Source organism: Pseudomonas sp. R2-37-08W, from assembly GCF_003851705.1.
Lineage (GTDB): Bacteria > Pseudomonadota > Gammaproteobacteria > Pseudomonadales > Pseudomonadaceae > Aquipseudomonas.
In genome coordinates, this window is the sequence record NZ_CP027728.1 from 1,044,031 (window position 1) to 1,100,537 (window position 56,507).

Annotated in this window: 54 protein-coding genes, 1 other RNA gene and 1 riboswitch (2 of these 56 only partly in view); of the genes, 35 read left to right on the top strand and 20 right to left on the bottom strand. The window is 61.4% G+C overall.

Annotated features, from left to right (window positions below; all coding sequences use genetic code 11):
* Positions 1–4, top strand: the end of a protein-coding gene (hisD, locus tag C4J93_RS04600) for a histidinol dehydrogenase (protein WP_124361322.1). Its footprint begins 1,313 nt before the window's first position; 4 of the gene's 1,317 nt are visible here — the last part of the coding sequence; the start codon falls outside the window, past its left edge; it ends in the stop codon at positions 2–4.
* 3 nt (positions 5–7) lie between these two features.
* A complete protein-coding gene (gene hisC / locus C4J93_RS04605) occupies positions 8–1,060 on the top strand; it encodes a histidinol-phosphate transaminase (RefSeq protein WP_124428700.1) in 1,053 nt (350 codons plus the stop codon).
* Between the two features lie 115 nt (positions 1,061–1,175).
* Here hisC and C4J93_RS04610 read toward each other — a convergent pair whose 3' ends face one another.
* Both C4J93_RS04610 and upp read right to left on the bottom strand, forming a co-directional pair.
* Entirely contained in the window at positions 1,176–2,450 is a 1,275-nt protein-coding gene (locus C4J93_RS04610) for a uracil-xanthine permease family protein (protein ID WP_124361324.1), read from the bottom strand.
* A 2-nt stretch (positions 2,451–2,452) separates the two neighbouring features.
* Positions 2,453–3,091 carry a uracil phosphoribosyltransferase gene (gene upp, locus C4J93_RS04615; RefSeq protein WP_124409063.1) on the bottom strand — a complete coding sequence of 213 codons (639 nt, stop codon included), beginning with the start codon at positions 3,089–3,091 and terminating at the stop codon, positions 2,453–2,455.
* A 163-nt stretch (positions 3,092–3,254) separates the two neighbouring features.
* On the opposite strand from upp, the gene C4J93_RS04620 reads away from it, so the two are divergent.
* From C4J93_RS04620 to C4J93_RS04630, 3 genes are all read left to right on the top strand, one after another.
* On the top strand, positions 3,255–3,812 hold the full coding sequence (locus C4J93_RS04620) for a hypoxanthine-guanine phosphoribosyltransferase (protein WP_065885799.1): 558 nt from the start codon (positions 3,255–3,257) through the stop codon (positions 3,810–3,812).
* A gap of 3 nt (positions 3,813–3,815) precedes the next feature.
* Positions 3,816–4,283 carry a WbuC family cupin fold metalloprotein gene (locus C4J93_RS04625; RefSeq protein ID WP_124365850.1) on the top strand — a complete coding sequence of 156 codons (468 nt, stop codon included), beginning with the start codon at positions 3,816–3,818 and terminating at the stop codon, positions 4,281–4,283.
* Between the two features lie 108 nt (positions 4,284–4,391).
* Positions 4,392–4,679, top strand: a complete 288-nt coding sequence (locus C4J93_RS04630; RefSeq protein WP_124428701.1) for a PA4642 family protein — start codon at positions 4,392–4,394, stop codon at positions 4,677–4,679.
* A gap of 102 nt (positions 4,680–4,781) precedes the next feature.
* Here C4J93_RS04630 and mqo read toward each other — a convergent pair whose 3' ends face one another.
* Entirely contained in the window at positions 4,782–6,320 is a 1,539-nt protein-coding gene (gene mqo, locus C4J93_RS04635; RefSeq protein WP_124428702.1) for a malate dehydrogenase (quinone), read from the bottom strand.
* 700 nt (positions 6,321–7,020) lie between these two features.
* A complete protein-coding gene (locus C4J93_RS04640) occupies positions 7,021–7,254 on the bottom strand; it encodes a hypothetical protein (RefSeq protein ID WP_124361328.1) in 234 nt (77 codons plus the stop codon).
* Positions 7,255–7,437: 183 nt separating this feature from the next.
* Between C4J93_RS04640 and C4J93_RS04645 the strand changes: the two genes are divergently transcribed.
* Entirely contained in the window at positions 7,438–8,022 is a 585-nt protein-coding gene (locus tag C4J93_RS04645) for a YajG family lipoprotein (protein ID WP_124361329.1), read from the top strand.
* Between the two features lie 57 nt (positions 8,023–8,079).
* Here C4J93_RS04645 and C4J93_RS04650 read toward each other — a convergent pair whose 3' ends face one another.
* A complete protein-coding gene (locus tag C4J93_RS04650) occupies positions 8,080–8,289 on the bottom strand; it encodes a hypothetical protein (protein WP_124361330.1) in 210 nt (69 codons plus the stop codon).
* Between the two features lie 180 nt (positions 8,290–8,469).
* Here C4J93_RS04650 and C4J93_RS04655 point away from each other — a divergent pair, with 180 nt between their 5' ends.
* Positions 8,470–8,727 (top strand): hypothetical protein, encoded by a 258-nt coding sequence (locus tag C4J93_RS04655; protein WP_124428703.1) that lies wholly within the window; start codon positions 8,470–8,472, stop codon positions 8,725–8,727.
* 121 nt (positions 8,728–8,848) lie between these two features.
* Here C4J93_RS04655 and C4J93_RS04660 read toward each other — a convergent pair whose 3' ends face one another.
* Positions 8,849–10,012 (bottom strand): 1-acyl-sn-glycerol-3-phosphate acyltransferase, encoded by a 1,164-nt coding sequence (locus C4J93_RS04660; protein WP_177413526.1) that lies wholly within the window; start codon positions 10,010–10,012, stop codon positions 8,849–8,851.
* A 133-nt stretch (positions 10,013–10,145) separates the two neighbouring features.
* On the opposite strand from C4J93_RS04660, the gene C4J93_RS04665 reads away from it, so the two are divergent.
* The 4 genes from C4J93_RS04665 (at position 10,146) to C4J93_RS04680 (ending at position 12,173) form a co-directional block, all read left to right on the top strand.
* A complete protein-coding gene (locus tag C4J93_RS04665) occupies positions 10,146–10,328 on the top strand; it encodes a CPXCG motif-containing cysteine-rich protein (protein ID WP_124365857.1) in 183 nt (60 codons plus the stop codon).
* Positions 10,329–10,343: 15 nt separating this feature from the next.
* Positions 10,344–10,604, top strand: coding sequence for a putative signal transducing protein (locus C4J93_RS04670; protein WP_124361334.1), 261 nt, complete (start codon positions 10,344–10,346; stop codon positions 10,602–10,604).
* A gap of 37 nt (positions 10,605–10,641) precedes the next feature.
* Positions 10,642–11,262: an SOS response-associated peptidase gene (locus tag C4J93_RS04675; protein WP_124365858.1), complete on the top strand. Its 621-nt coding sequence runs from the start codon at positions 10,642–10,644 to the stop codon at positions 11,260–11,262.
* A gap of 92 nt (positions 11,263–11,354) precedes the next feature.
* Positions 11,355–12,173 carry a M48 family metallopeptidase gene (locus C4J93_RS04680; protein ID WP_124361336.1) on the top strand — a complete coding sequence of 273 codons (819 nt, stop codon included), beginning with the start codon at positions 11,355–11,357 and terminating at the stop codon, positions 12,171–12,173.
* Between the two features lie 88 nt (positions 12,174–12,261).
* On the opposite strand, the gene C4J93_RS04685 is transcribed toward C4J93_RS04680, so the two are convergent.
* From C4J93_RS04685 to C4J93_RS04695, 3 genes are all read right to left on the bottom strand, one after another.
* On the bottom strand, positions 12,262–12,846 hold the full coding sequence (locus C4J93_RS04685; RefSeq protein WP_124361337.1) for a TMEM165/GDT1 family protein: 585 nt from the start codon (positions 12,844–12,846) through the stop codon (positions 12,262–12,264).
* Positions 12,847–12,935: 89 nt separating this feature from the next.
* Positions 12,936–13,054, bottom strand: a riboswitch (yybP-ykoY riboswitch).
* 51 nt (positions 13,055–13,105) lie between these two features.
* On the bottom strand, positions 13,106–14,104 hold the full coding sequence (locus tag C4J93_RS04690) for a class I SAM-dependent methyltransferase (protein ID WP_124428705.1): 999 nt from the start codon (positions 14,102–14,104) through the stop codon (positions 13,106–13,108).
* A gap of 30 nt (positions 14,105–14,134) precedes the next feature.
* Entirely contained in the window at positions 14,135–15,097 is a 963-nt protein-coding gene (locus C4J93_RS04695; protein WP_372238161.1) for a 2-hydroxyacid dehydrogenase, read from the bottom strand.
* Positions 15,098–15,184: 87 nt separating this feature from the next.
* On the opposite strand from C4J93_RS04695, the gene C4J93_RS04700 reads away from it, so the two are divergent.
* From C4J93_RS04700 to C4J93_RS04720, 5 genes are all read left to right on the top strand, one after another.
* On the top strand, positions 15,185–15,817 hold the full coding sequence (locus tag C4J93_RS04700) for a LysE family translocator (protein ID WP_124361339.1): 633 nt from the start codon (positions 15,185–15,187) through the stop codon (positions 15,815–15,817).
* 246 nt (positions 15,818–16,063) lie between these two features.
* Positions 16,064–17,746: a fatty acid--CoA ligase gene (locus tag C4J93_RS04705; RefSeq protein WP_124428706.1), complete on the top strand. Its 1,683-nt coding sequence runs from the start codon at positions 16,064–16,066 to the stop codon at positions 17,744–17,746.
* Between the two features lie 333 nt (positions 17,747–18,079).
* A complete protein-coding gene (locus C4J93_RS04710; protein ID WP_124369676.1) occupies positions 18,080–19,939 on the top strand; it encodes a DUF1302 domain-containing protein in 1,860 nt (619 codons plus the stop codon).
* A gap of 42 nt (positions 19,940–19,981) precedes the next feature.
* Positions 19,982–21,346, top strand: coding sequence for a DUF1329 domain-containing protein (locus C4J93_RS04715; protein WP_124428707.1), 1,365 nt, complete (start codon positions 19,982–19,984; stop codon positions 21,344–21,346).
* A gap of 256 nt (positions 21,347–21,602) precedes the next feature.
* Positions 21,603–24,332 (top strand): LuxR C-terminal-related transcriptional regulator, encoded by a 2,730-nt coding sequence (locus C4J93_RS04720; RefSeq protein WP_124428708.1) that lies wholly within the window; start codon positions 21,603–21,605, stop codon positions 24,330–24,332.
* A gap of 12 nt (positions 24,333–24,344) precedes the next feature.
* Here the strand turns inward: C4J93_RS04720 and C4J93_RS04725 are convergent, their stop codons facing one another.
* From C4J93_RS04725 to C4J93_RS04745, 5 genes are all read right to left on the bottom strand, one after another.
* A complete protein-coding gene (locus tag C4J93_RS04725) occupies positions 24,345–24,905 on the bottom strand; it encodes a membrane integrity-associated transporter subunit PqiC (RefSeq protein WP_124428709.1) in 561 nt (186 codons plus the stop codon).
* 14 nt (positions 24,906–24,919) lie between these two features.
* On the bottom strand, positions 24,920–26,575 hold the full coding sequence (locus tag C4J93_RS04730) for an intermembrane transport protein PqiB (protein ID WP_124369679.1): 1,656 nt from the start codon (positions 26,573–26,575) through the stop codon (positions 24,920–24,922).
* Positions 26,556–27,200 carry a paraquat-inducible protein A gene (locus tag C4J93_RS04735; RefSeq protein WP_124365867.1) on the bottom strand — a complete coding sequence of 215 codons (645 nt, stop codon included), beginning with the start codon at positions 27,198–27,200 and terminating at the stop codon, positions 26,556–26,558. Before C4J93_RS04735 ends, C4J93_RS04730 begins: the two co-directional genes overlap by 20 nt.
* The gene (locus tag C4J93_RS04740) at positions 27,197–27,787 is read right to left on the bottom strand and encodes a paraquat-inducible protein A (protein ID WP_124428710.1); all 591 of its coding nucleotides are present in this window, start codon (positions 27,785–27,787) and stop codon (positions 27,197–27,199) included. Before C4J93_RS04740 ends, C4J93_RS04735 begins: the two co-directional genes overlap by 4 nt.
* Before the next feature lie 134 nt (positions 27,788–27,921).
* Positions 27,922–29,133 carry an MFS transporter gene (locus tag C4J93_RS04745; RefSeq protein ID WP_124428711.1) on the bottom strand — a complete coding sequence of 404 codons (1,212 nt, stop codon included), beginning with the start codon at positions 29,131–29,133 and terminating at the stop codon, positions 27,922–27,924.
* A 473-nt stretch (positions 29,134–29,606) separates the two neighbouring features.
* Between C4J93_RS04745 and C4J93_RS04750 the strand changes: the two genes are divergently transcribed.
* Positions 29,607–30,380: an OmpA family protein gene (locus C4J93_RS04750; protein WP_057724610.1), complete on the top strand. Its 774-nt coding sequence runs from the start codon at positions 29,607–29,609 to the stop codon at positions 30,378–30,380.
* Positions 30,381–30,448: 68 nt separating this feature from the next.
* Here C4J93_RS04750 and C4J93_RS04755 read toward each other — a convergent pair whose 3' ends face one another.
* The 4 genes from C4J93_RS04755 to C4J93_RS04770 all read right to left on the bottom strand — a co-directional run bounded on the left by C4J93_RS04755 (position 30,449) and on the right by C4J93_RS04770 (position 33,895).
* The gene (locus C4J93_RS04755; protein WP_124361348.1) at positions 30,449–31,030 is read right to left on the bottom strand and encodes a BON domain-containing protein; all 582 of its coding nucleotides are present in this window, start codon (positions 31,028–31,030) and stop codon (positions 30,449–30,451) included.
* Entirely contained in the window at positions 31,027–31,620 is a 594-nt protein-coding gene (locus C4J93_RS04760; protein WP_007904374.1) for a phosphoheptose isomerase, read from the bottom strand. Before C4J93_RS04760 ends, C4J93_RS04755 begins: the two co-directional genes overlap by 4 nt.
* 92 nt (positions 31,621–31,712) lie before the next feature.
* Positions 31,713–32,084 carry a YraN family protein gene (locus C4J93_RS04765; protein ID WP_124428712.1) on the bottom strand — a complete coding sequence of 124 codons (372 nt, stop codon included), beginning with the start codon at positions 32,082–32,084 and terminating at the stop codon, positions 31,713–31,715.
* Positions 32,084–33,895 carry a penicillin-binding protein activator gene (locus C4J93_RS04770; RefSeq protein WP_124428713.1) on the bottom strand — a complete coding sequence of 604 codons (1,812 nt, stop codon included), beginning with the start codon at positions 33,893–33,895 and terminating at the stop codon, positions 32,084–32,086. Before C4J93_RS04770 ends, C4J93_RS04765 begins: the two co-directional genes overlap by 1 nt.
* Positions 33,896–34,071: 176 nt before the next feature.
* On the opposite strand from C4J93_RS04770, the gene rsmI reads away from it, so the two are divergent.
* The 18 genes from rsmI to lpxC all read left to right on the top strand — a co-directional run bounded on the left by rsmI (position 34,072) and on the right by lpxC (position 53,609).
* Positions 34,072–34,977 (top strand): 16S rRNA (cytidine(1402)-2'-O)-methyltransferase, encoded by a 906-nt coding sequence (gene rsmI, locus C4J93_RS04775; RefSeq protein ID WP_164485229.1) that lies wholly within the window; start codon positions 34,072–34,074, stop codon positions 34,975–34,977.
* Positions 34,978–35,073: 96 nt separating this feature from the next.
* An RNA gene (rnpB, locus tag C4J93_RS04780) (RNase P RNA component class A) lies at positions 35,074–35,426 on the top strand.
* 356 nt (positions 35,427–35,782) lie between these two features.
* On the top strand, positions 35,783–36,238 hold the full coding sequence (gene mraZ / locus C4J93_RS04785; RefSeq protein WP_004371993.1) for a division/cell wall cluster transcriptional repressor MraZ: 456 nt from the start codon (positions 35,783–35,785) through the stop codon (positions 36,236–36,238).
* Complete coding sequence (gene rsmH / locus C4J93_RS04790) at positions 36,235–37,182, top strand: 16S rRNA (cytosine(1402)-N(4))-methyltransferase RsmH (protein WP_164485230.1); 948 nt, start codon at positions 36,235–36,237, stop codon at positions 37,180–37,182. The genes mraZ and rsmH overlap by 4 nt, the downstream gene beginning before the upstream one ends.
* Positions 37,179–37,472: a cell division protein FtsL gene (ftsL, locus tag C4J93_RS04795; protein WP_124361353.1), complete on the top strand. Its 294-nt coding sequence runs from the start codon at positions 37,179–37,181 to the stop codon at positions 37,470–37,472. Before rsmH ends, ftsL begins: the two co-directional genes overlap by 4 nt.
* A complete protein-coding gene (locus C4J93_RS04800; RefSeq protein WP_164485282.1) occupies positions 37,472–39,214 on the top strand; it encodes a penicillin-binding protein 2 in 1,743 nt (580 codons plus the stop codon). Before ftsL ends, C4J93_RS04800 begins: the two co-directional genes overlap by 1 nt.
* On the top strand, positions 39,214–40,677 hold the full coding sequence (locus C4J93_RS04805; RefSeq protein WP_124365873.1) for a UDP-N-acetylmuramoyl-L-alanyl-D-glutamate--2,6-diaminopimelate ligase: 1,464 nt from the start codon (positions 39,214–39,216) through the stop codon (positions 40,675–40,677). Before C4J93_RS04800 ends, C4J93_RS04805 begins: the two co-directional genes overlap by 1 nt.
* A complete protein-coding gene (murF, locus tag C4J93_RS04810; RefSeq protein WP_124428714.1) occupies positions 40,670–42,040 on the top strand; it encodes a UDP-N-acetylmuramoyl-tripeptide--D-alanyl-D-alanine ligase in 1,371 nt (456 codons plus the stop codon). Before C4J93_RS04805 ends, murF begins: the two co-directional genes overlap by 8 nt.
* On the top strand, positions 42,040–43,122 hold the full coding sequence (mraY, locus tag C4J93_RS04815) for a phospho-N-acetylmuramoyl-pentapeptide-transferase (RefSeq protein ID WP_124361357.1): 1,083 nt from the start codon (positions 42,040–42,042) through the stop codon (positions 43,120–43,122). The genes murF and mraY overlap by 1 nt, the downstream gene beginning before the upstream one ends.
* Before the next feature lie 6 nt (positions 43,123–43,128).
* Positions 43,129–44,475 (top strand): UDP-N-acetylmuramoyl-L-alanine--D-glutamate ligase, encoded by a 1,347-nt coding sequence (murD, locus tag C4J93_RS04820; protein ID WP_124428715.1) that lies wholly within the window; start codon positions 43,129–43,131, stop codon positions 44,473–44,475.
* The gene (gene ftsW / locus C4J93_RS04825; protein ID WP_124365876.1) at positions 44,472–45,695 is read left to right on the top strand and encodes a putative lipid II flippase FtsW; all 1,224 of its coding nucleotides are present in this window, start codon (positions 44,472–44,474) and stop codon (positions 45,693–45,695) included. Before murD ends, ftsW begins: the two co-directional genes overlap by 4 nt.
* A complete protein-coding gene (gene murG / locus C4J93_RS04830; RefSeq protein ID WP_124428716.1) occupies positions 45,685–46,755 on the top strand; it encodes an undecaprenyldiphospho-muramoylpentapeptide beta-N-acetylglucosaminyltransferase in 1,071 nt (356 codons plus the stop codon). The genes ftsW and murG overlap by 11 nt, the downstream gene beginning before the upstream one ends.
* A complete protein-coding gene (gene murC / locus C4J93_RS04835) occupies positions 46,748–48,208 on the top strand; it encodes a UDP-N-acetylmuramate--L-alanine ligase (RefSeq protein WP_124369687.1) in 1,461 nt (486 codons plus the stop codon). Before murG ends, murC begins: the two co-directional genes overlap by 8 nt.
* Positions 48,205–49,161, top strand: coding sequence for a D-alanine--D-alanine ligase (locus C4J93_RS04840; protein WP_124409076.1), 957 nt, complete (start codon positions 48,205–48,207; stop codon positions 49,159–49,161). The genes murC and C4J93_RS04840 overlap by 4 nt, the downstream gene beginning before the upstream one ends.
* Positions 49,162–49,165: 4 nt before the next feature.
* Positions 49,166–50,035 carry a cell division protein FtsQ/DivIB gene (locus tag C4J93_RS04845; RefSeq protein ID WP_057724625.1) on the top strand — a complete coding sequence of 290 codons (870 nt, stop codon included), beginning with the start codon at positions 49,166–49,168 and terminating at the stop codon, positions 50,033–50,035.
* 15 nt (positions 50,036–50,050) lie between these two features.
* Entirely contained in the window at positions 50,051–51,313 is a 1,263-nt protein-coding gene (gene ftsA, locus C4J93_RS04850; protein WP_057724626.1) for a cell division protein FtsA, read from the top strand.
* Positions 51,314–51,388: 75 nt separating this feature from the next.
* Positions 51,389–52,585 carry a cell division protein FtsZ gene (gene ftsZ, locus C4J93_RS04855; RefSeq protein WP_003216225.1) on the top strand — a complete coding sequence of 399 codons (1,197 nt, stop codon included), beginning with the start codon at positions 51,389–51,391 and terminating at the stop codon, positions 52,583–52,585.
* A gap of 112 nt (positions 52,586–52,697) precedes the next feature.
* A complete protein-coding gene (gene lpxC, locus C4J93_RS04860; protein WP_010565673.1) occupies positions 52,698–53,609 on the top strand; it encodes a UDP-3-O-acyl-N-acetylglucosamine deacetylase in 912 nt (303 codons plus the stop codon).
* A gap of 50 nt (positions 53,610–53,659) precedes the next feature.
* Here the strand turns inward: lpxC and C4J93_RS04865 are convergent, their stop codons facing one another.
* Positions 53,660–55,147 carry a sensor domain-containing diguanylate cyclase gene (locus C4J93_RS04865; RefSeq protein WP_124428717.1) on the bottom strand — a complete coding sequence of 496 codons (1,488 nt, stop codon included), beginning with the start codon at positions 55,145–55,147 and terminating at the stop codon, positions 53,660–53,662.
* Between the two features lie 126 nt (positions 55,148–55,273).
* Positions 55,274–56,507: the 3' portion of an OprD family porin gene (locus tag C4J93_RS04870; protein WP_124428718.1), read on the bottom strand. It continues 89 nt past the right edge of the window; the window shows 1,234 of its 1,323 coding nt (coding positions 90–1,323); its start codon lies off the right edge, out of view; it ends in the stop codon at positions 55,274–55,276.

The window sequence follows — 56,507 nt, forward strand, 5'->3', positions numbered from 1 at the left end:
GTAAGGCATGAGCAAATTCTGGAGCCCTTTCGTCAAGGACCTGGTGCCTTACGTGCCCGGCGAGCAGCCAAAGCTGACCAAGCTGATCAAGCTCAATACTAACGAAAACCCCTATGGCCCTTCGCCCAAGGCGTTAGAGGCCATGCGGGCCGAGTTGAACGACGACCTGCGTTTGTACTCGGACCCCAACAGTGACCGACTCAAGCAAGCGGTGGCGAAGTATTACGGCGTCGAGGCGAACAAGGTGTTCCTTGGTAATGGCTCCGACGAAGTCCTGGCGCATATCTTTCACGGCCTGTTCCAGCACGAGTTGCCGCTTTTGTTCCCGGATATCAGCTACAGCTTCTATCCGGTTTACTGCGGTCTTTATGGCATCAAGTCTGATCCTGTGCCGCTGGACGAACAGTTCCAGATCAACGTGGCGGATTACGCCAAGCCCAATGGTGGGATCATCTTCCCCAACCCGAACGCGCCAACCGGTTGCCTGCTGGCGCTGGACGCTGTGGAGCAAATTCTCAAGGCCAACCCGGAATCAGTCGTGGTTGTGGACGAGGCTTATATCGACTTCGGTGGCGAAACTGCGATCACCCTGGTGGATCATTACCCGAACCTGCTGGTGACCCAGACATTGTCCAAGTCGCGCTCGCTGGCGGGCCTGCGGGTTGGCCTGGCGGTGGGACATCCGGAGCTGATCGAAGCGTTGGAGCGGGTCAAGAACAGCTTCAACTCCTACCCGCTGGATCGCCTGGCGATTGTCGGCGCTGCCGTGGCGTTTGAGGACCGTGAATACTTTGAGAAGACCTGCGGGTGGGTGATAGACAGCCGTGAAAAACTCACCGGCCAGTTGCAGGCCAAGGGGTTTGAAGTGTTGCCTTCGGCAGCCAACTTCATCTTTGCGCGCCACCCACGGCATGATGCGGCGGGCCTGGCGGCCAAATTGCGTGAGCAAGGGGTGATCGTGCGGCACTTCAAGCAGGAGCGGATTGCCCAGTTCCTGCGGATCAGCATCGGGACGCCGGAGCAGAACCAGGCGCTGATCGATGGGCTCGGCGAGCTCTAAGCCACACTGAAGATCAAAAAATGTGGGAGGGGGCTTGCTCCCGATGGCAGTGTCTCAGTCAATACATCAGTGACTGACACTCCGCTATCGGGGGCAAGCCCCCTCCCACATTTAGTTAGAGCAGCGGTTCGTCAGGCTTCTTGTGCTTCCAACCATCATTGCCCGGCAGCAGCAGGTTCAAGCCAATCGCTACCACCGCGCACAAGGCGATGCCCTTGAGGCCGAAATCGTCCGGGCCGGTGCCGGTACCCACCAGTACACCGCCAATCCCGAACACCAGCGTCACCGATACAATCACCAGGTTGCGCGCTTCACCCAGGTCGATCCTGTGGCGAATCAGCGTATTCATCCCCACCGCCGCAATCGAGCCGAACAGCAGGCACAGAATTCCGCCCATCACTGGCACCGGAATGCTCTGCAGCAGCGCGCCGAACTTGCCGATGAACGCCAGGCTGATGGCAAACACCGCGGCCCAGGTCATGATTTTCGGGTTGTAGTTCTTGGTCAGCATCACCGCGCCCGTCACTTCGGCGTAGGTGGTATTGGGCGGGCCGCCAAACAGGCCGGCGGCCGTCGTGGCAATCCCGTCACCCAGCAACGTGCGGTGCAGGCCGGGCTTCTTCAGGTAGTCGCGACCGGTCACGCTGCCGACCGCTATCACGCCACCGATATGTTCGATCGCAGGGGCCAGGGCCACCGGCACGATAAACAGGATCGCCTGCCAGTTGAACTCCGGCGCGGTGAAGTGGGGCAGGGCGAACCACGGTGCGGCGGCGATCTTCGCCGTGTCGACTACGCCGAAGTAGAACGACATGGCAAACCCCACCAGTACGCCGGAGATGATCGGCACCAGGCGGAAGATGCCCTTGCCGAACACCGCCACGATCAAGGTGGTCAGCAGCGCAGGCATCGAGATCAGCATGGCCGTCTGGTAGTGGATCAGCTCGGCGCCGTCGCCGGACTTGCCCATCGCCATATTGGCGGCAATCGGCGCCATGGCCAGGCCGATGGAAATAATCACCGGGCCGATCACTACCGGCGGCAGCAGTCGGTCGATGAAACCGGTGCCTTTGACCTTCACGGCAAGGCCCAGGAAGGTATAGACGAAACCCGCCGCCATCACCCCGCCCATGGTCGCTGCCAGGCCGAATTGGCCCTTGGCGAGAATGATCGGGGTGATGAATGCAAAGCTCGAGGCCAGGAACACCGGCACCTGCCGCCCGGTCACCACCTGGAACAGCAACGTGCCTAAGCCTGCGGTGAACAGTGCGACGTTTGGATCAAGGCCTGTGATCAGCGGCATCAACACCAGCGCGCCAAATGCTACGAAGAGCATTTGTGCGCCAGACAGGATCTGGCGCCAAAGCGGGTCGTTGAATTCATCCTGCATGCTCACGCGTCCTTCTGCTTGGTGCCGAAGATCTTGTCACCGGCATCGCCCAGGCCTGGGATGATGTAGCCGTGTTCATTCAGGCGCTCGTCGATGGAGGCGGTGTAGATCTGTACGTCAGGGTGCGCTTTCTCGACGGCGGCAATGCCTTCGGGCGCGGCGACCAGCACCATGGCGCGGATGTCCTTGCAGCCGGCTCTTTTCAACAGGTCGATGGTGGCGACCATGGAACTGCCGGTGGCGAGCATCGGGTCGATGATCATGGCCAGGCGTTCGTTGATTTCCGGAACGAGTTTTTCCAGGTACGTGTGGGCCTGCAACGTTTCTTCGTTGCGGGCCACGCCGACGGCGCTGACCTTGGCGCCCGGGATCAGGCTGAGCACGCCTTCGAGCATGCCGATACCGGCGCGAAGGATCGGTACCACGGTAATTTTCTTACCGGCAATTTTCTCGACCTGTACGGGACCGGCCCAACCGGGGATCTCGTAGGTTTCCAAGGGTAAGTCCTTGGTGGCTTCGTAAGTGAGCAGCGCTCCAACTTCCTGAGCAAGCTCACGGAAATTCTTCGTGCTGATGTCGGCACGGCGCATAAGGCCGAGTTTGTGTCGGATCAGCGGGTGGCGGATCTCGCGAGTGGGCATGGGAAAGGCTCCGGCGGCGGGCAAAAAAACCGGCCTAGATTAATCTATCCGAGGGTGTTGTCCTATAGACATCAAGTACGTTAGTCCATAAAGGCTTGATTGGAGCGCAGTAGAAGCGTAACTTCGCCCGCTTTTCTTGCCACAGCACCCCTTGGAGAGCGCCATGTCCGCTGATCTCGAGCATATCCGTCAAATCATGCACGAGGCTGACTGCCTGTACACCGAAGCGCAAGTCGAAGCAGCGATCGCCAAGGTCGGCGCGCACATCACCCGCGAAATGGCCGACACCAACCCGGTAGTGTTCTGCGTGATGAACGGTGGCCTGATCTTCGCCGGCAAATTGCTCACGCACCTGCAATTCCCGCTGGAAGCCTCTTATCTGCACGCTACCCGCTATCGCAACGAAACCAGTGGCGGCGATCTGTTCTGGAAGGCCAAGCCGGAAGTTTCGTTTATCGACCGTGACGTGCTGATCATCGATGACATCCTCGACGAAGGGCACACCCTGGGCGCGATCATCGACTTCTGCAAGCATGCCGGCGCGCGCAAAGTGCACACCGCCGTGCTGATCGACAAAGACCACGACCGCAAGGCGCGCCCTGAGCTCAAAGCCGATTTTGTCGGGCTGCCGTGCATCGACCGCTATATCTTCGGTTATGGCATGGACTACAAGGGCTACTGGCGCAACGCCAATGGCATCTACGCGGTTAAAGGAATGTAATCGATGGCCCGCTTTCTTGATCAGACGTTATTTGCAGAGTTGGCCGAGAAAGCGGGCGCCAGCCCCCGTGGCCGGCACCATCACAATTTCCACCAGATGGAAGAGCCGTGTCATCGCCTCGCCGTGGCCCTGCAGCCGAGTACCTATGTACCGCCGCATCGGCACCTGAGCGCGGACAAGGCGGAAACCTTGCTGGTGCTCCAGGGGCGACTGGGCCTGCTGATATTCAGCGACACCGGTGAGGTCATCACCAAACGCGTGATGCAGGCAGGGGGCGAGTGCGCGGGCGTCGACCTGCCGCCGGGCGTGTTCCATGGCCTGGTCGTGCTGGAGCCCGATACGGTGATGTTCGAGTGCAAGGCCGGGCCCTATCGACCGGTGGGCGAGGGTGAGTTGGCCGATTGGGCGCCCCGCGAGGGCGATGCCGGTGTGGCTGACTACCAACGCTGGATGCTCGCCCAGTTCGACTGAGCTGCAGTGCTGCTGTAGCCAGAACACCGGCTCTTCAGCGCTTTCGAAGCCTGTGCACCACAGGTAGACTTCAACCCCCGTATCAATGTCTGCAGGCTGGAGTCGGTAATGCGTAAAGATAAAAAACAGGTGATCGGTGACGAGATCGGCGACGACCAGATCAAATTGTTCCTGGACTTCGAGCCGGTCGATGCGACGTCTCCGTCCCTGCACAAACTGATCAAGGCCTATCGCGGCCTGCGTATCGACGACTTCGAGCGCTTCCTGGGCTTCTTCAAGGAAGCTGGTCTGGACCTGGATGGCAAGGATGAGCATGGCCAGACCTTTGTCGAGCTGATCAAGGACCAGCGCAACGCCGCCGAGTACATCGAGCTGATCGACAAAGCCCGCAGCTGATTATCCGAGCCATAAAAAACGCCCCGACCTCATAAGAGTCCGGGGCGTTTCGCTTTTAACGGCAGGAGCGAGCTTGCTCGCGAAGAACCTGAGAGCGCCGCGTCAAACCAGATGCGCTGCGTTATCGTTATCGTTTTCCGCGAGCGAGCTCGCTCCTACAGGATCCACCAGCTCCAGGCTGATGTTGTTTTGCGTATTGATCTTGCGATACAGCTCGGCATCCGTCTCCAGCACTTTCTCGCGCGCCGGGAAGATCTCGTGCAGCTTGGTCGCCCATTCGCCCTTGGCTTTCTCCGGGAAGCAGCGCTCGATCAGGTCAAGCATGATCGACACTGTCACCGAAGCGCCCGGCGAGGCGCCCAGCAGCGCCGCCAGCGAACCATCCTTGGCCGCCACCAGCTCGGTGCCGAATTGCAGCACGCCGCCTTTCTTCGGGTCTTTCTTGATGATCTGTACCCGCTGGCCGGCCACTTCCAGGCGCCAGTCTTCGGCTTTCGCCTCGGGGTAGAAGCGGCGCAGGGATTCCAGGCGCTGCTCCATGGACTGGCGCACTTCGCTGACCAGGTACTTGGTCAGGTCCATGTTGTCGCGCGCCACGGCGAGCATCGGGCCGATGTTGCCGGCACGAATCGACATCGGCAGGTCCAGGAACGAGCCGTGCTTGAGGAATTTGGTGGTGAACCCGGCGTATGGCCCGAACAGCAGGGACTTCTTGCCATCCACCACGCGGGTATCCAGGTGCGGTACGGACATCGGTGGCGAGCCCACGGCGGCCTGGCTATAGACCTTGGCCTGATGCTGCCTGACCACTTCCGGGTTGTCGCAACGCAGCCACTGGCCGCTGACCGGGAAACCGCCGAAGCCTTTGCTTTCTTCGATTCCCGACGCCTGCAGCAGCGGCAACGCCGCACCGCCGGCGCCGAGGAAGACGAACTTGGCATCCACGTCGCGGCTGTTGCCGCTGTTGACGTCCTTGATGCTGACGGTCCAGCCGGCACCATTGCGCTTGAGGCCGGTGACGCGCTTGCAGTACTTGACCTGGGCGTCCGCCGAACTGGTCAGGTGGCTGAGCAGTTGGTTGGTCAGGGCGCCGAAGTTGACGTCAGTCCCGTTCATCACGCGGGTCGCGGCGATTTTTTCGTCCAGCGGGCGGCCCGGCATCATCAGCGGCATCCACTCGGCCATCTCGCTGCGGTCTTCGGTGTAGTGCATGTCCGAAAACGCATGGTGCTGGCTGAGGGTTTCAAAACGCTTCTTGAGGAAGGCAACGCCGTTTTCGCCCTGCACGAAACTCAGGTGCGGGACCGGGCTGATAAAGGATTTGGACGAGCCAAAGGTGCCTTTTTTGGTCAGGTACGCCCAGAACTGTTTCGACACCTCGAACTGGGTGTTGATGTGCACGGCTTTCTTGATGTCGATGGAGCCATCGGCGGCCTGCGGCGTGTAGTTCAGCTCACACAGCCCGGCGTGGCCGGTACCGGCGTTGTTCCACGGGTTGGAACTCTCCGCGGCACCCGAATCCATCAGCTCAACGACTTCCAGCTTGAGGCCGGGGTCGAGCTCCTTGAGCAGTACGGCCAGAGTGGCACTCATGATGCCGGCCCCTACCAGAACTACGTCGACTGCTTCGTTATGCGCCATTTAACGCGTCTCCAAAATCTGCAGCACCAAATTGACGGCATGGCTGCCAGGAGTGACGGGGCGGTTCACGTGTTGCCCCAGGTTACCCATGGCCAGGATCGCCATGTCCGTTTCGCAATTCTTTGCAACTTCAGCGCACGCTTCCTGCCCGGCTAATCTGCCTATGAACGCACTCATGGGCGCCTGTGGCAATTCGACTTATGGTCAAAGCGTGCGATTCGTGCAACCAATCCGTAGCGGACAGGCTCAAGCTCCGGTTGTTGAGGAGTACTCGATCCTGTGTTGGGCTGTTCCAGACGCTGATGGTGCTTGTACAAACGCCAAACTATTCATTTGCTCGCCACACTCTTGTGAAGTTGTGAAAACCCGTTTTTTCACGCTCTTTTGAAGACGTGAACCTCAAAAAAGGGCTGCCCAGCCTGGCACCTGGCCCGTGAAACGGGCAACAAACTTAAGTGGCCGAGCGCGATGGCAGCTCTGGCAGATTCGATAAAGACGGGTGATTTGCAAAGGAAACAGCAAGCACGCCAGCTTCACTCGATCTGTGTGGGCGGCTCTCTGTGGGCAATTGGGAGGTTAATGCCGAGGCAATAACGATGCTGCGGGGCCCGATCAGGAGACGTCCTTATAATCGGGGGGAGATTGTAGCGAAGAACGCCGGAGAAATGGGCGTGTTTTATGACTTTTATTAGTGCGCTGGTCAGGAGGCCAACGCTTGTCGCGAAGATGCGCGTACAAACTCAGGGCTGACTCGTGCACTGGCCGGCAGCGGGCGGTGCATCCAGCCCAGGTGTGTCTCTGCAACTTCCACCCAGCCTTCACCGACGGGCGGCAAGCTGCATTGCTTGAACGCCAGGCAATGGCCGTGGGCGTCGAGCAGGGCGAAGTGGCGATGGCGGGCGTGGGAGAAGAACAATGACTTGAGAAGGCGCATGACGATGTACCGGTTGCGTTACATGCTTGAAGGTTCTCAGTCTGCCATGACATTGGAATGACGCTTTTATGTGAAATTGTAATTTTCCCCATGCCTTCAGCTGCGGTTCAGGATCGCTGGTGAGTGAAGCGCGAGCACCGTTATACTGGCGGCCTGTGTGCGCCTAGTCCTGGAGAAATGAGTATGTTGCAACGCCTGTTGTTCGGTTTGATTACTGTGACCAGTTTGGCTTTGGTTGGCTGCGCCAACAGCCCGCAACAACTCAGCCCGCAACCCAAAGTCACGGCGCAGTTGGCCCCGGTCGGTCACGGCCAGCCGGTGTCGGTGCGTGTGGTAGATGGCCGTCCGTCACCTACGCTGGGTTCGCGTGGCGGCCTGTACCCGGAGACCGCGCTGATTTCGGTGACCGGCGAGGACGTGCTGCCCAAGCTGCAGGCCCAGGCTGAAGCCGCTGTGCGCTTGTTGGGCTTTACGCCGACCAACACGCCGGGTGCGCCGCAACTGACCGTCACTCTGGCCGAACTGAAATACCAGTCGCCCAAGGAAGGCCTGTATGTGACCGAAGCGTCCATCGGCGCGACCTTCAAGTCCGACGTCAGCGCCGGTACGCGTCGCTACAGCGGCCGCTACGCCGCATCGCTCAACCAGCGTTTCGGCATGTCGCCGAACCAGGAAACAAACACCAAGCTGGTCAGCGATGTGCTCAGCGATGCCTTGACCCGACTGTTCAAAGACCCAAGCATCGGCCAGTTGCTCAGTTCGCAATAAGCTGTTCAAAAAAAACCGGGCTCATCGCTGAGCCCGGTTTTTTTACGCCTGGCGCTTTCACGCGGCCGTGTCGACATAAAAATCCAACATGCTCACGCCAGTGAGTAAATCCAGCTCCGGCAGGTCGGCATGCACCTGCCCGGCGAGGGCGCAATACACCAGCCAGTGGCGGTCCTGGACGTTGAACGCAAGGCCGCCGACCAACGCCTCCTGTTCATCGCTTGGGGCAATCAGATACAGCCGGTCCTGGTTTTGCGCATGCAGCATGACAAGCACCTCACGTCGAAGGGCATCAGAGTGGCTTGTTAAGGTGACGTTCAGGTGACGCTGTAAATTACTGGATACATTAGCCGTCAACGGGGAGGGAGCAGTAACGGCGCAGGAAGCCACTATCGTTCAGGTTTGTAGCTGGACCGATACCCGAATACTGTTTCGCCGAGGTTTGCGATGGCGTTGCCCGCGCTGCTCATCAATGCTGTAGCCCTATTGATTGCCTGCTCGGGCGCCGTAGTGCTGTTCCTGACCCGCCTGCGCGCGCAACGTGCGATGGCCGACCTCGCGTTGCGCAGCGAAGAGCGGGCCATCGACCAACCGATGCTGTTCCTGGATACGCGCACCGAACGGGCCTATCGCCAGGCTTACCGCGTCGGGTTTGCGGGCCTGGGGGTGGCGCTGGTGTTGTCCTGGCTCAGTACCCATTTGTAAATACGCCGCCAAACAAATGTGGGAGGGGGCTTGCTCCCGATAGCGGTGGGTCAGTTGCAAATACCTGCACTGACACACCGTAATCGGGAGCAAGCCCCCTCCCACATTTTTGGATCGGTGTTTACAACGGGATCCCCGCCTTCACCCGATACTGATTGCGCACCGGCGTCGCATATTGCGTCACCAAGTACGGGCGGTGCTCGGACGGGCATTCGTGCAAGCGCCGCTCCCACTCCGCCTTCGCCTTGGCCAGCTCATCGGCCGGGAATACGTCTGCGGCCTCGGGCACTTCAAGCTGTGGGTCGGCATCGTTCCATTGGGCATACGCCAGGTAGTGCACCGGGAACAACCGATAACCGCCCAGGATCTGCCGGTCCATTTCGGCAGCCAGCAGCTTGGTGTCTTCGAAGCGCTCGGTAATTGGCGGCGCGAAGTTCACGTGCACCCGGCCTTTGTAGCCGGTGATGCCCAGCGCAATACTGACGTCATCCTCGCCCGGCGCCTTGCAGTAGGTGCCGGTGGTGGCGCGGATATACAATTCGCGGGCCTTGGCGGCGTCGCACGGATCGTACTCATAGCTGATCGACACCGGCGTCAGATTCAACGACTGGATGACTTCGGCGAACGGCTCGTCCTTGCGGCTTACGTGGAACATCTTGAGGATCGCCGATTCGGTGCGGTCATCCCCATCCTTGGCCCGACCTTCGGCCTGGGCGATCCAGATCGACTGGCAGTCGTTGCGGATCGAATGGTTGATGTAGGCCGACAGCAACTGGTAGGCCGCCATCTTTTCCTTTCGCCCGGTGATCGAGCGGTGCACGATGAAGCTCTTGTTCAAGCGCATCAGGTCGCTGACAAACGGCTTTTGCAGCAGGTTGTCGCCGATGGCGATGCGCGGCGTCGGCAGGCCGGCATGGTAGACGGCGTAGTTGACGAAGGCCGGGTCCATCACGATGTCGCGGTGGTTGGCCAGGAACAGGTAGGCGCTGCCGGATTTCAATTGCTCGACGCCGGTATAGGTGACGCCGTCAGTCGCGCGGTCGATGGTATGGTCGACGTAATACTCGACTTTATCCTGCAGCGTCGCCACGGTGGTGACACCGGCGAATTCACGGCGCAGTTTGCGTGCGATCATCGGCTTGAGCAGCCAGCCCAGCGCACCAGCGAAGCGCGGGAAGCGGAAGTGGGTCAGGATGTCCAGAAAGGCCTTGTCACGGAACAGCCGGTCCAGCACTGCCGGGACTTCGCTGTCGTTGTAAGGTCGGATGGTATCGAATTCGCCCATCATGCTCTCTTGTTAGAAACGGCTAGGGTAAGTAGAAGAAATACCAGGGTGCGGCCTGAGTAATGGGCTCAGCCGAAATATAACCCTGTAAATAGACCGGCGATTATACGCACAAGTCACTCAGGAGACCGCGATGCTGGAAAATGCGCTGTACGATTGTCCTTATTGTGGTGAAACGGTCGAAACGACGGTGGACTTGTCCGGCGGTGATCAGGTTTACATCGAGGACTGTCAGGTGTGCTGCAGGCCGATCAGTTTCAACCTGCAGGTGCATGACGACGAGTGGATGCTCGAGACCCGCAGCGAGAACGAATAAACAACAGGTAACGCGATGCAGCGAATCTACGAACCGGAAAACCTCATGGAAGGCGAGCTGCTGCAACAGATGCTCGCCAGCGAAGGCATCGAGGCGCACCTGGTGGGGCGCCATTTGCTCGGTGGCACGGGCGAACTGCCGATCTTCGGCTTGCTGGGGCTGGAGGTCGACAATGATCAGGCCGCCTACGCCCGCGAACTCATTACCGCCTATAACGCCGCGCAACCCTTGCCCGGCGACGAACCCGACAGCTTCCCCGACGTATTGGTCTGTTAGGCTGTCGGTCGGTTTACCCCAAGAGTCGTGTTGCCCCATGTGTGGACGTTATGCCCTGTTTCGCTGGACCCCCGCTTTTGCTGCCTTGCCGGGGTTTCCGGCCGACCAGCAGGCCCAGTGGAATATTTCCCCCAATGATTCGGTGCTGATCCAGCGCGCCCTCGACGGCCAGCTCACCCTGGCGCGTGCACGGTGGGGCCTGACGCCGCCCTGGCTCACCGACCTGTCCCGCACGCCGGCCCATGCCCGCGCCGAAACCCTGGCCGAGCAACCGATGTTTCGCGAAGCGTTTCGCCAACGCCGTTGCCTGCTGCCGGCCAACGGGTTTTACGAATGGCGCGGCACCCAGCGCAAACGCCCGTACTGGCTCACGCCGGGGGAGGGATCCACGTTGTTTTTCGCGGCGATCTGGGAAGCGTATCCGGTGCAGGAGCAGGTGTGGTTGAGTACGGCGGTGGTCACTCAGGCGGCGCAGGCTCAGCGCCGGCCGTTGATCCTGGATGAAGCAGGGCAGGCCGCCTGGCTGGACCCCGCGACACCGCTGGCGGTGCTGCAAGGTCTTCTGGCCAGTGAGCCCGCCGCTTTGCGCGAGCGGGTCCTGGCCAATATGGTCAACGATCCCAAGCTCAATGGGCCGGAGTGCCTGACCCCGGCTTGACCGTCGACATTCAGCGGTTAAATGTCTGATGTATCTGGCGCCGATACAAATGTCCGCCTACGATACGCGCCATGTTTCCAGGGAGCGTGTTCATGAAGAAGTCATTGGCGGTAAGCGGGTTGGTGGCAGCGATGCTGCTGGCCGGGTGTCAGTCGGTCAACACCACCAGCGGCGGCGCGGTTGGGGTTGAGCGCAAGCAGTACATGTTCAGCATGCTGTCGAGCCAGGAAGTCGACCAGATGTACGCCCAGTCCTACCAGCAGACCCTGGGTGAGGCGAGCGGCAAAGGCGTGTTGGACAAGACCAGCGCCAACGCCAAGCGCGTGCAGGCCATTGCCAACCGCCTGATCGCCCAGGCACCGACCTTCCGCCCGGATGCGGCGCAATGGAAGTGGGAAGTGAACCTGATCAAGAGCGATGAGATGAACGCCAACTGCGGGCCGGGCGGCAAGATCCTGGTGTACAGCGCGTTGATCGACAACCTCAAGCTCACCGATGACGAACTGGCTGCTGTGATGGGTCATGAAATCGCCCACGCCTTGCGTGAACACGGCCGCGAAGCCATGTCCAAGGCCTACGGCATCGAGATGGCCAAGCAGGGCGCCGGTGCATTGTTCGGCCTGGGCCAGGACAGCCTGGCGCTGGCCGATACCGTGGCCAACTATGGCATGACCTTGCCCAACAGCCGCAGCAATGAGAACGAAGCCGACCTGATCGGCCTGGAGCTGGCCGCCCGCGCCGGCTACAACCCGAACGCCGCCATCACGCTGTGGAACAAGATGGCCAAGGCCTCGGAAGGCGCGCCGCCGGAGTTCATGAGCACGCACCCGGCGTCCGACAGCCGAATCGCCTCGTTGCAGGCGGCGATTCCGAAGGTGATGCCGCTGTACCAACAGGCCAAGAAGTCCTAGGGCTTGAGCTGCAAGTGGCAAGCTTCAAGCTGTAAGAAAAAGCAATGCTTCTTCTTGCAGCTTTTAACTTGCAGCTTGCAGCTTTTAGCTAAATCCACCCACTGCTTTGCATGGCCTTGTACACCGCCACAATCGCCAGTACGAAAAACGCCGTTGCCGCCAATCGACGAATCAACGTCAACGGCAGCTTCTCCGCCGCAAAATTCCCCGCCAGCACCACCGGCACGTTGGCAATCAACATCCCCAGCGTAGTGCCGATAATCACCAGCCATAGTTCCGGGTATTGCGCGGCCAGCATCACCGTGGCGATCTGGGTCTTGTCGCCGATTTCCGCAATGAAGAACGCAATCAGCGTGGTCAGGAATGGCCCGAACTTGCGCGTGGTGCTGGCTTCATCATCGTCGAGTTTGTCCGGCACCAGTGTCCACAGCGCCGTGGCGCAGAAGCTGGCCGCGAGAATCCAGTGCAGTACCGCATCGGAGAAGAAACTCCCGAACCAGGCGCCTACCGCACCGGCCGCCGCATGGTTGGCCAGGGTCGCGGCGACGATGCCGGCGATGATGGGCCAGGGCTTGCGAAAGCGAGCAGCGAGAATGAGCGCGAGCAGTTGCGTCTTGTCGCCGATTTCGGCCAGGGCAACGATTGCGGTAGGAACGAGCAGTGAATCCAGCATCAGGTAGGTTTCCAGGGGCGGGTCGACACGGCTATGACACGTACAGCCTTCCCGCCCCGGGTAAGGTGTGCGTGTCATAGGTCTTGTCAAACCCCGGTCCGTCTGTGCGGACTCCTGGGTCGCATACGCCATGGTCTGCTGACCAAGTATGTTGACGTATGCCGGACGAGCGTGGGCTCGTGGGAGACTACTCCCCTAGGACGGAGCGGATTCTGCCTAGGCAAAACCCATTCGGCAAGCCTTCTTTTTCAAACGCCCGTCAGGGACGCTTGGCCCGGTAGATGCGAAAACCATTGCCTTCGGCTTTGACTGCGCAGATGCCCAAATGCTCTTCGATCAGCGGCTGGTACTTCAGGAAGCTGTTGGCGACCAGGCGCAGTTCGCCGCCTTTTGCCAGATGTTTTGCTGCTTTTCGCAGCAAATTTTCCGTAGCGAAGTAATCGGTGTGCACCCCGACATGGAACGGTGGGTTGCTCAAAATCGCGTTCAAGCCCATCGGCGCGGCGTCGATGCCGTCACCGGTCAACACTTCGGCGTCCAGACCATTGGCAGCCAGGGTCAGGCGACTGCTGGCGGCGGCGAAGGCGTCTACATCGAGCAGCGTCACGGTGTTATGCGGGTAGCGACGTTTTACCGCTGCCCCCAATACGCCGGCGCCGCAACCAAAGTCGAGCAAATGCCCGCTGGGCAGCTTGTCCAGGTGCGCCAGCAACAGTCCGGTGCCCCGGTCCAGGCGCCCATGGCTGAACACGCCCGGCAGGCTCACTACCTTCAGCGGCCCATCCACCAGCGGTACCTCGAAAGTCTGCGCCAGGCTATCCAGTTCAAGCGCTTGCGGCGCGTTGCCCACCGTGACCTGCCAAAGCTGACAATGCCGCGCGTTATCCAGTTTGCGCGGTTTGCCGAAGGGAATCATCTGCTTGGCGGCGCTTTCGATACCGGCTTTTTTCTCGCCCACCAAAAACAGCTCGGCGCCTGGCAGGCGCGCGGCCACGGCGTTGAGCAGGTAGTCGGTGAGGTCTTTGGACTTGGGCAGGAAAATCACCGCCGCATCGAATGCGCGCTCGGGCACGCTCACGCCGAACTGGCTGCGCTCGGGAAAACGCGCCGCAAGCGCCGCCTGGTCGCCGGCATGCCAGCACCAGCCATGGGCATTGGGCAGGCGCCCGAGCAAATCGTCGGCCGGCAAACCGACCAGCAGCAGGTTGCCTTGAAAAAGTTCGGCCTGGCGAAGCAGTACTTCACTGCGCGGATCCATGGTCTGCTCCTTGAAAAGGGGCGCAGTTTATCAACTGACGACGCGAAGCGGGGCACCGTTGAAAAAGCCCAGGGCGTTTTCGCGCAATTGCCCGACGATTCGTTGCCGCGCTTCACGGCTGCCCCAGGCGTTATGGGGCGTGACGATCAGCCGAGGAATGTCACCGGCCAGCAGCGGGTTGCCCTGGACCGGAGGCTCGACACTCAGCACATCCGTGGCTGCACCGCCCAGGTGCCCGCTGCGCAGCGCATCGGCCAGCGCCTGTTCGTTGATCAAGCCACCGCGTGCAGTGTTGACGACAAACGCGCCGGGCTTGAGCAGCGCCAGTTCGCGTGCGCCGATAAAGTCGCGGGTGTGCTCGTTGAGCGGGCAGTGCAACGTCAGTGCATCGACCTGCGCCAGCAGTTCATCCAGCGGTACGCGGTCGGCACGAGCAGGGCGCCCGGGAATCGCGCCGAGCACCACGCGCATGCCGAAGGCTTCGGCCAGGCGCGCCACGGCACTGCCCAGCTCGCCATGCCCGAGCAGGCCGAGGGTTTTGCCTTCCAGCTCGACAATCGGGTAGTCCAGCAGGCAGAACTGCCTGGCCTGCTGCCATTTGCCCGCGGCCACATCCCGTTGATAGTCGTTCAGGCGCGTGGCGAGGTTGAGCAGCAGCATGAGTGTGTGCTGGGCCACCGACGGCGTGCCGTAGCCCTGGCAGTTACTCACGATGATGCCTTGGGCACGGGCGGCGTCGAGGTCGACGTTGTTGGTGCCGGTGGCCGACACCAGGATCAGCTTGAGGTCAGGGCAGGCCGCCAGGGTCTCGGCGTTGAGCGGGATTTTGTTGCTGATGGCGACGTGAACGCCCTGCAAGCGTTCGAGCACATTCTGCGGCGTGGTCTGCTCGAACAGCTGCAGCTCGCCGAAGCAGTCGCGCAGCCCGCTGAGGTCGAGGTCGCCGAGGTCCAGGGAGGGGTGATCGAGGAAGACGGCGCGGCGATTGTTCATGATCAACTGTACCTTTTGCGACGAGGTTCGAAGGCGTAATCTGCTGAGCCTATCAGATGAAATAATCCGTTACTTCAGGGAGCGCGCATGTACGTCGCCGAGTTTTTAACCGTAGCTTTGATTCACCTGTTGGCGGTGGCCAGTCCCGGGCCGGACTTCGCCGTAGTGGTGCGCGAAAGCGTGACCCACGGTCGGCGCGCCGGTACCTGGACCGCGCTGGGCGTCGGTTCGGCGATTTTTCTGCATGTCGGTTACTCGCTGCTGGGCATCGGCTTGATCGTGTCCCAGTCCATCGTGCTGTTCAATGCGCTGAAATGGGCGGCAGCGGCCTACCTGCTGTATATCGGCTTCAAGGCGCTGCGCGCGCAGCCGGCCAAGCCCGTGGCCGATGGCGAACTGCATCGCGAGGCAGGCGAGCGCACCCCACGCGGCGCGTTCACGGCGGGTTTTGTGACCAACGGCCTGAACCCCAAGGCCACGCTGTTTTTCCTGTCGCTGTTCACGGTGGTGATCAACCCGCACACACCGTTGGCGGTGCAGGCCGGTTATGGCGTGTATCTGGCGGTGGCGACGGCGCTGTGGTTTTGCCTGGTGGCCATGCTGTTCAGTCAGCAGCGCGTGCGCGCCGGGTTTGCGAAGATGGGGCATTGGTTTGATCGCACCATGGGCGCGGTGCTGATTGCGATTGGTGTGAAGCTGGCGTTTACCAGCATGAAGTAAACCTGATCTGTGTGGGAGGGGGCTTGCTCCCGATAGCGGTGGATCAGCTGATGAATACTTGGCTGACACACCGCTATCGGGAGCAAGCCCCCTCCCACATTTGATCTTCATGAATCCAGAATGATGGCGCAAAGCTAGCATTTACTGGGCCCTGCAAATCATTCCTTTGGCTGATTTGGTTGAAACATAACGTCTCTACAGTGCAGGTCTTCACGCCAAGACCGCGCAGTCATAAAAGGGATTCGTATGTTGCAGACCCGTGTCATTCCCCCCGCCGAAGGCGCTTACCAGTACCCGCTGTTGATCAAACGCCTGTTGATGTCCGGGACCCGTTACGAAAAGACCCGGGAAATCATCTACCGCGACAAACTGCGCTACACCTACCCGACCTTGATCGAGCGTGTCGCGCGCCTGGCCAATGTACTGACCGAAGCCGGGGTCAAAGCCGGTGACACGGTGGCGGTGATGGACTGGGACAGCCATCGCTACCTGGAATGCATGTTCGCCATCCCGATGATCGGCGCGGTGATCCACACCATCAACGTGCGCCTGTCGCCGGAACAGATCCTCTACACCATGAACCATGCCGAAGACCGCTTCGTGCTGGTCAACAGCGAGTTCGTGGGGCTTTACCAGGCCATCGCCGGGCAACTCACCAGCGTCGACAAGACCTTGCTGATCACCGACGACGACAGCAAGACCGCCGACCTGCCCAACCTGGTGGGCGAGTACGAAACCCTGCTGGCTGCGGCGAGCCCGAAGTACACCTTCGAGGATTTCGACGAGAATTCCGTTGCCACCACCTTCTACACCACCGGTACCACCGGCAATCCCAAGGGCGTGTATTTCACCCACCGTCAACTGGTGCTGCACACCATCGGCGTGGCGACCATCATGGGCAGCGTCGACAGCGTGCGTTTGCTCGGCACCAACGACGTGTACATGCCGATCACGCCGATGTTCCACGTACACGCCTGGGGCCTGCCGTATGTGGCGACCATGCTCGGCCTGAAGCAGGTCTATCCCGGCCGCTACGACCCCGAATACCTGGTGGCGCTGTGGCGCCAGGAAAAGGTCACTTTTTCGCACTGCGTGCCGACCATCCTGCAAATGGTGCTCAATGCCAAGGCCGCCCAGGGCGTGGATTTCGGCGGTTGGAAAATCGTCATCGGCGGCAGCGCGCTCAACCGTTCGCTGTACGAAGCCGCCAAGGCCCGTGGCATTCAATTGACGGCCGCGTACGGGATGTCCGAGACCGGGCCGCTGGTGTCCTGTGCCCACCTCAATGCCGAGCTGATGGCCGGCAGCGAAGATGAACGCACCACCTACCGCATCAAGGCTGGCGTGCCCGGCCCGTTGGTCGAAGCGGCGATCATGGACACCGACGGCAACTTTCTGCCGGCCGACGGCGAATCCCAGGGCGAACTGGTACTGCGTGCGCCCTGGCTCACCGAAGGCTATTACAACGAGCCGCAAAAGGGCGCCGAGCTGTGGGCCGGTGGCTGGATGCACACCGGTGATGTCGCCACCCTGGACGCGTTCGGCGTGATCGATATCCGTGACCGCATCAAGGACGTGATCAAGACCGGTGGCGAATGGATCTCCTCGCTGGCCCTGGAAGACCTGGTCAGCCGTCACCCGGCGGTACGCGAAGTAGCGGTGGTGGGCATTGCCGACCCGCAGTGGGGCGAGCGCCCGTTTGCCCTGTTGGTGCTGCGTGATGGCCATGTGATAGGCGCCCGTGAGCTCAAGGAACACCTCAAGCCGTTCGTTGAATTGGGCCACTTGAGCAAGTGGGCGATTCCGAGCCAGATCGCCGTTGTTACTGAAATTCCCAAGACCAGCGTCGGCAAGCTCGACAAAAAACGTATCCGTATCGACATCATCCAATGGCAGGCCAACAACAGCACGTTCCTGTCGACCCTCTGACAGCGCTCGCCGCGCCCGTTCGGGCGCGCGCTGCTCTATCTCAAGCCTTTACTTGTGATTTGCCGAATTTCAGCCATCCTTGCCGCGTCGACCTTCGTCGGCGTGGCGAAAGGGTCGTGGCAGACGGGTTGGTGATGCAAATCACACTTTAGAGGGATCAAGCACTACCCCCTGCTGGCTATAGTCCCTTCCAGAGTTTTTCGTGGATGTTGCGCTTCGGGCGAGGGTCGCCCGGTTGTCGCTCGGCATTGGAATCGTTGTATCCCGGCCGTTACATGCATCTTCCGAAAGAGCTCACTGCCATAACAATAAAATGCACATGGAGTAGCGTCGATGACCTCAGTAAACCAGTTCTGGCGCCGGGCACGACTGCCCCTGGCCGTCAGTCTCGCTTCTACGCTCGCCGGGCCCGCATTCGGCGTCAGTTTCAACATCGGTGAAATCGAGGGGAGTTTTGACTCATCCCTGTCGGTAGGCGCCAGTTGGAGCACGTCCAAGGCCAATCGCGACCTGATCGGCGCCAACAACGGCGGCAAGGGCTTGTCCCAGACCTCCGATGACGGGCACCTGAACTTCAAGCGCGGAGAAACGTTCTCGAAGATCTTCAAGGGCATCCACGACCTGGAACTGAAGTACGGCGACACCGGTGTGTTTGTGCGTGGCAAGTACTGGTACGACTTTGAGCTCAAGGACGAAAGCCGTCTGTTCAAGGACATCAGCGACAACAACCGCAAGGAAGGCGCCAAGTCGTCGGGCGGGCAGATCCTCGATGCGTTCGTCTACCACAACTACTCGATCGCCGACGCGCCGGGTTCCGTGCGGTTTGGCAAGCAGGTGGTGAGCTGGGGCGAAAGCACCTTCATTGGCGGCGGTATCAACTCCATCAACCCGATCGACGTGTCGGCGTTTCGTCGTCCAGGGGCCGAGATCAAGGAAGGCTTGATTCCGGTCAACATGTTCTACGTGTCCCAGACGCTCACCGACAACCTGTCGGCCGAGGCGTTCTATCAGCTGGAATGGGACCAGACCGTCACCGATAACTGCGGCACCTTCTTCTCCCAGCCAGACGTGATTTCCGATGGCTGCAGCAATAACCTGCGGGTACTGAACAAGCGCTCGACCATCCCCGGCGCAGCATTGCCGACGTTGGGCGCCCTGGGTGTGGACGTGAACAGCGAAGGCGTACTCGTGCGCCGTGGCCCGGACCGCGATGCCCGCGACAGCGGCCAGTTCGGCATGGCCATGCACTACAACTTCGAGCCGCTGGATACCGAATTCGGCGCCTACTTCATGAACTACCACAGCCGTGCGCCGATCTTCAGTGCACAGGGCGCGCCGTCGTCGGCCTACACCCGTCCACTGGGTCCGCTGGGCGCCCTGCGGCCGCTGATCGTGGCGGGCAGCTCCAACTACTTCGTCGAGTACCCGGAAGATATCCGCCTCTACGGTTTGAGCTTCTCCACCACCCTGCCTACCGGCACCGCCTGGAGCGGTGAGTTGAGCTACCGTCCGAATGCGCCGGTGCAGTTGAGCACCACCGACATCCTGTATGCCGGTGTCACGCCGATCCCGGGCTTTGGCAATGCGTCGGTGCTCAAGGGCTCGCCAGGCCAGGACCTGCACGGTTACAACCGCAAGGAAGTGACCCAGTTCCAGACCACTTTCACGCACTTCTTCGACCAGGTAATGGGCGCCAGCCGCCTGACCACCGTCGGTGAAATCGGCGTGACCCATGTGGGTGGCCTGGAAAGCAAATCCCAGGCCCGCTACGGCCGCGACCCGGTCTTCGGTCCCGGCACCTTGCCAGGTGGGTTCTGCAACGCGCTTAACAACTCCACCGCCAACGGCGCCGGCTTGCCCAACGCGGCTGGCCTGAACACCAACTGCAACAACGACGGCTACACCACCGCCACCTCCTGGGGTTATCGCGCCCGTGCCATCTGGGAATACCCGGACGTGTTCGCTGGCGTCAACCTCAAGCCCAACGTGGTCTGGTCCCATGACGTCAAAGGTTATTCGCCGGGCCCTGGCGCCAACTTCGAAGAAGGCCGCAAGGCGGTCAGTCTGGGCCTGGATGCCGAATACCAGAACACCTACACCGCGAGCCTGGCCTACACCAACTTCTTTGGTGGCAAGTTCAGCACCGTGGATGACCGTGACTTTGTCGCGTTGAGCTTTGGCGCCAACTTCTAAGCACACTCTTTTCAAGTGGCATGTATTCAGGAAGACCAGAGTATGAAAATAACTAAAAGTCTGTTGCACGTGGGTGTGCTTGGGCTGTCGATCCTGGCGAGCAACGTCATGGCGGCGGTCTCGGCCGATGAAGCGGCCAAGCTCGGCACCAGCCTGACCCCGATGGGCGCCGAAATGGCCGGTAACGCGGCCGGCACCATCCCGAAATGGACGCCGATGCCGACCAACGCCGGCGCCGTGGATGCCAAAGGCTTCCTGGCCAACCCTTATGCCAGTGAACAACCGCAGTTCACCATCACCGCGCAAAACGTCGAGCAATACAAAGACAAGCTGGCGCCGGGGCAGTACGCGATGTTCAAGCGTTACCCGGACTCGTTCAAGATACCGGTCTATCCGACCCATCGTGGCGCCACGGTGCCGGCGGAGGTATTCGCTGCGATCAAGAAAAACGCCACCACCACCAACCTGGTGTCTGGCGGCAACGGCCTGGAAAACTTCGAGACGGCCGTGCCGTTCCCGATTCCGAAAAGCGGCGTGGAGGTCATCTGGAACCACATCACCCGTTATCGCGGCGGCAGCGTCACCCGCCTGGTCACCCAGGCCACACCGCAAACCAACGGTTCCTACAGCCTGGTGTACTTCCGCGACCAGTTCGTGTTCCGCGACAAGATGAAGGACTTCGACCCGAAAAACCCAGGCAACGTGCTGTTCTACTTCAAGCAGCAAGTCACCGCGCCGGCGCGCCTGGCCGGTGGTGTACTGCTGGTGCACGAAACCCTCGACCAGGTGAAGGAGCCGCGTTCGGCGTGGGTCTACAACGCCGGCCAGCGCCGTGTGCGCCGGGCACCGCAAGTGTCCTATGACGGGCCGGGGACTGCCGCCGACGGCCTGCGTACCTCCGACAACCTCGACATGTACAACGGCGCGCCGGACCGCTACGACTGGAAACTGGAAGGCAAGAAGGAAATCTACATCGCCTCCAACAGCTACAAGATCGATGATCCGAAGCTCAAGTACGCCGACATCATCAAGGCCGGCCATATCAACCAGGACCTGGCGCGCTATGAGTTGCGCCGCGTCTGGCATGTGGTCGCGACCTTGAAGGAAGGCCAGCGCCACATCTACGCCAAGCGTGACTTCTTCATCGACGAAGACACCTGGCAAGCGGCGGTGATCGACCACTACGACGGCCGTGGCCAACTGTGGCGCGTCGCCGAAGCCCATGCCGAGAACTACTACGACAAGCAAGTGCCGTGGTACGCCCTGGAAACCCTCTACGACCTGCAGTCCGGCCGCTACCTGGCCCTGGGCATGAAGAACGAAGAGAAACAGGCCTATGACTTCGGCTTCACCGCCACCACCAGCGACTTCACCCCAGCGGCCCTGCGCCAGGATGGCGTGCGCTAACCTGAACCTATGTTGATACCCCTGTGGGAGGGGGCTTGCCCCCGATAGCGGTCTGACAGTCGATAAATACATTGACTGATCCGCCGCCATCGGGGGCAAGCCCCCTCCCACATTTTTGTTTGGGGTGTTTTGTGGGATATTTTTTGTCGCAGTTCTTTTTCAGGCATTTGTTGCAAAGGTCTACAATCCCGCCGCTTTTACCGCTAGTCTGCGGACATCTGCAATGCCGACAACAGCCTTCCACAAGAGCCCGGCGATGACTGATCTGTCCCGAATCCAAGGGCCTGCCAGCGCGGTGATTCCGACCCTGGAAGGCCGTTTCTACAGGCCGCCGCTGCCTGATGGCTACGTGCTGCGTCCACGCCTGTGCGAACGCTTGGGCGCCGGCCTGGAAGGGCGACTGTTGCTGGTCAGCGCGCCGGCGGGGTTTGGCAAGAGTTCCCTGGCGGTGGAGTTTTGCCAGAGCCTGCCCACCCACTGGCAAAACCTGTGGCTGGGCCTGAGCCCACGGGACAGTGACCCTGGCCGTTTTCTCGAGCGCCTGCTCGAAGGCTTGCGCCAGTACTTCCCGCAACTCGGCGCCCAGTCCCTGGGCCTGCTGAAAATGCGTCAGCGTCACCAACCCTTTGCCTTTGAAGAATGGCTCGACGGCCTGCTCGATGAGCTGACGGTGCACCTGTGCGTCCAGGCGCCGCTGTTGCTGGTGCTGGATGACTACCACCTGGCCCAGGGGCCGGTGCTGGACCGTTGCCTGCAGTTTTTCCTCAATCATTTGCCCGACGGCCTGGTGGTGCTGGTCACCAGCCGCCAGCGCCCGGATTGGCACCTGGCGCGCCTGCGCCTGTCGCGGCACCTGTTGGAATTGCATGAGCAAGACCTGCGCCTGACCCATGACGAATCCCTGGCCGTGCTGGACCGGCACAGCAGTTCGTTACGTGGCGAGGCCCTGGAAAACCTGATTCGCCGCAGCGAGGGCTGGGTCGCCGGCCTGCGCTTCTGGCTGCTGGCCGCTTCCGAAGCCGGCAATGACGGCGCCCTGCCGCAGGGCCTGAACGGTGGCGAAGGGCTGATTCGCGATTACTTGCTGGAAGAGGTCATCGACTGCCTGCCTGCGGAGGTGCAAGCGTTCCTCTACGACACCGCACCCCAGGAGCGCTTTTGCAGCGAGCTGTGCGACGCGGTCCGCGAGGCCCATGACAGCCCGGAAATCCTGCGCTACCTGCAGGCCCATCAGGTGTTCCTGGTGCCGCTGGATGAACACGGTCACTGGTACCGTTATCACCATTTGTTTTCCGACCTGTTGCGCGCCCGCCGCGAAAAGAGCGCCACGTTACCGTTGGCCAGTCTGCACCTGCGCGCCTGTCGCTGGTTCAACGCCCAGGGCCTGATCGATGAGGCGGTGGAGCAGGCGCTGCGGGCCGGGCACCTGGATGTGGCGGCGAACCTGGTGCAGAACCTCTCCGAAGAACAGCTGCTGGCCGAGCAGAATGTCGGCATGCTGCTGCGCTGGAAGATGGACTTGCCCGACAGCCTGTTGATCAGCACCCCGCGCTTGATCGTGCTGTACAGCTGGGCGCTGGGGCTGGCGTGCCAGTTGGATGCGGCGCAGGAGCTGTCCGGCTACCTCAGTCGCTTCCTGCCGGCGCCGTCGGCCACCGCGCAAAAATCCATGCTGGCCCAATGGCTGGCACTGAGCGGGATCATCGCCCGTGGGCGAGGGGACCGCGAATTGACCCAGCGCTATTGCAACGAGGCGCTGGAGAGCCTGCCGCACAAGCGTTACGGTCAGCGTTTGATGTGCCTGTCGACCCTCTCCAACCTGGCGATCGTCGATGCCGATCTGTGGCGCGCTCGTGGCCTGAACCGCGAATCCCTGGAACTGGCGCAGCGCGTCGGCAACCCGCTGTTTGAAGCCTTGGCCCATTACGACCGGGCGCGGGTGCTGCAGGCGCGGGGCGAGATCCTGCGCGCCCTGGACGAAGTGCGCCAGGGCCTGCTGCGCCTGCAGGGGCTGGCACCCCAGCGGCTGTACGCCGTACGCGCACGGTTGTCGTTGTATGAAGGCTACCTGCTGCTGCTGCGTTACCAGCCCGAAGCCGGGCTTGCGCGTTTGCGTGCCGGCCTGACCGAAGCCCGTGCCTGCCGGGATATCAGTGTGCTGATCGGACATTGCGTGATCGCCAGCTTCGAAGGGCGGCGAGGCGATTTCTCTGCTGCCTTTGCCGAGTTGGCCGAGGCTGAGCGCTTGATGCATATCTGGGACGTGCCGCCGATCTACTACCTGGCGATGATCACCCTGATCAAATGCGAGTTGTGGCTGGCCCAGGACCGTACCGACCTGGCCGATGCCTGGCTGACGCGGTTGGGTCAGACCTACACGGGCGAGCAGGCGGCCGCCGCACCGGAGTTTCATCCGCACTTGCCACAACATGTGGAGCTGCAACAGGCCGCGCTGGACGCTATTCGCCATCAGCCCGATAGGGCATTGCAACGGCTTGAGGACCTGGCGCAACAGGCGCTCGGCAGTGGCCGCCAGATGATCGCCCTGATGGCGCTGACCCAACAGGCCCAGGTGCTGCTGGCGTGTGGCCAGGAAGCCAAGGCCAGGCCGGTATTGGCCCGCGCACTTGAAGCCGGCGCGGGCGGCGCGTTGCAACCGTTCCAGCGGTTGCTGGAGGACTATCCGGATTGGCTGCGCGAGCAGTTGGGCAAGCCGCCCCATCAGCCGTTGCACCAGGCATTGCTGGCGCTGCTACCGGCAAGCGCCGTGGTCGCGGTCGCGCCTCACCATGAAACCCTGAGTACGCGGGAGCTGGCGGTCCTGCAGTTGATCGCCCAAGGCTGTTCAAACCAGGAGATCAGCAATCAGTTGTTCATTTCCCTGCACACAGTAAAAACCCACGCCAGCCATATCAACAGCAAGCTGGGCGTGGAGCGCCGCACCCAGGCGGTGGCGCGGGCCAAGTCGATGGGCTTGCTGGGCTGATTGCGCCACCGTTCATTGCGCGCTCGGGCACTGCTTCAGGGACGAGCCTGCGGCGCGGTTGATCAGCGCGGCGAAGCGCTTGAGGTTGTTCTGGTGCGCCACCACCACGTCATCGATGCTCGGGCCTGCCGGTGACTGCAAGGTCGAGCGGCAGGTCAGCGCAGGGCGATCACCGCCGCCAGCCGGCCTGAGACGCCAACGCACATCGAGCAGCGCGTATTGCCCAGGCACCGAATCGAAGCGCTGCACTTCCACGCGCAATGACACGGCTTGCCGGGCATCGCCGCCGGCCAACTGGTCGACCAGCGCGCTCCTCAGCTCATCGGCGAGGGTGGCGGCCCACCACTGGGTTTCCAGGATCGCCAGGCCGCTGTCGCCCTGGCGGATCACGATCTGTGCGCGGTCGACTTGGGGCGGCACGCTGATGCTTTCAATGCGGACTGAATCGGCATCCGCCCGTGTGGCGTTATTCAGGTGCGCCGGGGTCAAGGTATGGAATGCAATCGGCTCGCTGCGGCATGCCGCGAGCAACAGCAGGGCGGTCACCAGGGTGATTTTCAACGGCACTGTCATGGCGGCTCCAATGGTCATTTGCGGGGTGGCCCTTGCAGGTCCAGGGGCGCGGCATTATCGGCGCGACCGCGAATCAGCGACTCCGGGTGCCGGCCAAGGTAATCCGAAAGCTCGCGCAAGGAGCGCGACATGCGCGCCAGTTCATCCAGGGTCTGGGTCAGTTGTTCGCGCTGCGGCGAGTCTTCGGCCAGGGTGGAACTGGCCGACTGCAGGGTCTTGCTCACGTCGCCCAGGGTCGTCTGCACACCGGGCAAGGTCTTGGCATTGAATTGCGCCAGGCCCTTGCGCAGCTCGACCAGGCTGGCATCGAGATTGCCGGCGATACGCTCGACCGGCAGTTGGCTGATCTTGTTGACGATGCCTTCGAATTTCTCTTGCAGTTGTTCCAGGTTGCCGGGAAGGGTCGGGATGCCCACGGGGCGCTGGTTCGGGTCAAACGCGACTTTCTCGGCCTTGGGGTAGAAGTCCAGGGCGATGTACAGCTGGCCGGTCAGCAGGTTGCCGCTGCGCGCCTGGGCGCGCAGGCCGTTTTCGATGAAGCTGCCGATCAGGCGCACGCCGGCCGCTTCATCGTCAGGGTTATTGTTCATCGCCTTGAGCAGCTTGGTGTGCGCCTGGCCGAGCAGTTGCGGATAGATCACGATGCCGACGTTGACCGGGAAGCTGCGCTTTTTGGCATCGAAATCCAGGTTGATCGAGACCACTTTGCCAAACTCGACGCCGAGGAATTCTACCGGTGCATCGACCTTCAGCCCGCGCAGGGCCTGATCGAAGCGCAGCACCATGTACTGCCCCTTGCCATTGGGCGGGGCGAGGGCGCTTTGCTGGTCTTCGAACAGTTCAAAGTTGCGGTTTTCCTCGGCGGGCTTGTCGTTGGGGTTGTAGGGCGGTGCCTGGAAGGAGACGCCGCCCATCAACATGGACGACAACGATTCGGTCTTCAGCGCGAAGCCATTGGCGCCGACGCTGAGGTCGACACCGCTGGCGTTCCAGAAGCGCGTGTTCTCGGTGACGTACGCGTCATTGGGCGCATGCACGAATACCTCGATATTCACGCCCTTGCCCTCGCTGTCCAATTCATAGGCAACGACCTGGCCGACCGGGATCTTGCGGTAATAGACCGGCGAGCCGATATCCAGCGACCCCAGGCCCTGGGTATGCAGGGTGAAGCGTTTGCCTGGCTCGCCATAGGTGATGGGCGGCGGGTTTTCCAGGCCTTTGAACTGTTTGGCACGGGTGTCGGACTGGCCAATATCGGCACCGATGTAGTCGCCGGAGAGCAAGGTGTCGATGCCGGACACACCGCCGGCGCCGATGCGCGGGCGCACCACCCAGAACTTCGAGTCTTCGCGGGTGAAGCTCTCCGCCTGCTTGGCCAGCTCGACGGTGGCGTTGACGCTTTTCTGGTCATCGCTCAAGGCAACGCCGGTGACCTGGCCGATGACCACGTTGCGGTACTTGACCTCGGTCTTGTTGGCGACCAGCCCGCTGCCGGTCTTGAAGTTGAGGGTGATGGTCGGGCCCTGTTGCAGCACGCTATGGACCACCAGGGAGATACCCACCAGCACGGCGACAATCGGCACGATCCAAACCAGCGAAACGCTGAAGCGACGCGTCTTGATTACGGGTGTTCCCGCAGGGGTGTCAGCATCAGCCTTGGATGAGCTCATCCGAGGTCTCCTCATTGTGTGGATTTTCCCAGATCAGCCGGGGATCGAAACTCATGGCCGCGAGCATCGTGAACACGACCACCAGCCCAAAAAACAGAATGCCCAGGCGCGGCTCGATGTCGCCCAGGGCCTGGAACTTCACCAGCGCGGCCACCAGTGCCACCACGATCACATCCAGCATCGACCAATAGCCGATCAGCTCGATAAACCGGAACAGCTTCGAGCGCTCCTTGCGCGCCCACTGGCTATTGCGCTGCACCGTGATCAGCAGCAGCCCCAGGGATACGAACTTGATGCCCGGCACGGCAATGCTGGCGATGAAAATGATCAGCGCAATGTCCCAGGCGCCATGTTGCCAGAATTCCAGCACGCCGCTCATGATGGTGCTGTCCGCCCCGGAGCCGAGCATGGTGGTGTTCATCACCGGCAATATGTTCGCCGGCACATAGAATGCCAGTGCCGTGAGCAGGTAGGCCCAGGTGCGGGTCAGGGACTGAACCTTGCGCCGGTGCAACGGGGCGCCGCAGCGCTCACACTCGGTGGGTTCGCTGCGCATGTCGCACGGCTGGCCGCAGGTGTGGCACAGGCACAGGTTGAGTTCGCGGGCGGTGGGCGGTGAATTCATAGGGTGTCCCACAGGTCACGCACATCGCGCCCGGCGATGCGGATCAGCAAAAGACTGAGGGCGGCCAGCGCGAACAGGCCGATGCCGGGTATCACATCGAGCATGCCGGCCAGCTTGAAGACCGCCACCATCGCGCCCAACAGGCACACCTCCAGCATGCTCCAGGGCCTGAGGGCTTCCAGCCAGCGCATGCACAGCTTGAAGGCCGGCGAGCGCCTGCCGGAGAGGGCAAAACTCAATACCCAGATCAGCAGCAGCAGCTGAAACACTGGCGCGATGATCATGGAAATCGCCGCCACCAACGCGATGAACGTGATCGGGCCCAGGCTCAGCGCAATTACCGAATCCCAGAGTGTCGCGCTGTTCTTCAGGCCCTGCAGGCTGATGCTCATCACCGGATAGAAATTGGCGAACGCCCACAACACCGCGGCGGTGAGCGTCAACGCGAGGCGCTGTTGCACCGACAGGCCGTTATAGCGCTGCAGCACTCCCTCGCAGCGCAGGCACAGGGCTTTCTGATGTTTGGCGAGCGTGACTTTCTGGTACACGCAGTCGCAGTGTTCGCAGATGATCTGTTGATTCGCCATAGGGCCGCTCCAAAAGCGACTGGCTAGGGTGCTGGCCGTTGCCGGAGAGCCAATCGCGTTTGCGTAGCTTAGCAGCCGATGCCACCGTTTTACCTATTACTCGGCATCCTCTCCTTTCTGTAAGGCATTGACGGTTACGCTGTTGCGCCAAGCATTGTGCGTCGCCATATCAGACGCGCCAACGTGATCGACCAGTTGCACAAGGCGACAACCAGGATGATAGAGAGCAACGTCGACATGCCATGGTTGACGATTATTTTACCGGCCAATAATGGAAAGCCGAACACGCCGACAAAGTAGGAAAGACTGAATAAAACCAATGATTGCGCGGTCTGGCCCGCGGGGGCTTCATTGGCTGCCAGCCCGTTTATTACAGAGTAAGTCAGCCCGTAACCTACCCCGAGCACAATGGCGGCCAGCAAATACGCCGCCGAAGAGTGTACGAAGAAGGTGAACATCAATACCGAAATCACCATCAGCGCACTTAACAGGCTCGACATCAGGTAGGGATCGCGCTTGACGATATACCCCGCGACCAGCAGGCGACAGGAGATCGCCGCGCTCATGAAACCCAGGAAAAACAGGGAATAATCGAGATGGTTAAGCGCGGCATAGGAGGTTTGGAAGCTCGAAAGCCCGCCGAAGATTGCGCCGCCGAGGCCGACCATGATGATGGCAAATACCGCCTTGGAACCAAGCACCGCCTGTGCTGCCCGGGCGCTGATCCTGCACACTGTCACCGGCCCAAGACGTGCTTGCTGCTGCTTGATGTTAGGGGCGAGCAGGAAAAACAATGCCCCTCCAGCCAGGCTGGCAATGGCGGCGACGATAAATGCGGACTTCACCGAATGGCCCAGCGCCTCGGCGGCTCGCCCGACCAGCGGCCCCGTGCCGATGCCACTCATCATGCTGCCCGACAGCAACGCAAAATACTTCACGCGCCGGGCGGGCTCTATGATCATCGCCACAATGATCGGCCCAAGGGTGTAGAAAACGCCCCATCCAAACCCCAGGATCAAGCCGCTGGCCAGCAGTGCCACGCCGAAAGCTGGCACGGTCGCGAAGCCCAGGCAAGCCGCTGCCAGCAGCACAGCACCCGCTGCGATGGCTCTGGGAGCACCGATCAGATCGGTCAAGTGGCCTGAAAATATGACTGCCAGGAACGTGCTGAGCATCGCAACCGAGATAATCGTACCGGCGTCGGACTCACTGCCGCCGCTGTCCCGCAGCTTCATGGCCAATAAGAACGTAGTGCCGTAGGACAGGGATAGTAGATAGCTGCCCAGGCAAAACAGGCCGAATAGCCCGTTGCCAGTTGCGTGGCTCGCGGACGATGGTGAAGACATGGGTTCTTTCCTTGTGGAATCGACAGTCTGATAGCCAGAGGGATATTAATCAGCGGCGCGTTCTAGTGCGGCGGTCACCCGATCGATATCTTCGTTTCGGATCGTCGACATTTGCGTACGTCTTTTTGAAGCTCGATATCTATAGCAGACCATTAACGACAAACGTCATAGATTCAAAGTTTATGGACTGAACATTAACCCTTCTTAAACATACGGCGGGCTCGATCAGTTCTGGTGTTTATGTGCCAAGCGATTGCCGGCTGGCAGTAGCGTCTAACAAGCGTTGCAACAAAACCCCAGCTAGTGTTCAGCCGGTGTCTGCTACGGTCTACGTAGCGCCCAGAGTGGCTGGCTTTTTTATCCTGCAAGGGCCGCGCTCACGGAATTTTTACCGCTTGCCATGTTCCAAACCCCGCACAGGTCCGTTGCCCATGTCCTCTGCATCACAGAATGCAAAAGTAGGAGCTTCCTTCATGTTCACTCCGCGTCGTCTGCTTGTTGTCGCCACCGCCGTAGCCCTGTTGTCCGGCTGCGCTTCACCCAACCCTTATGACGGCAGCCAGGGACAGGCCGGCAATGGTTCCGAAAGCGGCATGAGCAAGACCGCCAAGTACGGCGGCCTCGGCGCGCTGGCCGGGGCATTGGCCGGTGCGGCCATCGACCATAACAACCGTGGCAAGGGCGCGCTGATCGGCGCAGTCGTTGCGGGGGCCGGCGCCGCCGGCTATGGCTACTACGCCGACCAGCAAGAGAAAAAACTGCGCGAAAGCATGGCCAATACCGGAGTTGAAGTGCAGCGCCAGGGTGACCAGATCAAGCTGATCATGCCCGGCAATATCACCTTCGCCACCAACTCCGACGCCATCTCCAGCAGCTTCTACCAGCCGCTGAACAACCTGGCCAATTCCCTCAAGCAGTTCAACCAGAACACCATCCAGATCGTTGGCTACACCGACAGCACCGGCAGCCGTCAGTTGAATATGGACCTTTCCCAGCGCCGTGCACAGAGCGTGGCCAACTACCTGACCTCTCAGGGCGTCAGTGCCGCCAACCTGAGCGCACGCGGCGCCGGCCCGGATAATCCGATCGCCAGTAACGCTGACGTCAACGGCCGTGCCCAAAACCGTCGCGTAGAAGTGAACCTTGGCCCGATCCCAGGCCAGCAATACGGCCAGCCGGGCGCCCAGCAACAGGCGCCACAACAGAACAACCAGTTCCAGGGCAACCCGTACTCGCAATACCAGTAAACAACCGCCACAAAAAAGGGCGCCGTGCATTGACTGCACGGCGCCCTTTTTTTTGACTTGCGGTTACATCAGTCGATGTATTCGAACACCTTGACGATTTTCTGCACACCGGACACACCCTGTACCAGGTTGGCCGCGCGAGTGGCTTCAGCCTGGGTCAACAGGCCCATCATGTAGACGATACCGTTGTCGGTGACGATCTTGATGCGCGAGCCCGGAACGGCGCTGTCGGTGAGCATCTGCGCCTTGATCTTGGTGGTCAGCAAGGCATCGTTGCTGATGGCCAGCAGCGTGATCGGGTCCATGACCTGCAGTTCGTTGTGCACCTTCTTGACCCGTTGCACCGCCGAGGCGGCCTGTTCAGCCTGGGCCTTGAGTTCGGCGCGCGGGGTTTGCCCGGCCAGCAGCACGACGCCGTTGAAGCTGGTGACCACGATGCGTGATGCGCCGTTGCCCAGGTCCGTGGCCGCTTTGGCGACGTTGACCTTGACCTTGGTTTCGATCAGCGAGTCATCGATGGTGCTGCCGAAAGTGCGCGTGCCCCGGTCGTCCTGGATGGGGGTGTCCCGTGTAGCGGTGATTGCCGTGCTGCAGCCGCTGATGGCGAGGCACAGCGTGATGGCCAAAAGGCTGAGGCGATTAACGGTCATTCTTCACTCCCGAACAGTTGGCTGTCGATCAGATCGCACAGGCAGTGGATCGCCAGCAGGTGGACTTCTTGAATGCGTGCAGTGACATTGGCCGGAACGCGAATCTCCACGTCCTCAGGCAGCAGCAACGAGGCCATGCCGCCGCCATCGCGCCCGGTTAATGCTACGACAATCATTTCGCGATCATGTGCGGCCTGGATCGCTTGAATGATGTTCGCCGAGTTGCCACTGGTGGAAATCGCCAGCAACACATCGCCCGGCTGGCCGAGGGCGCGGATCTGTTTGGAAAAAATTTCGTTGTAGCTGTAATCGTTGGCGATCGAGGTGATGGTCGACGAATCGGTGGTCAGTGCAATCGCCGGCAGGCTCGGGCGCTCGCGCTCAAAGCGGTTGAGCAGCTCGGAGGAGAAATGCTGGGCGTCACCGGCCGAGCCGCCGTTACCGCACGAAAGCATTTTGCCTTCGTTGAGCAAGGCGTTGACCATGACCTGACTGGCTTGCTCGATGTGCGGTGCAAGTACGTCCATCGCCTGTTGCTTGGTGTCGATGCTGGCCTGGAAAAGCTGGCGAATTCGGGATTGCATGTCCATCTGTGTGACCTTAATGAGCGCGGCTGTTTGGCACAGAAATGTGCAGCCCGCAAAGCAAAGAGCAAAAGTGTGGGGTGAAGGTGCCGGGTGAGTCAGCTGTCGAAGGCATCTTTGAGCCAATTCAGGTCAGCTGGGCCCGACGGTGTGCTTTCCATGGCAACCACATCGAAACGGCAGGGGCTATCGGCCCAGCGATGCTCTTTGTGCAGGAAAAACTGCGCGGCGAGTATCAGCTTTTGACGCTTGCGCCCATCGATACTGGCGAGCGCGCCACCCCATTGTGCGTGTTTTCTGTAGCGGACTTCGACGAATACTACTGTATCGCCGTCAAGCATGACCAGATCCAGCTCACCGCGTTTACATAACCAGTTCTGCGCCAGAAGGCGCAGACCCTGTTGTTGCAGATAGTTCAGCGCGTAGCGTTCGGCATCCTTGCCGCTTTGTGCGCTGGACCGCTCGGGCATCAGCGCGGGGTATCCGGCAGGCGCTGGACCTCGCCGCCGACGAACTTCGCCCACGGCATCTGGCGGTCAACGCGCTGGTTGGCGCTGATGCCCAGGTTACCGGAGAGGCCGTCGACACGGGTGTCCGGCAACGCCTTGAGCTGGCCCAGGCGTGGCGCCAGGCGATAGGCATCGACGCCCATCGCATACAGGCGACCCAGGCTGCCATTGGCCTGCGGCCATTGTGCGGCGACCTGGTTGCGCAACGGGTCGGTGGTGTTGAGCAACCAAGGGGTTTCGCAGAACATCACGTTGGTCATGTCCAGGTACTGGTTGCGGTCGCCACTGGCGCTGAAGACGTGGGACGTCGCGTAGACGGGCACATCACCGGCGTACTGGAAGTTCAGGGTCGGCTTGATCTGCTGGGCCAGTTGCGGGGTGACGGCCAGGAAGATGAACTCGATGTCCTGGCGACGCGAAGGCTGGGCGGCAACGTCAGTGCCGACGGTGTCTTGCAGGCTCTTGGCGCGGCCTTCGCTTTTGCGCAGTTGGAAGAGGTCGGCGATCTGCTGGGCCAGGGCCACAGGCTGGTCGACATATTCGACGCCCATGACGGTGCCACCGTTGGCTTCCCAATCCTGGCGGAAGGCCTTGTAGACACGCTCGCCCCATTCGCCACGGGGCACCATGGCGGCGGCGCGATGCAGGCCGTCGGCACGGGCGCGGCGCGACACTTCACGGGCTTCGTCTTCAGCGGCCAGGCCGAACTGGAACAACTGCGCCGGGGCTTGATCGCCTTCGCTGTAGTTCAGCGCCAGGGTGGTGATCGGCAATTGCGGGCGTGCACTGAGCTGTTTGACCAGCGGTTTTTCCAGCGGGCCAACCACCAGCTGCACGCCGGCGGCCTGGGCCTTGGCGTAGAAGTCGTCGATGGAGGTCAGGCGCGAGCTGTCGTAGAACTCAATCACCGGCGGCTTCTGCCCGGCCTGTTCGGCCTGGTAGTGAGCGGCCATGAAGCCTTCACGCAATGCCTTGCCGACCGACGCCAGGGCGCCTTCCTGCGGCAGCAGCAGGGCGATCTTGGTCAGGGGCTGGCTGGCCAGCTCCTTGAGTTTGGTCAAGGGCGTTGGCAATTGCACGGCCGCCGGATGGCCCGGGTTGCGTGCGCGCCAGGTATCGATGGCGGTTTGTTGCTGCTCCAGCGTGCCGGCGCCCTTGACCGCCTGGGCCAGGGTGATCCAGCCGTCCAGCGTCGGGTTGCCAGTGGCTTGCAACTGTTCGGCGGGCAGAGCGGCAATCAACACCCAGATCGCTTCGTGGTTGCTGTTGGCGGCGTCACCGGTGAGCAGCGGCGCCATGGCGACACGCTCCCGCGCTGCCGCCAGGGTCTGGCCGTCGGCTTCATAGGCGCGGGCATGCACGGTGCCGGTGCGCACTTGTTGATCGACCGGCAGCTCCTTCAGGCTTTGCAGGCTGGGGTGGTTCAGCGCCGTCAATGCAGCCTTGGGCTGGTTGCGGGTCATCGCCAGCTCGGCGGCCAGGGTGCTGGCAAACACTTGCGCGGCTGGCCTCAGGACATCCAGGGGCACCTGCGCAAGAATCTGCGAGGAACGGCCAGGGTTGTTCTGCTGGTAGGCCAGGTCAGCCGCACTCAGGCGCAGCAATGCGGCCTTTTCTGGCGTCTTGGCAGCCGTGGCCTGTTCGAGCAGTTGCTCGATACTGGCGTCGGGCGTGCGTGGTAGGTCGCCAAGGCTGGACGAGGGCGAGCTGGCGCAAGCGGCCAGCAAGGCAGCGAGGCAGAGGGCGGAGAGCAGCCGCAGGCAAGCGATCATGTAAGTGTTCCTGATACCGATCAAATTAGCGTGGAAGTGTACCCAAGCACTGGCCCAGGCGCGATGTTCGTGGCGTGAAACCGTGGATTTAGGTCGTGCAATTGTTGCGTTTTACTAACAATGGCTGAAACGACATCCGCCGTGACGGCATATTTTCAGCGCGTTGACGCGCTACAATGTGGCTTTTGCCAACCATCGAGGTGTGCGTTTTGACTGCTCCAGGTCCTTTGAATTCCACTGCAGGCTCGCTTTTTGTCGTGGCGACGCCCATTGGCAACCTGGACGACATCAGTGCCCGGGCATTGAAAGTGTTGCGCGAGGTTAAATTGATCGCGGCGGAAGACACGCGACACTCCCAACGGTTGATGCAGCATTTTGGAATCCCCACGCCACTGGCGGCCTGCCATGAACACAACGAGCGCGAGGAGGGCAGCCGTTTTATCACCCGTTTGCTGGCAGGTGATGATGTTGCGCTGATCTCCGATGCGGGCACGCCGCTGATTTCCGACCCGGGCTACCATCTGGTGCGCCAGGCGCGCGCCGCTGGTATCAATGTAGTGCCTGTTCCAGGTGCGTGCGCGCTGATTGCAGCATTATCTGCAGCCGGCTTGCCGTCGGACCGCTTTATCTTCGAAGGCTTCCTGCCCGCCAAGACGGTAGGGCGTCGCGCGCGCTTGCAGGCGCTGAAGGAAGAGCCGCGCACCTTGATTTTCTACGAAGCCCCGCACCGCATCCTGGAGTGCCTGCAGGACATGGAGCTGGTGTTCGGCGGCGCGCGCCTGGCGCTGCTGGCTCGCGAATTGACCAAGACCTTCGAAACCCTCAAGGGCCTGCCGCTGGAAGAGCTGCGCGGGTTTGTCGAAGGCGACAGCAATCAGCAGCGCGGAGAATGCGTGGTGCTGGTGGCCGGCTGGACGGCTCCAGAGGATGAAGATGCAGTCGGTAGCGAAGCCATGCGCATCCTCGATTTGCTGCTCAAGGAGATGCCGCTCAAGCGGGCTGCCGCCCTCGCCGCAGAAATTACCGGGGTGCGCAAGAATGTGTTGTATCAGGCGGCGCTGGATAAACAGAAAGCCGAATAGTTCCGGGGCCGGGCCGGTGTTTCGTCTGAAGGTGATGGCAATGCTGCACTTTTAATACTTGTCCTGAGGCCGTCGTGCCGTTAACCTGCGCGGCGGAGAGTCGATTGGACAGTCGCTGCCTTCTATGAAAATTAGGGGGGGAGGAAAGTCCGGGCTCCATAGGGCGAAGTGCCAGGTAATGCCTGGGAGGCGTGAGCCTACGGAAAGTGCCACAGAAAATAACCGCCTAAGCACTTCGGTGCCGGTAAGGGTGAAAAGGTGCGGTAAGAGCGCACCGCACGACTGGCAACAGTTCGTGGCTAGGTAAACCCCACTTGGAGCAAGACCAAATAGGGTCCCAAGGCGTGGCCCGCGCTGGGACCGGGTAGGTTGCTAAAGATGTCCAGTGATGGCCATCGTAGACGAATGACTGTTCAAGACAGAACCCGGCTTACAGATCGACTCTCCACCTTTTTTCCTTCTGCCTGAACCTCGGGCAGAAAACCCGGTAGTAACGCAAGAATCCCTCCCTGCCAAATCATTGGCAGATGCGTCTTCGTAATACCAAAAAAATCTTACTCTTAATAAATTACTTTAACTCTGAGCCATAGCGCTTTGAGTTATTTGTGCTTGTTGAGTCAAAAACCACGCTGAACTCGGGTTTCTCCTCCCGTTACGCTCGTAAATCTCCGTTCTGTAAGGCTTTTCCTTGTATCCGCGCCTTGACGGTGTGGTGGGCGCATTCCTATAGTGTGCGCAAGTGGCGGAAAGTGGCACAAAGTGGGTTTTTTGAACGTAAAACGCTAAAATTTGGAGAAACGCACCTGTGTTTCGCGGAGCTAATGCTATCAGTCTCGATGCAAAAGGCCGTCTCGCCATGCCGAGCCGGTATCGTGACGAGCTCATTTCGCGAAGTTCGGGGCAGTTAATCATCACGATTGACGCGGTTGACCCTTGTTTGTGTGTGTACCCACTCGATGAGTGGGAGTTGATCGAAACCAAGTTGCGCGCTCTGCCTTCATTGCGTGAAGAAAACCGCCGCCTGCAGCGTTTGCTGATCGGTAATGCCGTCGACCTTGAACTCGATGGCAGCGGTCGTTTCCTGGTGCCGCCGCGTTTGCGCGAATACGCCAGGCTCGACAAGCGCGCAATGCTGGTAGGCCAACTGAACAAGTTCCAATTGTGGGACGAAGATGCCTGGGATGCTGTTTCTGCAGCTGACCTGGCTGCTATTCAACAACCGGGCGCCATGCCTGATGAACTGCGTGATTTGATCCTGTGACTATTGATAGCGGCTTTAACCACATCACCGTACTGCTTGACGAAGCCGTTGAGGCTCTCGCCGTACGCGCGGATGGCTGCTATTTGGATGGCACCTTCGGCAGGGGCGGGCACAGTCGGTTGATACTCAGCCAGCTCGGGCCCAACGGTAAACTCCTCGGGTTCGACAAAGACCCTCAAGCGATTGCCACCGGGCAAGCGCTAGCGGCCGAAGACGGCCGCTTTGTCGTTGTGCAGCGCAGCTTTGCCGAGCTGGGCGCCGAAGTCGCCGAGCGCGGTATGGCGGGCAAGGTGGCCGGGATTCTGCTCGACCTGGGCGTGTCTTCGCCGCAGCTCGATGACCCGGAGCGCGGCTTCAGCTTCATGAACGATGGCCCCCTCGACATGCGCATGGACCCTACCCGTGGCGTCAGCGCCGCGCAGTTCATCGCCACCGCGCCGGTGGAAGAAATTGCCCGGGTGTTCAAGGAGTACGGCGAAGAACGCTTCGCCGGTCGCATGGCCCGCGCTGTGGTCGAGCGCCGCGAAATCCAGCCGTTCGAACGCACCGCTGACCTGGCCGAAGTGCTGAAGGTCGCCAACCCCGCATGGGAGAAGGGCAAAAACCCGGCGACCCGTGCGTTCCAGGGCCTGCGCATTCACGTCAACAACGAATTGGGCGATCTGGAGGCTGGCCTCGAGGCCGCCCTGGACGCGTTAGAAGTGGGCGGTCGCCTGGTGGTGATCAGTTTCCATTCCCTGGAAGACCGTATCGTCAAACTGTTCATGCGGCGTCTGGTCAAGGGCGAGTCCGACAACCTGCCGCGCAATCTGCCGGTGCGTTTCGAAGCCTTTGTGCCGAAAATCAAAGTCCATGGCAAAGCGCAGTTCGCCTCCGAAGCCGAACTCAAGGCCAACCCACGTTCGCGCAGCGCCGTCATGCGCGTCGCGGAGAAGTTGCGGTGAGCAAGCTTTTCGCCAAACCCCTGCCGGGCGGCAGCTTCTTTATGTTGCTGCTGTTTATCGGCGTGCTGGTGTCCGCGATTGCGGTGTCCTACAGCGCGCACTGGAATCGTCAATTGCTCAATACCCTCTATGGGGAGTTGAGCGTGCGCGACAAGGCGCAGGCGGAATGGGGCCGGTTGATCCTGGAGCAGAGTACGTGGACGGCCCATAGCCGTATCGAAGTGCTGGCCACCGAACAACTGAAAATGCACATTCCGGGCGCGGCCGACGTACGCATGGTGGCGCCATGATGAAACTTGAAGGCGCACTCTATCCATGGCGCTTCCGCCTGATGCTCGGCTTGCTGGCATTGATGGTGGGTGCGATCGTCTGGCGGATATTCGACCTGCAGGTCGTCGACCGTGACTTCCTGATCGGCCAGGGCGATGCCCGTAGCCTGCGGCATATTCCGATTCCTGCGCACCGCGGCCTGATTACCGACCGCAACGGCGAGCCTCTGGCCGTGAGTACCCCGGTGACCACCTTGTGGGCCAACGCCAAGGAACTGCAGGTGGCCAAGGACAAGTGGCCCGAACTCGCCGCTGCCTTGGGGCAAGACCGCAAAGCGCTGACCGAGCGCCTGGAAGCCCAGGCCAATAAAGAATTTATCTATCTGGTTCGCGGGCTCACCCCGGAGCAGGGCCAGCAAGTGCTCGACCTGAAAATTCCGGGTGTCTATGGCATCGAGGAATTTCGTCGTTTCTACCCGGCCGGTGAAACCACCGCGCACATGGTCGGCTTTACCGATATCGACGACCATGGCCGCGAAGGTGTCGAGCTGGCCTACGACGAATGGCTGGCCGGCGTTCCCGGCAAGCGCCAGGTCATCAAGGACCGGCGCGGCAGACTGATCAAAGATGTTCAGGTCACCAAGAACGCCAAGGCCGGTAAGCCCTTGGCGTTGTCGATCGACTTGCGCCTGCAGTACCTGGCCAACCGCGAACTGCGTAACGCGATCATCGAGAACGGCGCCAAAGCCGGCAGCCTGGTGATCATGGACGTGAAGACCGGCGAAATTCTCGCCATGGTCAACCAGCCGACCTACAACCCGAACAATCGTCGCAACCTGCAACCGGCGATGATGCGCAACCGCGCAATGATCGACGTGTTCGAGCCGGGTTCGACCATGAAAGCCATCTCCATGAGTGCCGCCCTGGAAACCGGACGCTGGAAGCCCAGCGACAAGGTCGAGGTGTATCCAGGCACTTTGCAGTTGGGCAAATACACCATCCGCGACGTGTCGCGCACCGAGGGCCCGGTGCTGGATCTGACAGGCATCCTGATCAACTCCAGTAACGTAGGGATGAGTAAGGTCGCCTTCGATATCGGTGGCGAAACCATCTACCACCTCGCGCAGAAGATCGGCCTGGGCCAGCCCACCGGGCTCGATTTCCCAGGTGAGCGCGTCGGCAACCTGCCGAACTACCGCGACTGGAAAAAGGCCGAGACCGCCACGCTGTCGTACGGCTACGGCCTGTCGGTGACCGCGATCCAACTGGCCCATGCTTTCTCGGTATTGGCGAATAATGGCCGAATGGTTCCGCTGAGCCTGATTCACGTGGACGAAGCGCCGAAAGCCACCCAGGTGATCCCGGAAAAAGTCGCCAAGACCATGCAAGGCATGCTGCAACAAGTGATCGAGGCGCCGCGTGGCGTATTCCGCGCCCAAGTGCCGGCCTATCACGTGGCCGGCAAGTCCGGTACCGCGCGTAAAACCTCGGTGGGCACCAAGGGTTATGCGGAAAACTCCTACCGCTCATTGTTCGCCGGTTTCGGCCCGATGAGCGACCCGCGCTACGCCATCGTCGTAGTGATCGATGAACCGAGCAAGGCCGGTTACTTCGGTGGCCTGGTCTCGGCGCCGGTGTTCAGCAAAGTGATGTCCGGCACCCTGCGCCTGATGAACATCACGCCGGACAATCTTGCGCCAACCCAGCAAGCGAACGCCGCACCCCCGGCCGCTGCTGTAAAAGCCAATGGAGGGCGCGGCTGATGTCTCTTAGCCTGAACAAGATTTTTGCCCATGCCGGCCGCGATCTGCTGATTCGCGAGTTGAGCCTGGACAGCCGCAATGTGCGCGCCGGTGACCTGTTCCTGGCCGTGCCCGGTGGCAAGTTCGATGGCCGTGCGCATATTGCCGACGCCCTGCAACGTGGTGCTGCCGCTGTTGCTTATGAAGTGGAAGGCGCTACTGTGCTGCCGATCACCGATGTGCCGTTGATTCCAGTCAAGGGCTTGGCCGCGCAGTTGTCCGACATTGCCGGGCGCTTCTACGGTGAACCGAGCCGCCACCTGAACCTGGTGGGCGTGACCGGCACCAACGGCAAGACCAGCGTGACTCAACTGGTTGCCCAGGCCCTGGACCTGCTGGGTCAGCACTGCGGCATCGTCGGTACCCTGGGCACCGGCTTCTATGGTGCGCTGCAAAGCGGCCTGCACACCACGCCGAATCCGATTGCCGTGCAGGCGACCCTGGCTGACCTGAAAAAAGCCGGCGCCAAGGCGGTTGCCATGGAAGTGTCGTCCCATGGTCTCGACCAGGGCCGTGTCACGGCCCTGGCGTTTGACGTGGCGGTGATGACCAACCTGTCCCGCGACCACCTCGATTACCACGGCACCATGGACGCGTATGCAGCGGCCAAGGCCAAGCTGTTCGCCTGGAATCACCTGAAGTGCCGGGTAGTGAACCTGGATGATGCCTTCGGTCGCCAACTGGCAGCTCAAGACAGCGAAGCGCGCTTGATCAGCTATAGCCTGGAAGACACTCGTGCGTACCTGTACTGCCGCGAAGCCCAGTTCAGCGACGAGGGCGTGCGCGCCACCCTGGTAACGCCACAAGGCGAGCACCATTTGCGCAGCACGCTGCTCGGGCGTTTCAACCTGAGCAACGTATTGGCAGCCATCGGCGCCTTGCTCGGCCTGGATTACGCCCTCGACGAAATTCTGAAAGTACTGCCCAAACTGGAAGGCCCGGCCGGCCGCATGCAGCGCCTGGGTGGCGGTACGCAACCGTTGGTGGTGGTCGATTATGCCCACACCCCTGATGCACTGGAAAAAGTCCTGCTGGCCCTGCGCCCGCACGCCAAGGGCAAGCTGTTGTGCCTGTTCGGCTGCGGCGGCGACCGTGATCGCGGCAAGCGCCCGTTGATGGCCGAGATTGTCGAGCGCCTGGCCGACGGCGTGCTGGTGACCGACGACAATCCGCGCAGCGAAGACCCCAGCCGGATTTTCGACGATATACGCGAAGGCTTCAAAGACACTGCCAGCGTCACGTTCGTGGCGGGTCGCGGCGCAGCCATTGCCCAATTGATCGCCAGTGCCAGCGCGGATGACGTGGTGGTGCTGGCCGGCAAGGGGCATGAGGATTACCAGGAAATCAATGGCGAGCGCCATGCCTTCTCCGATCTGGTCGAAGCGGGTCACGCCCTGACCGCCTGGGAGGTCGCCCATGCTTAAGCCGATGACCTTCAGCGAACTGGCCCAGGCGTTGTCCGCCCGGGTGCTGTCGAGCGATTGCACGTTCGACGGCGTCAGTATCGACAGTCGCAACATCCAGCCCGGCCAGCTGTTCATCGCACTCACAGGCCCGCGGTTTGACGGTCACGACTACCTGAACGACGTCGCCGCCAAAGGCGCCGTGGGTGCCCTGGTGCAACGTGAAGTGGCGCACGCGACGTTGCCACAGTTGCTGGTCGCCGATACCCGCTTGGCCTTGGGCCAATTGGGCGCGCTGAACCGTGCCGCGTTCGACAAGCCGATTGCCGCGATCACCGGCTCCAGTGGCAAGACCACCGTCAAGGAACTGTTGGCCGGCGTACTGCGCACGCGCGGGCCGGTACTCGCCACCCGGGGCAACCTGAACAATGATTTCGGCGCACCGCTGACCCTGCTCGAACTGGCCCCGGAACACACGGCGGCAGTCATCGAGCTGGGCGCTTCACGCGTCGGTGAGATTGCCTACACCGTGGCGCTGACCAAGCCCCATGTCGCGGTTATCAACAATGCCGGTACCGCCCACGTCGGTGAATTCGGTGGCCCGGAAAAGATCGTCGAAGCCAAGGGTGAAATTCTCGAAGGCCTCGACGCTTCGGGCACCGCTGTACTGAATCTTGACGACAAGGCTTTCGAGACCTGGCGCGTACGCGCGGCCGGTCGCAAGGTGCTGACCTTTGCGGTGCACAACGCCGCAGCCGATTTTCATGCCAGCGACATCACCGTCGATGCGCGTGGTTGCCCGTCCTTCACCTTGCACACGCCGCAAGGCAGTGAACACGTGCAACTGAACCTGCTGGGCAACCATAACGTTGCTAACGCCTTGGCCGCTGCCGCTGCCGCCCATGCCTTGGGTGTGTCGTTGTTCGGCATCGCCACAGGCTTGGGCGCAGTGCAGCCGGTCAAAGGACGCACCGTCGCGCAATTGGCCACCAACGGCATGCGCGTGATCGATGACACTTACAACGCCAACCCGTCGTCCGTGAACGCCGCCGTGGATCTGCTCAGAGGCTTTGATGGCCGCAAGGTGCTGGTACTCGGCGACATCGGCGAATTGGGCGAGTGGGCTGAACAAGGGCACCGCGAAGTCGGCGCCTATGCCGCCGATAAAGTCGACGCGTTCTACGCCGTCGGCCCGAACATGGCGCACGCGGTAAACGCCTTCGGCCCCGGTGCGCGGCACTTTGCGACCCAGGGCGAATTGATCCAGGCGTTGGCTGCGGCTGAACGCGACACACACACAACCATTTTGATCAAGGGATCGCGCAGCGCGGTGATGGAAAACGTCGTCGCAGCCTTGTGTGGCTCAAGTACGGAGAAACATTAATGCTGCTGCTGCTGGCTGAGTATCTGCAACAGTTCCACAAAGGCTTCGCGGTCTTTCAGTACCTGACCCTGCGCGGGATCCTGGGTGTGCTGACCGCGCTGTGTTTGTCGCTGTTTCTGGGGCCGTGGATGATCCGCACCCTGCAGAACCTGCAAATTGGTCAATCGGTTCGCAATGACGGCCCGCAGTCGCATCTGTCCAAGTCCGGCACCCCGACCATGGGCGGCGCGTTGATCCTGTCGTCCATCGGCGTCAGCACCGTGCTCTGGGCTGACCTGCACAACCGCTACGTGTGGGTGGTGCTGCTGGTGACCCTGCTGTTCGGCGCCATCGGCTGGGTGGATGACTACCGTAAAGTGATCGAGAAGAATTCCAAGGGGCTGCCGAGCCGCTGGAAGTACTTCTGGCAGTCGGTATTCGGCCTGGCGGCGGCGATCTTCCTGTACACCACCGCACCAAGCGCTGTGGAAACCACTTTGATCATCCCGATGCTCAAGGACGCCAGCATTCCACTGGGCATCGGCTTCGTGGTGCTGACCTATTTCGTGATCGTCGGCTCGAGCAATGCGGTGAACCTGACTGATGGCCTCGACGGCCTGGCGATCATGCCGACGGTGATGGTCGGCGGCGCGCTCGGCATTTTCTGCTACCTGTCGGGTAACGTGAAGTTCGCCGAGTACCTGCTGATTCCCTACGTACCGGGTGCGGGTGAGCTGATTGTGTTCTGCGGCGCGCTGATCGGCGCCGGCCTGGGCTTCCTGTGGTTCAACACCTACCCGGCCCAAGTCTTCATGGGCGACGTCGGCGCACTGGCGCTGGGCGCGGCGCTGGGCACCATCGCGGTGATCGTGCGCCAGGAAATCGTGCTGTTCATCATGGGCGGTGTGTTCGTGATGGAAACCCTGTCGGTGGTCATCCAGGTGGCTTCCTTCAAATTGACCGGGCGCCGTGTATTCCGAATGGCGCCGATCCACCACCACTTTGAACTCAAGGGCTGGCCCGAGCCACGCGTGATCGTCCGTTTCTGGATCATCACCGTGATTCTGGTACTGGTCGGCCTTGCCACCCTGAAACTGAGGTAGAAACGAGTGTCCCTGATCGCTTCAGACCACTTCCGCATCGTTGTCGGCCTCGGCAAGAGCGGCATGTCCCTGGTTCGCTTCCTGGCGAACCGGGGCACGTCGTTTGCCGTGGCCGACACGCGGGAAAATCCACCGGAGCTGGTCACGCTGCGCCGTGATTACCCGCACGTGGAAGTGCGTTGTGGCGAATTGGACGTCGAATTTCTGTGCCGCGCCGATGAGCTTTACGTGAGCCCCGGCCTGGCGTTGGCCACACCGGCCCTGCAAGCGGCAGCGGCGCGTGGCGTGAAGCTGTCCGGCGACATCGACCTGTTTGCGCGTCACGCCAAGGCACCAATCGTGGCGATCAGCGGTTCCAACGCGAAAAGCACCGTGACCACCCTGGTCGGCGAAATGGCGAAGGCTGCCGGCAAGCGCGTGGCGGTGGGCGGCAACCTTGGGGTGCCGGCGCTGGACCTGCTCAGCGACGACGTCGAGTTGTACGTGATGGAGTTGTCGAGCTTCCAGCTGGAAACCACCCATGACCTCGGTGCCGAAGTGGCGACCGTGTTGAACGTCAGCGAAGACCATATGGACCGCTACAGCGGCCTGCCGGCCTATCACCTGGCCAAGCATCGTATCTTCCGGGGCGCCAAGCAGTTTGTGGTCAACCGCCAGGATGCCTTGAGCCGCCCACTGATAGGCGAAGGCATGCCTTGCTGGACCTTCGGCCTGAGCAAGCCTGATTTCAAAGCCTTTGGCATCCGCGAAGAGAACGGCGAGAAATACCTGGCCTTCGAATTCCAGAACCTGATGCCGGTGCGCGAGTTGAAAATTCGTGGCGCCCATAACCAGTCCAACGCCCTGGCGGCCTTGGCGCTCGGCCACGCGGTGGGCCTGCCCTTCGACGCTATGCTCGCCAGCCTGCGCACCTTTGCCGGCCTTGAGCATCGCTGCCAGTGGGTGCGCGACCTCGACGGCGTCAGCTATTACAACGACTCCAAGGCCACCAACGTCGGCGCTGCCCTGGCGGCCATCGAAGGCCTGGGTGCCGATATCGACGGCAAGCTGGTGCTGATCGCCGGTGGCGACGGCAAAGGTGCCGACTTCAAGGACCTTAAAGCACCGGTCGCTGCGCATTGCCGCGCGGTGGTGCTGATGGGCCGTGATGCGAACCTGATCGCCGCAGCCCTTGGCGACGCGGTGCCGCAAGTGCGCGCTACCTCCCTGGACGACGCGATCGCCCAGTGCAAAGCCCTGGCCCAGCCGGGTGATGCGGTACTGCTGTCGCCAGCCTGCGCCAGTTTCGACATGTTCAAGAACTATGAAGAGCGCGGCCAGCTGTTCGCCCGCGCCGTGGAGGCTTTGGCATGAGCCTCAACCTGAAAAACATCATCAAGCCGTACCCGTCGCCGATCATTACCGGGCGCGGCATCGACCTGGATTTCCCGATGCTCGCCGGTTGCCTGGCGCTGCTCGGCCTGGGCCTGGTGATGATCACCTCGGCGTCCTCCGAAGTGGCTGCGGTGCAGTCGGGCAACACCCTGTACATGATGATCCGTCACTTGGTGTACCTGGTGATCGGCCTCGGCGCGTGCATCGTCACCATGATGATCCCGATCGCTACGTGGCAGCGCCTGGGTTGGCTGATGCTGATCGGGGCGTTCGGCTTGCTGGTGATGGTGATCCTGCCCGGCATCGGCCGCGAGGTGAACGGTTCGATGCGCTGGATCGGCTTCGGTGCCTTCAACGTGCAACCCTCGGAAATCGCCAAGGTGTTCGTGGTGATCTACCTGGCCGGCTACCTGGTGCGCCGTCAGAAAGAAGTGCGCGAAAGCTGGATGGGCTTTTTCAAGCCATTCATCGTGCTGCTGCCCATGGCCGGTCTGCTGCTGATGGAGCCCGACTTCGGCGCCACCGTGGTAATGATGGGCGCCGCCGCCGCGATGCTGTTCCTGGGTGGCGTCGGCCTGTTTCGCTTCACCTTGATGGTGGTGCTGGCGGTCGCGGCCGTGACGGTGCTGGTGCAGGCGCAACCCTACCGGATGGCCCGTCTGATTACCTTTACCGACCCCTGGTCCGACCAGTTCGGTTCCGGCTACCAGTTGACCCAGGCGCTGATTGCCTTCGGTCGCGGCGAGTGGCTGGGCGTAGGCCTGGGCAACAGTGTGCAGAAGCAGTTCTATCTGCCCGAAGCGCACACCGACTTCGTGTTCTCGGTACTGGCCGAGGAACTGGGCGTGGTCGGTTCGCTGTGCACCGTCGCGCTGTTCGTGTTCGTATGTGTACGCGGCATGTACATCGGCTTGTGGGCCGAGAGGGCCAAACAGTATTTCGCCGCTTATGTGGCGTACGGCTTGTCGTTCCTGTGGATCGGCCAGTTCCTGATCAATATCGGCGTGAACGTCGGGCTGCTGCCGACCAAGGGCCTGACCTTGCCGTTCCTCAGTTACGGCGGCAGTTCGTTGGTGATTTGCTGCGCCTGCCTTGGCTTGTTGCTACGCATCGAATGGGAGAGTCGCACTCACCTGGGCAGCGAAGAGATGGAGTTCAGCGAAAGCGACTTCGCCGAGGAGCCGACCCATGGGCGCTAACGTGCTGATCATGGCTGGCGGCACCGGGGGCCATGTGTTCCCGGCCCTGGCCTGCGCGCGCGAATTCCAGAACCGTGGCTACAGCGTGCACTGGTTGGGAACGCCGCGTGGCATCGAGAACGAGCTGGTGCCGAGCGCCGGTTTGCCGCTGCACCTGATCAACGTCACGGGCTTGCGTGGCAAGGGCAAATTGTCGCTGCTCAAGGCGCCGTTCGTGTTGCTCAAGGCGGTATGGCAGGCACGCCAGGTCATCCGTGAGTTGCAGCCTGTGTGTGTGCTCGGCTTTGGCGGTTATGTGACCGGCCCCGGCGGCGTGGCGGCAAAACTCGCCGGTGTCCCCATGATCGTGCATGAACAGAACGCCGTCGCCGGTACCGCCAACCGCTTGCTGGTGCCATTGGCCGCGCGGGTGTGTGAAGCCTTCCCGAATACCTTCAGCGCGTCGAGCAAGCGCCGTACCACCGGCAACCCGGTGCGCACCGAGCTGTTCATGGACATCGCCCGTCAGGCGCTGGTCGGACGCAAGGCGCACCTGCTGATCCTCGGCGGAAGCCTGGGCGCCGAGCCGCTGAACAAATTGCTGCCGGAGGCGCTGGCGCAACTCCCTGTGGAATTGCGGCCTGAGATCTTCCACCAAGCCGGCAAGCACCACGATGAAGTCACCGCCACGCGCTATCGCGAGGCCGGTGTCGAGGCGACTGTCCAGCCCTTCATCAAAGACATGGCCCACGCCTATGGCTGGGCCGACCTGGTGGTCTGTCGCGCTGGTGCGCTGACCGTCAGTGAACTGGCTGCCGCCGGTCTGCCGTCGTTGCTGGTGCCTCTGCCCCACGCAATCGACGATCACCAGACCCGCAACGCCGAATATTTGGCCGGGGAGGGCGCTGCCTTCCTGCTGCCGCAAAGAACGACTGGCGCCGCCGATTTGGCCGCACGCCTGACCGAGGTTTTGATGCAACCGGAACGACTCAACAGCATGGCGAGCACCGCAAGCCGCCTGGCCAAACCTGACGCAACCCGCACCGTGGTCGATATCTGCCTGGAGGTGGCCCATGGTTGAGAATCAGAAAGCCATGCCACAACCGGAAATGCGCCGCATCCGTCGCATCCACTTCGTCGGCATCGGCGGCGTGGGCATGTGCGGGATTGCCGAAGTATTGCTGAACCTGGGCTATCAGGTGTCCGGCTCTGACTTGAAAGAGTCGCCGGTCACCGAGCGCCTGAAGTCCTTTGGCGCGCAGATCTTCATCGGCCACCGCGCCGAAAACGCCGCCGAGGCGGATGTGCTGGTGGTGTCCAGCGCTGTGAACACGTCCAACCCGGAAGTGGCCACCGCCCTCGAGCGCCGTATTCCGGTGGTGCCGCGTGCCGAGATGCTCGCCGAGCTGATGCGCTACCGCCACGGCATCGCCGTCGCCGGTACCCACGGCAAGACCACCACTACCAGCCTGATCGCCTCGGTGTTCGCCGCCGGTGGCCTGGACCCGACCTTCGTCATCGGTGGCCGCCTGAATGCAGCCGGCACCAATGCCCAGCTCGGTACCAGCCGCTACCTGATCGCCGAAGCCGATGAAAGCGACGCGAGCTTCCTGCACCTGCAACCGCTGGTCGCCGTCGTCACCAACATCGACGAAGACCACATGGCAACCTACGACGGTGACTTCAACAAATTGAAGAAGACCTTCGTCGACTTCCTGCATAACCTGCCGTTCTACGGGTTGGCCGTGGTGTGCCTGGACGATCCGGTGGTGCGCGAGATTCTGCCGCAGGTCAAGCGCCCTACCGTGACCTACGGCTTCAGCGAAGACGCTGACGTGCGCGCGATCAATGTCCGCCAGGAAGGCATGCAAACCTTCTTCACCGTGCTGCGCCCCGACCGCGAGCCGCTGGATGTGTCGGTCAACATGCCGGGCAACCACAACGTACTGAACTCCCTGGCGACCATCTGCATCGCAACCGATGAAGGCGTCAGCGATGAAGCCATCGTCGAAGGCCTGTCGCGCTTTGCCGGTGTCGGCCGACGCTTCCAGGTCTACGGCCAACTGCCGGTTGAAGGCGGTGAGGTGATGCTGGTGGATGATTACGGTCACCACCCCACCGAAGTCGCCGCCGTGATCAAGGCCGTGCGCGGTGGCTGGCCGGAGCGTCGCCTGGTGATGGTCTACCAGCCGCACCGCTACAGCCGCACCCGTGACCTGTACGACGACTTCGTCAATGTATTGGCCGATGCCAACGTGCTCTTGCTGATGGAGGTGTACCCGGCCGGTGAAGAACCGATTCCGGGCGCCGACAGCCGCAAGCTGTGCAACAGCATCCGTCAGCGCGGGCAGTTGGACCCGATCTACATCGAGCGGGGCGTCGACCTGGCGCCGATCGTCAAGCCGCTGCTGCGCGCCGGCGACATTCTGCTGTGCCAGGGTGCCGGTGATATCGGTGGCCTTGCGCCTAAATTGCTGGCCAGCCCATTGTTCGTAAAAGAAGCGCTTGCTGCCGAAAAGGGGAAGTCGAAATGATCACTGACTACGCCTCCCTGTTCTCCACTGTCGCGCCTGCCGACTTCGGCCGCGTTGCCGTGCTGTTCGGCGGCAAGAGCGCCGAGCGCGCAGTGTCGCTCAAGTCTGGCAATGCGGTGCTTGAAGCGCTGCAAAGCGCCGGTGTGAACGCCTTCGGTATCGACGTGGGCGATGATCTCCTCGCCCGCCTGCTGGCCGAAAAGATCGACCGCGCCTTCATCATTCTTCACGGCCGTGGCGGTGAAGACGGCAGCATGCAGGGCCTGCTCGAGTGCGCCGGCATCCCCTATACCGGCAGCGGCATCCTGGCGTCGGCACTGGCGATGGACAAGCTGCGCACCAAGCAGGTGTGGCACAGCCTGGGCATTCCCACACCACGTCACGCCGTGTTGCGCAGCGAGGACGATTGTATTTGCGCAGCCAAGGAACTGGGCCTGCCTTTGATCGTCAAACCTGCCCATGAAGGCTCCAGTATCGGCATGGCCAAAGTGAACTCGGCCGCTGAATTGATCGACGCATGGAAAGCGGCAAGTACCTACGATTCGCAAGTGTTGGTGGAACAGTGGATCCAGGGTCCCGAGTACACCATCGCCACCCTGCGTGGCCAGGTATTGCCGCCTATCGCATTGGGCACGCCCCACACTTTTTACGATTACGACGCCAAGTACGTGGCTTCCGATACCCAGTACCGGATCCCCTGCGGCCTTGACGCAACCAGGGAACAACAATTGATGGACCTCACGGCGCAAGCCTGTGAGGCGCTGGGTATCGCCGGTTGGGCGCGGGCAGACGTGATGCAGGATGACCAGGGGAATTTCTGGTTCCTGGAAGTCAACACCGCACCCGGGATGACCGACCACAGCCTGGTCCCAATGGCCGCCCGTGCCGCCGGTCTGGATTTCCAGCAGTTGGTGCTGGCGATCCTGGCCGACAGCATTGAGCCAAGAGGCTAAGCACATGAAAGGCGCATCGCTTCGTCATCAGCCCCCACAAGCACCGAGCCGCAAGCCGGTGCCACGGGGTGCCAGCCGCATGGTGGCCAAAGAGCCGATGTCGGCGCGCCTGCCCAAAGCCAACTTTGGTTTCATCAAGGCGCTGTTCTGGCCGGTGTTGCTGGTGGTACTGGGCTTTGGCACCTACGAAGGGGCGCAGCGCCTATTGCCGTATGCCGACCGGCCGATCACCAAGATCAGCGTGCAGGGCGACTTGAGCTACATCAGCCAGCAAGCGGTACAGCAGCGCATCAGCCCGTTCCTGGCGGCGAGCTTCTTTACCATTGACCTGGCCGGCATGCGCGCGGAGCTGGAACAGATGCCGTGGATCGCCCATGCCGAAGTCCGCCGCGTATGGCCGGACCAGGTAACGATCCGCCTGGAAGAACAGCTGCCCGTGGCCCGTTGGGGCGATGGTGCGCTGTTGAACAACCAGGGGCAGGCATTTGCGCCCCGTGAAGTGGCGAACTATGAGCACCTGCCGCAGCTGTTCGGGCCGCAGCGGGCGCAACAGCAAGTGATGCAGCAGTACCAGGCCTTGAGCCAGATGCTGCGGCCACTGGGCTTCTCCATCGCACGCCTGGAATTGCGTGAGCGGGGCAGCTGGTTTCTGACGACCGGGGCAGGCAGTTCCGGCCCGGGCATCGAGTTGTTGCTGGGACGCGACCGCTTGGTGGAAAAGATGCGCCGCTTTATTGCCATCTATGAAAAAACCTTGAAAGAACAGATTACGAACATTGCGAGCGTCGACCTGCGTTACGCCAACGGCCTGGCCGTCGGTTGGCGTGTACCGGTAGCGCCCACGGCAGCACAACCCGCTGTCGCGAAGAATTAAGAAGAGGCAGGACCCATGGCAAACGTGCAAAGCGGCAAAATGATCGTCGGTCTCGATATCGGCACCTCCAAGGTGGTGGCGCTGGTGGGCGAGGTCGGTGAAGACGGCACGATCGAAATCGTCGGTATTGGCACGCATCCGTCCCGGGGCCTGAAGAAGGGCGTGGTGGTGAACATCGAGTCCACCGTGCAATCGATCCAGCGCGCCATCGAAGAAGCGCAGCTGATGGCCGGTTGCCGGATTCACTCGGCGTTCGTCGGCGTGGCCGGCAACCATATCCGCAGCCTGAACTCCCACGGCATCGTGGCGATCCGCGACCGTGAAGTCAGTGCGGCCGACCTTGAGCGCGTCCTCGACGCCGCCCAGGCCGTGGCGATCCCGGCTGACCAGCGCGTGTTGCACACCTTGCCCCAGGACTACGTGATCGATAACCAGGAGGGCGTTCGCGAGCCACTGGGTATGTCGGGCGTGCGTCTGGAAGCCAAGGTCCACGTAGTGACCTGCGCCGTCAACGCCGCACAGAACATTGAAAAATGCGTGCGTCGCTGCGGCCTGGAAATCGACGACATCATTCTCGAGCAGTTGGCTTCGGCCTACTCGGTGCTGACCGACGACGAAAAAGAACTGGGCGTGTGCCTGGTGGACATCGGCGGCGGCACCACCGATATCGCGATCTTCACCGAGGGTGCGATCCGTCACACCGCCGTGATCCCGATTGCCGGCGACCAGGTCACCAACGACATCGCCATGGCGTTGCGCACACCGACCCAGTACGCCGAAGAAATCAAGATCCGCTACGCCTGCGCCCTGGCCAAGCTGGCCGGTGCCGGTGAAACCATCAAGGTGCCAAGCGTCGGCGACCGTCCACCGCGCGAGTTGTCGCGCCAGGCCCTGGCCGAAGTGGTCGAGCCGCGCTACGACGAGCTGTTCACCCTGATCCAGGCCGAACTGCGCCGCAGCGGCTACGAAGATCTGATCCCGGCCGGCATCGTGCTGACCGGTGGCACCTCGAAAATGGAAGGCGCGGTCGAACTGGCCGAAGAGATCTTCCACATGCCGGTGCGCCTGGGCGTGCCCCATGGCGTCAAAGGCCTCGGTGACGTGGTGCGCAACCCGATTTATTCCACCGGTGTGGGCTTGCTGTTGTACGGGCTGCAAAAGCAGACCGATGGCATTTCCCTGTCGGGCCCGAGCATCCGTGACAGCTACCGCAGCGATGACGAAGCGAAAGCGCCGTTGTTCGAGCGGCTGCAGGCTTGGGTAAAAGGCAATTTCTGAAGATTTACCGCGACACCGCAACACCCGTAATAAGCAGTAGGCGAAAAAACTAGAGAAAACGAAAGGAGAGGGAACATGTTTGAACTCGTAGACAACATCCCCGCTAGCCCGGTTATCAAAGTAATCGGTGTCGGCGGTGGCGGCGGCAACGCTGTCAACCATATGGTCAAGAGCAACATTGAAGGCGTTGAATTCATCTGCGCCAACACTGATGCCCAGGCGCTGAAAAGCATCGGCGCGCGGACCATCCTGCAATTGGGCACAGCCGTGACCAAAGGCCTCGGCGCTGGCGCCAATCCGGAAGTCGGCCGTCAAGCCGCCCTGGAAGACCGCGAGCGTATTGCCGAAGTGCTGCAAGGCACCAACATGGTGTTCATCACCACCGGCATGGGCGGCGGTACCGGTACCGGTGCAGCGCCGATCATTGCCGAAGTGGCCAAGGAAATGGGGATTCTGACCGTCGCTGTTGTGACGCGTCCGTTCCCGTTCGAAGGCCGCAAGCGCATGCAGATCGCCGACGAAGGCATCCGTCTGCTGTCTGAAAGCGTCGACTCGTTGATCACCATTCCCAACGAGAAACTGCTGACCATCCTGGGCAAGGACGCCAGCCTGCTGTCCGCGTTCGCCAAGGCTGACGATGTACTGGCCGGTGCCGTTCGCGGTATCTCCGACATCATCAAGCGTCCCGGCATGATCAACGTCGACTTTGCCGACGTGCGTACCGTGATGAGCGAAATGGGCATGGCGATGATGGGTACCGGCTGCGCCAGCGGTCCGAACCGTGCACGCGAAGCCACCGAAGCAGCCATTCGCAACCCGCTGCTGGAAGACGTGAACCTGCAAGGTGCGCGCGGCATCCTGGTGAATATCACCGCAGGTCCTGACCTGTCCCTGGGTGAGTACTCCGACGTGGGTAGCATCATCGAAGCCTTCGCGTCCGAGCACGCCATGGTCAAGGTCGGCACCGTTATCGACCCGGACATGCGCGACGAACTGCACGTGACCGTGGTTGCGACCGGCCTGGGTGCAAAAATCGAGAAGCCTGTAAAGGTCATCGACAATACCGTCCATACCAGCCACGCCAGCCAGCAGGCGGCCGCTCCAGCGCCTTCGCGCCAGGAACTGCCGTCGGTGAACTACCGTGACCTGGACCGTCCGACCGTGATGCGCAACCAGGCTCAGGCCGGTGCTGCGGCGTCCCGTAGCCCGAATCCGCAAGACGATCTGGACTACCTGGACATCCCGGCATTCCTGCGTCGTCAGGCCGATTAATGGAATGTATCAGGGCTATGAAGGTGATTGGTGTTCAGCAAAGGTCTGGTCTGCTATTATCGCCAGCCTTTGTTGATACCAGTTCGCAATTTGCGCTGAAGCGGTCCAAGCCATGATTAAACAACGCACCCTGAAGAATATTATTCGTGCCACAGGTGTAGGTCTGCACTCCGGGGAAAAGGTATACCTGACCCTCAAGCCTGCACCTGTCGACACCGGCATCGTGTTTGTGCGTGCCGACCTGGACCCTGTGGTGCAGATACCTGCTCGCGCGGAAAACGTTGGCGAAACCACTATGTCGACCACATTGGTCAACGGTGACGTCAAAGTGGACACGGTGGAGCACTTGCTCTCGGCCATGGCCGGTTTGGGCATCGATAACGCCTACGTCGAGCTCTCCGCGTCCGAAGTCCCGATCATGGATGGCAGCGCTGGACCCTTCGTATTCCTGATTCAATCTGCCGGCCTGGAAGAACAGGACGCAGCCAAGAAGTTCATTCGCATTCTGCGGGAAGTGACAGTAGAAGACGGCGACAAGCGCGCCACCTTCGTCCCGTTCGAAGGCTTTAAAGTGAGCTTTGAGATCGATTTCGATCACCCGGTATTCCGTGACCGCATCCAAAGTGCAAGCGTGGATTTTTCCAGCACTTCGTTCGTAAAAGAAGTCAGCCGCGCCCGTACCTTTGGTTTCATGAGTGACATCGAGTACCTGCGCAAGCACAACCTCGCACTCGGCGGCAGCGTTGAAAACGCCATTGTGGTCGACGCGGATGGTGTACTGAACGAAGACGGCCTTCGCTATGAAGACGAATTCGTGAAGCACAAGATCCTCGATGCAATCGGTGACCTCTACCTGCTGGGCAATAGCCTGATAGGCGAGTTCAAAGGCTTCAAGTCGGGCCACGCCCTTAACAACCAGCTGCTGCGCAAGTTGATTGAGCAGACAGACGCTTGGGAAGTCGTGACCTTCGAAGATGCCAGCACCGCACCGATCTCTTACATGCGTCCCGTTGCGGCGGTGTAAGTAACAACTCTCTTCTTTAGTTTTAAAGGCTGCCTTCGGGTGGCCTTTTTTTATGTCCCGGCGTTGATCGTCCGATTGCGGCCACTGTGCTTGGCCTCATACAACGCCTGGTCGGCCCTGAGTAGCAAGTCCTCTAGGGACAGGCCGCTGCGCTTTTCCCAGGTACTCATGCCGATGCTCACGGTAATCGGCTGCTCGTCCCATGCCGCCCGTGGCAAGTGCTCAACACCATTGCGGATATGCTCGGCGATCACCCACGCGCCCTTGGCGTCGGTATCGGGCAGCACCACCGCGAATTCTTCACCGCCGTAACGTGCGGCAAGGTCGGCCGGGCGGCGGATATTGCTGTCGATCACCTGCGCCACCGTGCGCAGTGCGTCGTCCCCGCCCTGGTGGCCATGGCGATCGTTGAAGGCCTTGAAGTGGTCCACGTCGATCATCAGCACCGTCAACGGCTCGGTTGAACGTTGCGCGCGGTCCCATTCCAGGCGCAGGCGTTCGTCGAGAGTGCGGCGGTTGGCCAGGCCAGTGAGGGCATCGGTACCTGCCAGTTCTGACAGCACCTGCTCGGCCCGGTGACGCCGTCGCAGCTCCATGCACAGCGCCCAGGTCAGCCACAACAGGCCAATGCACAGCACCCCCGTCGCGAGACTGACCAGCCACGCCGCCCGTCGCCATGGCGCGAACACTTCGTCGCTGGCCAACGCCACCGCGACGATCAGCGGCAAATCGCCCACGTTCGAGAAACTGTAGAGCCGAGGCTGCTGGTCGAGGCTGGAGACGCTGCGGAAAGTGCCGTCTCGCTCGCGCAGCATGCGCGCCACATTGGGCCGCTGGCTCAGGTCCTTGTTGATGATATCCACTTCCAGCAACGGCTCTTGCGCCAGCAGGATGCCTTGGTGGTTGAGCAGGTTGATGGTGCTGTCGCTGCCGATATTCAGGCTGCTGAACAGTTGGTGGAAGTACGACAGACGCATGGAGGCGACAGCCACACCCAGGAAGCGCCCGTCCGACGACGAAACGCGGCGGCTGAATGCGATGCGCCACGGGTCATCGCATTCGCAGCGGGCCCTGAACGGGCGACTGATATACAGCCCGATGTCGGGATTGGCGCGATGAACCTGGAAATAGTCGCGGTCGGCGAAGTTGCCGGCCTTGGGCGTGAGCAGGGACGAGTCGGCAATCACCTCGCCGCTCGGGCCCAGCAACAGGATGTCGCCCTTGTACGGCGCTGTGGCGGAGCGGTCGAACAGCACCAGGTGCCGGATGCTCGCGGACACGCCCTGCAGGTCAGTGCGCTCGGTCGCGGCGATCAGGCCTTTGAGGGCCATGTCATAGAGCTCGACGTTACGTAGCACATCGGCATCAATCAACTGGGTAATGGTAGTGGCGGTGCGCTTGGCGGTCTGCAAGGTGTTGGCGTGTTCGCGATTCAACAGTGCGGTGACGATGCCCACGATCAGCAACACCGTGAGGGTGCTGCTCAGGATCAGCAGGCGTTCCGGGCGGCGGGTAGGGCGGGTAAGGCTTGAACTCATCGGGCGTACTTCTGCTCTGAGGATGCCTTTAGCGTAGTAGCTACTCTGGAAATGGCGCAGAAGCAAAATGTGGGAGGGGGGCAAGCCCCCTCCCACATTGGATCTTCTTTGTCAGTGAGATCGTGGTTAGAACACGTTGATTGGGTAGTCCACGATCACGCGGTACTCATCCACATCCCGATCCACCGCCGAGTAGCCATTGCCGCCACGGTTGGTCGCCCATTGCAGGCGTACCGCCAGGTCCTTGGCCTTGCCGCCCTGCACCACGTATTTCAGGTCGATATCGCGCTCCCAGTGCCTGGCGTTCTTGCCGTCGGCGCTGTACCAGCTGCTGTAGCCCCGGCTGTTCGGGTCTACCGTGGTCAGGTCGGTCTTGCCGCTGATATACGACACGGCGGATGTCAGGCCGGGCAGGCCGAGACCGGCGAAGTCGTAGGCATACTTGAGCTTCCACGAACGCTCGTTGGGGCCGTTGAAGTCCGAGTATTGCTGGGAGTTGTCCAGGTACACGCTGTCACCCTGGGTAATGTAGTCGAACGGCGTGTTGCCGTTGACCCGCTGGTAGGCGGCGGTAACGCTGTGGTTGCCCACGCCCAGGGTCATATGCAGGCTGTAGGTGTTGTTGTCGATAGCGCCCAGCAGTGCCTGGCCGGTGTCCTGGGTGTGGTAGTAGTGCAGGCCGGGGGTCAGGCTGACCAGGTCGTTCAGTGCATAGGTGTACTCGAGGTCGTAGTAGTACTGGTGCCACACGTCCTTGAGTTCAGCGGCGTACAGGTTGCTGGTCAACCCGGGGATGCCGCTGAACGCTACACCGGCCCAGTTCAGGCGCTGGGCGTCGGCGTTGGCCGGCAATGCGCCGTAGCTGGTGCCGATGCGCCGGTGGCCGCTCTGGTTGTAGAGCTTGGTGAAGCTGGCCTGGCCGCCTTCGAACATCCAGCCGTCGAGGCTGTGGTTGGCCAGGCTCACGCCGCGAAACGTCTGCGGCAGCATGCGGGTCATGCCGCCGGCGATCACCGGGTTGTTGAGGAACAGGTCGCCGGCCTTCAACTCGGTATCGAACGCGCGCAGTTTCAAGGTGCCGCCAGCGGTGGAGAACGTGCCGGGCGCCTTGCCGTTGCCGCTGCCGTACGGAAGGATGCTGGAACCGTCGGTGCCACCGCCGCCGTCGAGCTTGAGACCGAGCATGGCGTTTAGGTCCAGGCCGACGCCTACGGTGCCTTGGGTGTAGCCGGAGGTGAAGGTACCGATAAAGCCCTGGCCCCATTCCTTGCTGTCATCGGTATGCAGGTCGCGACGGTCGCGATTCATGTAGTAGTTGCGGGTGTCGATCGTGAGGTGCGAACCCTCGACCAAACCCTCG

Coding starts and splice junctions, on each gene's coding strand:
- C4J93_RS04650 (WP_124361330.1), bottom strand. CDS start 8,289: ATGCTGCATGCGCAAAACCAGGACCGGCTGTATCTGATTGCCCCAAGC.
- C4J93_RS04710 (WP_124369676.1), top strand. CDS start 18,080: ATGACCTCAGTAAACCAGTTCTGGCGCCGGGCACGACTGCCCCTGGCC.
- mqo (WP_124428702.1), bottom strand. CDS start 6,320: ATGGCGCATAACGAAGCAGTCGACGTAGTTCTGGTAGGGGCCGGCATC.
- C4J93_RS04735 (WP_124365867.1), bottom strand. CDS start 27,200: ATGAATTCACCGCCCACCGCCCGCGAACTCAACCTGTGCCTGTGCCAC.
- C4J93_RS04805 (WP_124365873.1), top strand. CDS start 39,214: ATGTCTCTTAGCCTGAACAAGATTTTTGCCCATGCCGGCCGCGATCTG.
- C4J93_RS04610 (WP_124361324.1), bottom strand. CDS start 2,450: ATGCAGGATGAATTCAACGACCCGCTTTGGCGCCAGATCCTGTCTGGC.
- C4J93_RS04700 (WP_124361339.1), top strand. CDS start 15,185: ATGTACGTCGCCGAGTTTTTAACCGTAGCTTTGATTCACCTGTTGGCG.
- rsmI (WP_164485229.1), top strand. CDS start 34,072: ATGTGGCTTTTGCCAACCATCGAGGTGTGCGTTTTGACTGCTCCAGGT.
- murG (WP_124428716.1), top strand. CDS start 45,685: ATGGGCGCTAACGTGCTGATCATGGCTGGCGGCACCGGGGGCCATGTG.
- hisC (WP_124428700.1), top strand. CDS start 8: ATGAGCAAATTCTGGAGCCCTTTCGTCAAGGACCTGGTGCCTTACGTG.
- murF (WP_124428714.1), top strand. CDS start 40,670: ATGCTTAAGCCGATGACCTTCAGCGAACTGGCCCAGGCGTTGTCCGCC.
- C4J93_RS04665 (WP_124365857.1), top strand. CDS start 10,146: ATGCTGGAAAATGCGCTGTACGATTGTCCTTATTGTGGTGAAACGGTC.
- C4J93_RS04755 (WP_124361348.1), bottom strand. CDS start 31,030: ATGACCGTTAATCGCCTCAGCCTTTTGGCCATCACGCTGTGCCTCGCC.
- ftsW (WP_124365876.1), top strand. CDS start 44,472: ATGAGCCTCAACCTGAAAAACATCATCAAGCCGTACCCGTCGCCGATC.
- C4J93_RS04800 (WP_164485282.1), top strand. CDS start 37,472: ATGAAACTTGAAGGCGCACTCTATCCATGGCGCTTCCGCCTGATGCTC.
- C4J93_RS04770 (WP_124428713.1), bottom strand. CDS start 33,895: ATGATCGCTTGCCTGCGGCTGCTCTCCGCCCTCTGCCTCGCTGCCTTG.
- C4J93_RS04730 (WP_124369679.1), bottom strand. CDS start 26,575: ATGAGCTCATCCAAGGCTGATGCTGACACCCCTGCGGGAACACCCGTA.
- ftsA (WP_057724626.1), top strand. CDS start 50,051: ATGGCAAACGTGCAAAGCGGCAAAATGATCGTCGGTCTCGATATCGGC.
- C4J93_RS04640 (WP_124361328.1), bottom strand. CDS start 7,254: ATGCGCCTTCTCAAGTCATTGTTCTTCTCCCACGCCCGCCATCGCCAC.
- C4J93_RS04645 (WP_124361329.1), top strand. CDS start 7,438: ATGTTGCAACGCCTGTTGTTCGGTTTGATTACTGTGACCAGTTTGGCT.
- C4J93_RS04745 (WP_124428711.1), bottom strand. CDS start 29,133: ATGTCTTCACCATCGTCCGCGAGCCACGCAACTGGCAACGGGCTATTC.
- mraY (WP_124361357.1), top strand. CDS start 42,040: ATGCTGCTGCTGCTGGCTGAGTATCTGCAACAGTTCCACAAAGGCTTC.
- C4J93_RS04690 (WP_124428705.1), bottom strand. CDS start 14,104: ATGGATCCGCGCAGTGAAGTACTGCTTCGCCAGGCCGAACTTTTTCAA.
- upp (WP_124409063.1), bottom strand. CDS start 3,091: ATGCCCACTCGCGAGATCCGCCACCCGCTGATCCGACACAAACTCGGC.
- C4J93_RS04620 (WP_065885799.1), top strand. CDS start 3,255: ATGTCCGCTGATCTCGAGCATATCCGTCAAATCATGCACGAGGCTGAC.
- C4J93_RS04675 (WP_124365858.1), top strand. CDS start 10,642: ATGTGTGGACGTTATGCCCTGTTTCGCTGGACCCCCGCTTTTGCTGCC.
- murC (WP_124369687.1), top strand. CDS start 46,748: ATGGTTGAGAATCAGAAAGCCATGCCACAACCGGAAATGCGCCGCATC.
- C4J93_RS04660 (WP_177413526.1), bottom strand. CDS start 10,012: ATGGGCGAATTCGATACCATCCGACCTTACAACGACAGCGAAGTCCCG.
- ftsZ (WP_003216225.1), top strand. CDS start 51,389: ATGTTTGAACTCGTAGACAACATCCCCGCTAGCCCGGTTATCAAAGTA.
- C4J93_RS04625 (WP_124365850.1), top strand. CDS start 3,816: ATGGCCCGCTTTCTTGATCAGACGTTATTTGCAGAGTTGGCCGAGAAA.
- C4J93_RS04865 (WP_124428717.1), bottom strand. CDS start 55,147: ATGAGTTCAAGCCTTACCCGCCCTACCCGCCGCCCGGAACGCCTGCTG.
- C4J93_RS04670 (WP_124361334.1), top strand. CDS start 10,344: ATGCAGCGAATCTACGAACCGGAAAACCTCATGGAAGGCGAGCTGCTG.
- C4J93_RS04725 (WP_124428709.1), bottom strand. CDS start 24,905: ATGACAGTGCCGTTGAAAATCACCCTGGTGACCGCCCTGCTGTTGCTC.
- C4J93_RS04765 (WP_124428712.1), bottom strand. CDS start 32,084: ATGCCCGAGCGGTCCAGCGCACAAAGCGGCAAGGATGCCGAACGCTAC.
- lpxC (WP_010565673.1), top strand. CDS start 52,698: ATGATTAAACAACGCACCCTGAAGAATATTATTCGTGCCACAGGTGTA.
- C4J93_RS04720 (WP_124428708.1), top strand. CDS start 21,603: ATGACTGATCTGTCCCGAATCCAAGGGCCTGCCAGCGCGGTGATTCCG.
- C4J93_RS04750 (WP_057724610.1), top strand. CDS start 29,607: ATGTTCACTCCGCGTCGTCTGCTTGTTGTCGCCACCGCCGTAGCCCTG.
- C4J93_RS04760 (WP_007904374.1), bottom strand. CDS start 31,620: ATGGACATGCAATCCCGAATTCGCCAGCTTTTCCAGGCCAGCATCGAC.
- C4J93_RS04695 (WP_372238161.1), bottom strand. CDS start 15,097: ATGAACAATCGCCGCGCCGTCTTCCTCGATCACCCCTCCCTGGACCTC.
- C4J93_RS04680 (WP_124361336.1), top strand. CDS start 11,355: ATGAAGAAGTCATTGGCGGTAAGCGGGTTGGTGGCAGCGATGCTGCTG.
- C4J93_RS04740 (WP_124428710.1), bottom strand. CDS start 27,787: ATGGCGAATCAACAGATCATCTGCGAACACTGCGACTGCGTGTACCAG.
- C4J93_RS04845 (WP_057724625.1), top strand. CDS start 49,166: ATGAAAGGCGCATCGCTTCGTCATCAGCCCCCACAAGCACCGAGCCGC.
- C4J93_RS04685 (WP_124361337.1), bottom strand. CDS start 12,846: ATGCTGGATTCACTGCTCGTTCCTACCGCAATCGTTGCCCTGGCCGAA.
- C4J93_RS04630 (WP_124428701.1), top strand. CDS start 4,392: ATGCGTAAAGATAAAAAACAGGTGATCGGTGACGAGATCGGCGACGAC.
- C4J93_RS04840 (WP_124409076.1), top strand. CDS start 48,205: ATGATCACTGACTACGCCTCCCTGTTCTCCACTGTCGCGCCTGCCGAC.
- C4J93_RS04655 (WP_124428703.1), top strand. CDS start 8,470: ATGGCGTTGCCCGCGCTGCTCATCAATGCTGTAGCCCTATTGATTGCC.
- C4J93_RS04705 (WP_124428706.1), top strand. CDS start 16,064: ATGTTGCAGACCCGTGTCATTCCCCCCGCCGAAGGCGCTTACCAGTAC.
- C4J93_RS04715 (WP_124428707.1), top strand. CDS start 19,982: ATGAAAATAACTAAAAGTCTGTTGCACGTGGGTGTGCTTGGGCTGTCG.